This is a genomic window from Streptomyces aurantiacus JA 4570, assembly GCF_000414115.1.
In the GTDB taxonomy this organism is placed as follows: Bacteria; Actinomycetota; Actinomycetes; order Streptomycetales; family Streptomycetaceae; genus Streptomyces; species Streptomyces aurantiacus_A.
The window spans coordinates 1-42,527 of sequence record NZ_AOPZ01000371.1; the positions used below are offsets into that span (position 1 = coordinate 1).

Genomic DNA, 42,527 nt, shown 5'->3' on the forward strand with positions numbered 1-42,527 from the left:
ATGCCGCGCAGGGCCCGCACCTGGCCGGCGCCGCGCGCCTGCCGGACGCCGCCGGGTCCGGGCAGCCGTTCGCGGACGCCCAAGTTCCCGTGCCCCTCGGCCAGTTCGTGCCGGTCGAGGGCTCGGTGCCCACCACCCCGCACCTCGCGCCGACTCCGCCGCGCCCCCTCTCCGTACCCCCGGAGTACTTCGCGCAGGAGCAGCCGGAGCAGCCCGGGCAGCCGGAGCAGGCCACCGCCCCCGAAGCCCCGGCCCACCGGACCGCCGAGCCCACCCCGGACCCCGCCGCCGCACCCGGCGTACCCGCCGTACCGGCACAGGAACTTCCGGCGCAGGCCGACGCCACGCCCGGAGCAGAGCCGGAGGCGGACCCCGAGCCCGGTACGCTCCAAGACGCCGGGCAGCAGCCCGCAGCCACCGTGCCCGCACCCCGCGACGGAGAGCGGCCCACAGCCGCGCCCGCCGGGACGGCACCCGCACCCGTCGACGCGGCGGAGGACGGCAGCCCGTTCCCGTCCGCCCCGGAGACGACCGACCCCGACGAGCCGATGCACGCACCTCACCCGGCCGGACCGACCGCCCCCGCAAGCCAGACCGAGCAGCCCGCCGCGGCCGCCCTCATCGAGGCCGACGGCCCCGAGGACCTGTCCACGCCCGCCGAGCCGGCGGACGCGGACGGCCTGCCCCAGGCCCTGCTGCTCGACGACGACCCGGAAGCCGGGCCGGATTCGGCCGAGCCGCTCGCCCCGGCGGCCGACGCCTCCGTGGAACCGCCCGCCCCGGGCTACGCCGACGCCGAGCGCGAGGCCGTGCTGCGCGTCATGCGCGAGCGCCGCGACATCCGCAACGGCTTCCGCAGCGACCCCATCCCGCACGAGGTACTGCTCCGCGTCCTGGAGGCGGCCCACACGGCGCCGTCCGTCGGGCACTCCCAGCCCTGGGACTTCGTGGTCATCAAGTCCGCCGACACCCGGCGCACCATGCACGAACTGGCCCAGCGCCAGCGCGAGGCGTACGCGAAGTCGCTGCCCAAGGGACGCGCCAAGCAGTTCAAGGAACTGAAGATCGAGGCCATCCTCGACACCCCGGTGAACATCGTCGTCACCGCCGACCCCACCCGCGGCGGCCGCCACACCCTGGGCCGGCACACCCAGCCGCAGATGGCTCCGTACTCCTCGGCGCTCGCCGTGGAGAACCTGTGGCTCGCCGCGCGCGCGGAGGGCCTCGGCGTGGGCTGGGTCAGCTTCTTCGACGAGCGCGAGATGGTCCGCGCGCTCGGTCTGCCCGAGCACCTTGAGGTAGTGGCCTACCTCTGTGTCGGGTACGTGGATGAGTTCCCGGACGAGCCGGAGCTGATGCAGGCGGGCTGGTCCAAGCGCCGCCCGCTGTCCTGGGTCGTGCACGAGGAGACGTACGGCCGCCGCGCGCTGCCCGGCGAGGACCCGCACGACCTGCTGGCCGAGACCGTGGGCAACATCCGCCCGCTGGACGCGAAGGCGCTCGGCGAGGCGTGGGAACGCCAGAAACGCATGACGAAGCCCGCGGGCGCCCTGGGCATGCTGGAGATCATCTCCGCGCAGCTCAGCGGCCTCTCCCGGATGTGCCCGCCGCCGATCCCGGAGCCCGCCGCGGTCGCGATCTTCGCCGGTGACCACGGGGTGCACGCCCAGGGCGTCACGTCCTGGCCGCAGGAGGTGACCGGCCAGATGGTCGCCAACTTCCTCGGCGGCGGCGCCGTCTGCAACGCCTTCGCCAACCAGGTCGGCGCCGAGGTCTGCGTCATCGACGTGGGCGTCGCCAGCGAACTGCCCGCCACCCCGGGCCTGCTGCCCCGCAAGGTGCGCGCCGGTACGGCCGACATGACGACCGGCCCCGCGCTCACCCGCGAGGAGGTCAAGGCCGCCATCGAGGTGGGCATCGAGACCGCCCGCGACCTGGTGGCAGCGGGCAACAAGGCGTTGCTCACCGGCGAGATGGGCATCGCGAACACCACGGCGTCCGCGGCCCTCATCTCCGTCTACACCGACACGGACCCCGCCGAGGTCACCGGCCGCGGCACGGGCATCAACGACGAGATGCACGCCCGCAAGGTCGAGGTGGTCCGCCGCGCCCTGGAGCTGCACCAGCCCGACCCGGCCGACCCCGTCGGCGTCCTCGCGGCCATCGGCGGCCTCGAACACGCCGCGCTGGTGGGCCTCCTCCTCGGCGGCGCCTCCCTGCGCACCCCCGTCATCCTGGACGGCGTGAGCGCGGGCGCGGCGGCCCTGGTCGCCCGCGCCATCGCCCCCGAGGTCCTCGCCGCCTGCATCGCGGGCCACCGCAGCGCCGAGCCGGGCCACGTGGCAGCCCTCAACAAGCTGGGCCTGCGCCCCCTGGTCGACCTGGACCTGCGCCTGGGCGAGGGCACAGGCGCCCTCCTGGCCCTCCCCGTGGTCCAGAGCGCGGCGAGGGCGATGCACGAGGTGGCGACGTTCGACTCGGCGGGCGTGACGGAGAAGTAGCCGCAAGATCTCAGCCCGTCCGGCGTTTGAGGACGAGGGTTTGAGGACGAGGCCGTCCAGGCCGATACGGGGGTCTGGGCACCCCCACCCGTCCCCAGCCCACCCCGCCCCGCCCCCAGGAAAGGCGCACAAGGAGCCCTCATGGCCGCAGAACACCCCGCCTACCCCGTAGGTCTCCGCCTCACCGGCCGCCACACCGTCGTCCTGGGCGGCGGCCAGGTCGCCCAACGCCGCCTCCCGGCCCTCATCGCCGCAGGCGCGGACATCACCCTGATCTCCCCCTCGGCAACCCCCTCGGTAGAGGCGATGGCGGACGCGGGCGAACTCACCTGGCACCGCCGGACGTACGCCGACGGCGACCTCGCCGAAGCCTGGTACGCCCTGATCGCCACCAGCGACCCCACCGCCAACGCGGCCGCCTCCGCCGAGGCCGAGCGGCACCGCGTCTGGTGCGTCCGCTCCGACGACGCCGACGCGGCGACGGCCTGGACCCCGGCCACCGGCCACAGCGAGGGCGTCACCGTGGCCGTCCTCACCACCGAGGCCAAGGGCCGCGACCCGCGCCGCACCGCCGCCATCCGCGACGCGGTGGTGGAGGGCCTGCGCGACGGCACCCTGGTCGCCCCGCACCACCGCACCCGCACACCCGGCGTCGCCCTCGTCGGCGGCGGCCCCGGCGACCCGGACCTGATCACGGTCCGCGGCCGCCGCCTGCTCGCCGAGGCCGACGTGGTCATCGCCGACCGGCTCGGCCCGCGCGACCTGCTGAGCGAACTCCCGCCGCACGTCGAGGTGATCGACGCCGCGAAGATCCCGTACGGCCGCTTCATGGCGCAGGAAGCCATCAACAACGCCCTGATCGAGCACGCGAAGCAGGGCAAGTCGGTCGTGCGGCTCAAGGGCGGCGACCCCTTCGTCTACGGCCGGGGCATGGAGGAGGTCCAGGCGCTGGCCGAGGCGGGCATCCCGTGCACGGTGGTGCCCGGCATCTCCAGCTCGATCTCGGTGCCGGGGGCGGCGGGCATCCCGGTGACGCACCGGGGCGTGGCCCATGAGTTCACGGTGGTCAGCGGCCATGTGGCGCCGGACGACGAGCGGTCCCTGGTCGACTGGCCGGCGCTCGCCCGGCTGCGCGGCACGCTGGTGATCCTCATGGGCGTGGACAAGATCGGCCGCATCGCCGAGACGCTGACCGCGCACGGCAAGCCGGCGGACACCCCGGTGGCCCTGATCCAGGAGGGCACGACGGCCGCCCAGCGCCGCGTCGACGCGACCCTCGCGACGGTCGCGGAGGCCGTACACACCCACGAGGTGAAGCCCCCGGCGGTCATCGTGATCGGCGCGGTGGCCGCGATGAACCCGGTGCACACCGACTGACCGACCCCACGCGGGCCGACCGGCCCCGCACGGCCCGTCCGACGCCCCGGGCGGCCCGACCCCATCCACGTAACCACCGGTAACGGAACTGGTTCCCAGCCGTTGGCACCACACCCCGGACAAGGCAGTATCACCCTGTGGCCGATCTCCTCACCATCGAAGATCCCGACGACCCGCGCCTGCGTGACTACACCGGCCTGACCGACGTCGAGCTGCGCCGCAAGCGCGAGCCCGCCGAGGGCCTGTTCATCGCCGAGGGCGAGAAGGTGATCCGGCGCGCCAAGCTCGCGGGCTACGAGATGCGCTCGATGCTGCTCTCCGCGAAGTGGGTCGACGTCATGCGCGACGTCATCGACGAGGTCCCGGCGCCCGTCTACGCCGTCAGCCCCGACCTCGCCGAGCGGGTCACCGGCTACCACGTGCACCGCGGCGCCCTCGCCTCGATGCAGCGCAAGCCGCTGCCCACCGCCGAGGAAATCCTCCGGTCGCACCGCCGCGTGGTGGTGATGGAGGCGGTCAACGACCACACGAACATCGGCGCGATCTTCCGCTCCGCCGCCGCCCTCGGCATGGACGCCGTGCTGCTCTCACCGGACTGCGCGGACCCGCTCTACCGCCGCTCGGTGAAGGTCTCCATGGGGGCGGTCTTCTCCGTTCCGTACGCACGCCTCGACTCCTGGCCCAAGGGACTCGAAGGCGTCCGGGAGGCGGGCTTCAACCTGCTGGCCCTCACCCCCGACGAGAAGGCGAAGACCCTCGACGAGGCGGCGCCGCACCGCATGGACCGCGTCGCGCTGATGCTCGGCGCGGAGGGCGAAGGACTGTCCACGCAGGCTCTGGTCGCGGCCGACGAATGGGTCCGCATCCCGATGGCGCACGGCGTCGACTCGCTCAACGTGGGCGCGGCGGCCGCGGTCGCGTTCTACGCGGTGGCGACGGGCCGCCCGCGGTCCTGAGAGCCTGTTCATATCCCCGGCCGGGCGTGCGAACGCGTCAGCCCTGAGGCCCGGCCTCCGGGCCATCGGGCTGTCCCGGCACGGTACGTAGGGGCTGGTCCGTGACCCGCACCGCGTGGCCCCCTTCGCGTACGTCGCCGAGTCCCCGCGCGGGCCCCTGGCACCCCTGTGCCGCCGCGATGCCCAGCGCGACCAGCAGCGTCACGACGACGAACACGAACAGCCGCTGCCGCAGCAGCCGTGGATTGGCGGGCCGTCGTCCCGTGCCCGTGGTGCGCGGGCCCTGCCGCCCGGCCCCGCTGCGGGGCGCGGGCCTGCTGCCCGAACGTGAGGTGTCGCGCGGCGCCGAGGGCCGCGAGCCGGACTGCGAACCGCCCGTGCGGGACCCGCCGGTCCGTGAGCCACCGGTCCGTGGGTCGCCGGTCCGTGGGTCGCCCGTGCGCCGGCCGCCGGTGCGCGGGGCACCGGGGCGGGAGGAGCCGCCGGTCCGGGGCGGGGGAGTGCCCGGCGCCGTGCGGCGCTGGGTGCGCTCGTCGGCGTACGTGTCGGGCCCCTCGTACCCCTCGACGAGCCGGCCCGTCGGCCGGTCCTGGTCCTGGCGCTGCGCCGGCGGACGCACCTCGCTGAGGCCCTGCGCCTCGCGAGCGGCGATCTCCTTGAGCCGCAGCGACAGTTGGAGCGTGCTGGGACGTTCCTCCGGGGCCTTGGCGAGACAGGCCCGCAGCAGCGGGGCGAGCGCGTCGGGCACGCCCTGGAGCTGGGCCTCCTCGTGCACGACGCGGTACAGCATCACTTCCGAACTGCCGTGCCCGAAGGGCGAGTCGGCCATGGACGCGTAGGCGAGCGTGGCGCCGAGCGCGAACACGTCGGTCGCGGGCGTGACGGCGGCGCCGCGCACCTGCTCGGGGGCGAGGAAGCCCGGCGAGCCGACGGCCGTGCCGACATGCGTCAGGGTCGAGGCCCCCGTCGCCCAGGCGATACCGAAGTCGATGATCCGGGGGCCCTTGGGGGACAGCAGGATGTTCGACGGTTTGAGGTCCCGGTGCACCACACCGGCCTCGTGCACCGCGACGAGCCCTTCGGACAGCGCGGCGCCGACCACGGCCACCTCGGCCGCCGTCAGCGGGCCTTCGGCGGCGACCTTGTCGTGCAGCGAGGGGCCGGGCACGTACTGCGTGGCGAACCAGGGGCGGTCGGCCTCCAGGTCGGCGGCGACGAGCCGGGCCGTGCAGCCGCCGCGGATGCGCCGGGCCGCCGACACCTCGCGGGCGAAGCGCGAACGGAACTCCTGGTCCTCCGCCAGATCCGGCCGGATCACCTTCAGGGCGACGCGCTGGCCGCGGCGGTCGGAGCCCAGATAGACCACGCCCATCCCGCCGGCGCCCAGCCGCCTGTGCAGCCTGAACGAGCCGACGACACGCGGGTCCTCGCGCCTCAGGCGCATCATCGCCATGTTCATCCCCGCTGCCCGGTCCGTCTGACGAGCCACAGCTTACGTTTCCGCGGCCGGGCACGTGCAGAGGCCGCGCCCTCGCGGGCCGATCGATTGTCAGTGCCGGGTGGGAAACTTGAAAAGTGGTCAGGCGCCGCGGGACACGGGGCATTTCCCGCCGCCCTGCCCCTCAACCACCCGTCGCTGAAGGGGGATTGATCGCGTGAAGGGTGACCGCGTGGAGATAGTCGTGGACGCCGGCGACACGACGCGTACGTACGAAGTGGTGGCGAGCCGGGCAGGCCGCCGCGTGGAGACGGCCGTCCGCAGGGGAGTGGTGGAAGTGAGCGAAGTCACCCGCAGCGGCTCCGTGGTCCGCACGGCGCGCTTCATGGCGACCCGTGTGCTGGCCCTCGTGGAGCAGCCCGTCCCGAGGGAGGACAGCTCCGAACGGTCCGATCGGCCCGGTCGCCCCCTCGGGGAAGACCCTGAGTCCTAGGACCCCGTCTCCACCCACGGGAGTACTTGTGTGACGACCGGTCATCCTCCGGGAGGCCCGCCAATCGGTACGAGGGCATGACGCCCAAAGCTCACGGCGGACCTAGATTTGAGGTCAAGCGGCGGGTGCAGCACTCGTCCCCCGAGGTCAGACACCCGCCGCTGCCAGCTTCACCACCAAAGCCAACAGAAGAAGCAACACAGTCAGGAAGGGAGAGAACCATGGCGGACACCGCGCCGCGGACGATGATCCGCACCCAGGGACGGAAGCTCTCCACCCTGGGCGTCCGGCCGTCCGGAACGCGCCACCCCCTGGTGGCCACGCTCATGGTCCTCCCTCTGGCAGCCCTGCTCACCGTCGCCTTCGGCGGCTGGGAGGCAGTGGTCACACAAGCGTCGTCCGTGGGCGTGATGCTGGGGCGCTGAGCGGCGCCCCAGGCCCGGAAGAGCGGTCCGGGCGGGGACATCCGGCCATGAAACCCCGTGGGGACGGGGGTGCGGCGGACGGCACAACAGCCCGCGCAGCTGGGGAGCTGCGCGGGCTGTTTCTTTTTTGGGCCGACGGCGGGGCGAATGGGGGCCGACGGCAGGTCGACGGCGCCGGACTGTCCCGTACGCTCACGCGAGAACCACAGCCACACCCCGGGGGACCCGTGACCGCCCTGCTGCCCGCCCTGACCGCCCATGCCGAGCTCAGGGCCCACCGCACCCCCGACTGTGCCTGCAGCCCGCCGGGCGCCGTCCTCGCCGACCGCCCCGACGCCACGGTGGCGCGCCACGGCCAGGTCGTGGCGAAGGCCCACGCCCCCGGCACCCCCGAGCCCGCCCTGACCGCCCGCCTCGCGGCAGCCGCCCACCCCGCTCTGGCCGACACCCTCCTCGCCCCGCTGTCCGCCCGGCCGACCCGCCTGCACGACCGCCTGGTCACCCTCTGGCCGTACGGCGCCCCCGTGGACCGCGACGACCCGGACGCGGCCCCCTGGGAGGCGGTGGCCACCCTCCTGGCCCGCCTGCACCGCACCCCGCCGGCCGGGCTTCCGTACCCGCTCCGGCCGGCTTCCGTCCCCGCCCCCGCCGATGCGCGGCCCGGAGAAGGCCGCCCGTGCCGTGGCCCGGCTGCGGGCGGCGGCCCCGCACCCCGCCGCCTCCCCGGTCGAGCGGGCCTGGGCGGTCCTGCCGGCCTGGGCCCGTGACGAGGCCCCGCACCCGGGCCCGCCGCACCTGTGCCACGGGGACCTGCACCTGGGCCAGCTCGTCCGCACGCCCGCCGGCCAGTGGCTGCTCATCGACATCGACGACCTGGGCACCGGGGACCCGGCCTGGGACCTGGCCCGCCCCGCGGCCTGGTACGCCTGCGGGCTGCTCCTGCCCGAGGAGTGGACGCGGTTCCTGAACGCCTACCGCGCCGCGGGCGGCCCCGCCGTCCCCGCCGACGGGTCGGACCCCTGGCCGATTCTCGACGTACCCGCCCGCGCCCTGACCGTGCAGACGGCGGCCCTCGCGATCACCAAGGCGATGGCGGCGGAACGCGCCCTTGACGAGGTCGAGGAGACGTTCGTGGACGCCTGCCGCCGGATGGCCGCCGTCCCGCCGGACTTGGCGCCGACCGGCACGAAGTAGGGTGCACTGCACCGAAGCCGGGCAGATATCCGGCCAAGCAGTCACGACCGGCGAGGAGTTGAGCCGTCCATGCAGTGCCCCAAGTGTCACGCACCGATGCACACGTACAACCGCAATGGCGTCCAGATCGAGCAGTGCAGCGGCTGCCGCGGCATATTCCTCGACTACGGCGAGCTCGAGGCACTGACCCGCCTGGAGAACCAGTGGAGCGGCCACCAGACCCCACCGGCCCCGCCGGCGGCCCCCGCCTACCCCGCGGCGCCCGCGCCCGCCTGGGGCGCCCCGCACGGCGGCCACGGCGGTCACCATGGTCACCACGGCCACAAGAGGCACAAGAGCTTCGGGCACATGCTCTTCTCCTCCTGAGTGTCCTGAGCGGACACGACGAAGCCCCCGGCCGTGGAGACGGCCGGGGGCTTCGTGGAGCTGGTGCGCGATACTGGGATTGAACCAGTGACCTCTTCCGTGTCTTCCGTGTCAGGGAAGCGCTCTCCCGCTGAGCTAATCGCGCGGGGAAACCTCTGATCGATCAGAGATTCCAGTGGACGATACTGGGATTGAACCAGTGACCTCTTCCGTGTCAGGGAAGCGCTCTCCCGCTGAGCTAATCGTCCTTGGAGGTGGAGACGGGATTTGAACCCGTGTAGACGGCTTTGCAGGCCGTTGCCTCGCCTCTCGGCCACTCCACCAGGAGTTACGGGGGTTCGGGAAGATCCCCCGCGGTTCCTGCGAGCGGACGACCAGGTTCGAACTGGCGACCTCAACCTTGGCAAGGTTGCGCTCTACCAACTGAGCTACGTCCGCTTGTCTTTCCCGGCCCGCTTCCGCGTCCCGGCGACGTGTTGAACTCTAGCGGATTCCTGGGCCAGTACAAAAACGCGTTTGCGCAGCGTGCTGCGCTGTCGCCTCCTCGCCAGAGGCCCGGGGCACGCTCGGGACGCCGGTCATAGACTCGCAGACGTGCACGACCTGTCTCCCATGGCGCGCTTCGGCGGCCTCGTCGCGACCGATCTCCGGGACGTGACCAGCGACCCTTCCGCCCTGGACTCCTCCGGCTTCTGGGCGGTGTCCGCGGACTTCGAGGGCCGGCTGGTGTGCGCCCGCTTCGGCGACGTGCGCGAAGAGCCGGTGCCCGCGTCGGTGCCGGGGGCCTGGAGCGGTCCGGCGGCCGGTGACTGGACGTCGTCGCTCGACCGCGCCGCGTACACGGACGGTGTGCGCCGCATACGCGAACACATCGCGGCGGGTGACGTGTATCAGGCGAACCTCTGCCGGGTGCTGTCCGCGCCGGTCGCCGCCGACGCCGACGTGGACGCCCTGACGGCGCTCCTCGCCCGCGGCAACCCCGCACCGTACGCCGGAACGATCCGCCTGCCCGGGCACGGCGTCGAGATAGCCACGGCGTCGCCCGAGCTGTTTCTGCGCCGCGCGGGCGGCGTCGTCGAGTCGGGGCCGATCAAGGGCACCGGGCGCACCGAGGCGGACCTCCTGGAGAAGGACTACGCCGAGAACGTCATGATCGTGGACCTCGTCCGCAACGACCTGGGACGGGTCTGCGCGACCGGCACGGTGAGCGTGCCGGACCTGTGCGTCGTCGAGAAGCACCCGGGCCTCGTCCACCTCGTCTCCACCGTCCGCGGCGAGCTGCGCGCCGACGCCGGCTGGCCCGGCCTGCTGGCCGCCACCTTCCCGCCCGGCTCGGTCACCGGCGCCCCGAAGTCCAGCGCGCTGCGCATCATCGACGCCCTGGAGACGGCACCCCGCGGCCCGTACTGCGGCGGCGTCGGCTGGGTCGACGCGGACCGGCGCACCGGCGAGCTGGCCGTCGGCATCCGCACGTTCTGGATCGATCGCGGTGCGGGCGTGCTGCGGTTCGGTACGGGAGCGGGCATCACCTGGGGCTCGGACCCCGAGGGGGAGTGGCGCGAGACGGAGCTGAAGGCCGAGCGGCTGCTGGCGGTAGCCTCGGGAACGTACGCACCAAGTGCAGGATCTCCATCGCAAGGTGAGACTCAGTGAAGATATGGCTCAACGGCGGTCTGCATGACCTCGACTCCGCGCGCGTCTCCGTGTTCGACCACGGACTGACCGTCGGCGACGGCGTCTTCGAGACCGTGAAGGCGGTCGCCGGACGGCCGTTCGCGCTGACCCGCCACCTGGACCGCCTTGCCCGCTCGGCCCGTGGTCTCGGCCTGCCCGAGCCGGATCTCGACGAGGTGCGCCGCGCCTGCGCCGCCGTCCTCGACGCCAACCCGATGGAGCTCGGGCGGATGCGCGTGACGTACACCGGGGGCCTTTCTCCGCTCGGCTCCGACCGCGGCGACCAGGGCCCCACGCTCGTCGTCGCCCTGGGGGAGGCCAAGCGGCGTCCCGACTCCACCGCTGTGATCACCGTCCCCTGGACCCGCAACGAGCGCGGCGCGCTGACCGGCCTGAAGACCACCTCGTACGCCGAGAACGTGGTCGCCCTCGCCCGCGCCACCGAACAGGGCGCCACGGAGGCGCTGTTCCCCAACACGGTGGGGCAGCTGTGCGAGGGCACCGGATCGAACGTCTTCGTGGTCCTCGACGGCGAGATCCACACGCCGCCGGTCTCCTCCGGGTGCCTGGCGGGCATCACGCGCGCGTTGGCCGTCGAATGGACCGGCGCGCGCGAGACCGACCTGCCCCTGGACGTGCTCGACCGCGCCGAGGAGGTCTTCCTCACCTCGACGCTGCGTGACGTGCAGGCCGTGCACCGCGTCGACGACCGCGAACTGCCCGGCGCCCCGGGCCCCGTGACGGCCAAGGCGATGCGGGTCTTCGAAGAGCGCGCGGCGGACGACCTCGATCCTTAGGGATCTTAGGGATCGGCCGAAAGGCCCGGCGGGCTCCCGGACGGCTCGGCGGGCGCGGGGAGCGTAAATCCGGATGACGCGGGGCCCGCCCAGTGGGTACAACTCCGGTGATGACCACGACCCTGCGGCCTTCCGGGCCGCTCCAGGAGAGCACCACGGGCGCGAAGTCGCGCGACTACGACGTCTGCGTGAACAGCCGCCCCGTCGGCCGGATACGGCTGGCCACCCATGCCGTCTTCGGCCCCCGCGTCGCCGAGGTCCTGGACCTGCGCATCGACGCCCAGGACCGCCGTCGGGGCCGCGCGACCGTGGCGGCGCTGGCTGCCGAGGAGGTGGCGCGCGGCTGGGGCTGCACCCGGATCGAGGCGGCCGTGCCCGCGGGCTCCCCCGGGGTGGCGGCCCTGGCCACGGCGCTCGGCTACGTGGAGCGCAATCGCCGGATGTCCAAGCCGCTTCCGCTGCGCCCGCCCGAGCTGCCGGGGGACGTGCGGGCACGGCCGATGACGGAGGAAGAATTCGAGGAGTGGACCGCCCACTCCAGGGACGTCTACGCCCAGGACTGGATCGACCGCGGCGTGCCGGCGGCGGAGGCATACGCCAAGGTCGACGCGGACCAGCGCAATTCGCTGGCCGACGGCCTGGCGACGCCCGGCGCCCGGTTCAGCGTGCTGACACAGGACGCCGAGGTCGTCGGCATCCTGTGGGTCGCGGAACGTCACGGCGAGTGCTTCGTGTACGACATCGAGGTCCGCGAGGAGCACCGCGGCAGGGGACACGGCCGCAGCTTGATGCTCCACGCCGAGGGCCAGTGCCTCGAGGCCGGCAAGGACCACATCGGCCTGAACGTCTTCGCGGGGAACACACCGGCGTTGCGCTTGTACGAGTCGCTGGGCTACGAGGCGCGCACGTACTACGTGTACAAGCAGTTGCTCTAGCTGCGCGCGGGCGTGGCCGAGGATGTGGTGGGCGCCGCGCGCGGGCGTGGCCGGCGGCTACGCGAGGGCGCGGTCGGCGATCTCCTCGACGCGCTCGCGCAGGCCGTCCTGGCTCTTGCCGCCGTCCAGCCGCTCCCCGTCCACGACGTACGTGGGCGTGCCGGTGACGCCGATCGCCTTGCCTTCGGCCTGGTCGGCGTCGACGATCAGGATGTGCCGGCCGTCCACGAGGGCGGTGTCGAACTCCTCCGCGTCCAGACCGAGTTCGCCCGCGACCTCGACCAGGAAGGGTTCGCCCTTACGGTCCAGCTCCTCGACCCGGCCCAGGACCGCCTCGACGTACTCCCAGCCCTTGCCCTGCGCGAGGGCCTCCTCGGCGGCCTGCGCGGCGGCGAAGGCGTGCTTGTGCTTCTCGAGGGGGAAGTGGCGAAGGCGCAGCTCGGCACGGTCGCCGTAGCGGGCGCGCAGGGCGCGCACGTCGTCCAGGGCGGTGCGGCAGTCCGGGCACTGCAATTCGCACCAGACGTCGATGACGAGCGCGGCGGCGGGGTCGACGGGAGAGGAGTCGGTCATGCGCACAGTCTCCCAGCCCCCGGGCGCGCGCCCCAACCGGGACCGGCGGGCACGGCCGACCGGCACCTGGGGAGGAGCCGTGACCCGGATATCTCCCTGATGTGCTCTGGGGCCGTGGCTTCCGGGACCCCACCCGGTGCAGGATGGAAGGGACACATGCGACACCGCACCGCGCCCGCACGCCTGGAGGACCGGGATGATTGCCGAGACCATTTGCTCCGCCGTAGCCGCGGCCGGCCTCGGTATCGCGGCCGTCACGGCGTATCGCAAGCGTTTCCTCGCCGCGGCGCGCCTGGCCGCGTATGCGCTGGTCCCGATCGGCCTTGTCATGACCGGGGCGGTGGAGTGGGCCGCCGAGACGGCCTTCAGCCCGGTGGCCTGGGCGGGCTTCGGCGTGCTCGGCTCGGCCTGGCTGCTGTTCCTGGCGACCCGCGCGGTGGAGCGCCGCTCCGGCGGCACCCGCAAGGAGCGCCGCGCCGCGGCGAAGGCCGCCCAGCGGGACGCCGTCGCCCCCGCCGCGTCCGCCCCCTCCCTGGGCCCGGCGGCGCGCCCAGGGGCCGCCCCGGCCGCCAAGCAGAAGAAGGCCGCCCCGGCGGAGGACTTCAGCGACATCGAGGCCATCCTGAAGAAGCACGGCATCTGACGCCCGCGGGGGCGCCGCCCCGGCGCTCCGGGGCACGCCGTCCCGCATTCCGAGATCACGTTCGAGCGTATCGGCGGACACCGTTCGCAGGTGCGCCGCGCGGGGCCCACCAAGGTCACGGAATGCGGCGAACTCCCGCGCTGACCGTGCGTGTTGGTACGTGGGGGTGTCCGCCCTGCGTCATCATCACCGCGAGATGCTTGACACCACCCCACAGAGCGACCCCGCCCCGCCGGACGAGCGAGGCACCGCCGCCCACGAGTGCGGAACCGCTGCCCACGAGCGCGGAACCGCCGACGAACCGCGAGGCTGCCTCTTCGCGCTCTCGCAGCCACCGCTGATGATCTTCCTGGCGGTGATCGGCAGCCTGCTCCTCATGGCGTCGCTGCACGACCTGCTGCTGCTCTAGCTCCGACTCCAGCTCTGGCCGTCGGCCGCCACGCCTCCGCGGCCGCTCCCGTCGGACACGCCCTAGACGACCTTCTGCCCCTCCAGGTCCTGCTCAAGGCCCGCGGCCTCCCTGCGGCGGGCCCGGTAGGCGGCGACGTGCAGCCGGTTCCCGCAGGTGCGGCTGTCGCAGTAGCGGCGCGAGCGGTTCCGGGACAGGTCGATGAAGGCCCGCCGGCAGTCCGGCGCCTCGCACCGGCGCAGCCGCTCCTGCTCGCCCGCGACGACGAAGAAGGCCAGCGCCATCCCGCAGTCGGCCGCGAGATGGTCGGCGACCGAGGCGCCCGGTGCGAAATAGTGCACGTGCCAGTCGTAGCCGTCGTGGTCCGTCAGCCGCGGAGTGGTGCCCGCCGCCGCGATCAGCTCGTTGATCAGGGCCGCCGCCACATGCGGCTCCGTGGCCGCGAAGACCTCGGCGAACCGGCCGCGGATGCGGTGCACGCCCGCCAGATCCCGCTCCGTGAGCACGCCGACGTCGCTGATCGCATGGCCCTTCACGAACTCGTTCAGAGCCGCCACGTCCGCGAGCCCTTCGACGGCGTCGCCGCTCTCTTCGTCTGGCGCGGAGTTCACCAGATCGACCACGGCTTCGAGCGCACACCGGGTGTCGTGGGTGATCAGCACGATTCGCTCCCTGGCCTGGGGGTCGGGCCGGTGCCCGCCCGATGCTGGCCGATGCTAGCGGCTCGTGCCGCGCGCGCCACGGCGCCGGTGCCGCGGAAATCCGCGACACCGGCGCCGGTGCCTGCTGCGTGCCGTTGTGTCGTTGTCCGTCGTCGGCTGTCCTCGACGGCGGTGGGTCCCTGTCGTCGCTCGTCGTGGGCGTACCCGCGCCGTCTCCCCGAGTCGGACGGCGCCCCGCGGCTCCCGGAACCCTGGCCGGACTAGCTTTCGGCCAAAATGTGCGAGAGCTCCGTGTCGAGATCGAAATGACGATGTTCGGTGCCGGGCGGCACGGCCGCGTCGGTACGCTTCAGAAACGATTCCAGGGCCCGCGCCGGGGCCTCGAGCAGAGCCTCACCCTCCGGGGAGCTCAGGGCGATGCAGACGACGCCCTGACCGTGGCTGCGGGACGGCCAGACGCGGACGTCGCCGGTGCCGGTGGGCCGGTGCAGGCCCTCGGCGAGGAGGTCGCGGGCGAACACCCACTCGACGGTCTCCTCGGCTCCGGTGTGGAAGGTGGCGTGCACGGCATAGGGATCGGCCGTGTCATACCGCAGTCCTGCGGGTACAGGCAGTGAGGACTCGCTCGACACAACGAGGCGCAGGTGCAGCTCGCAGCTGACCGTGGTGTTCATAAGCGCCAGGGCCTTTCGCTCAGTGTGCGCTCGGGGATTCGCACGTCGGCGAAATCGACATGCCACCTACGGTGCCGTTGTAAACCCCTCTGGGAGTTTTGGGTGTCTTTAGGTGGCCCGTATGGCGGCTTGTCCGTTTGGTTCGTACGGCCATTCCGGTGACGGGTTTCCGTCCGGTAAGGTTTGGCTGCATGAATACGGGGAGTGACGAGTCGAAGATGGCCGCCGCCGTCGACGACGTGGCCGAGCAGGTCAAAGCCGAAAAGCCCTTCGGGTCCCGGGCGCCGGAGTTCATCAAGGCGCGCCGGACGCTGCACCTGAGCTGGCAGGTCGGCGTGTTCATCGTGGGCCTGGCCGTGGTCGTCGCGGGCATCATCATGCTGCCCCTGCCGGGCCCGGGCTGGGTCGTGATCTTCGGCGGCATGGCGATCTGGGCGACCGAGTTCGTCTGGGCGCAGCTGGTGCTCCGCTGGACGAAGCGGAAGGTCACCGAGGCGGCACAGCGTGCCCTCGACCCGCGGGTGCGCCGCCGCAACATCATCCTCACGAGCATCGCCCTGGTGATCGTCGCCGCCCTCGGCGGGATCTATCTGTGGAAGTTCGGCATCCAGATGCCCTGGAAGATCAACGATCAGTGACGCCGCGGCCGTCGGGGGCGGCCGCCACCTGCGCCGCAGTGGTCCCAGGGTGGTCGGGAGCACCCTCTGACATGGGGTAATGTTCTCTGTGCGCCCGGGCGATTAGCTCAGTGGGAGAGCGCTTCGTTCACACCGAAGAGGTCACTGGTTCGAACCCAGTATCGCCCACCCGGGCCCAGTATCGCCCACCCGGGATTGTGGCCCGGAGGCTGGAAACAGCCTCCGGGCCACTGTCGTATCCGGATCGCGCGCATCCGCGGCGGGCGTATGCGTCGACCGTATGTGACGGTCTTTCACAGAAATTCGCGGCCCCGTGCGGGCCCTTCCGGAATAACTCGTTCCTATTTCCGTGAGTTGACGATCCGTCCGTTCTGTCGCGCGGAAATCGGCCCGGCCGCAGACTGGGACCATGGACTGGTGCCATTACCGCTTCCGGAGCGTGTGGAATCTGCCCGCCGCCCCCGAGGCGGTGTACGCCGTCCTCGAGCAGGCCCAGGACTACCCGCGGTGGTGGCCGCAGGTCCGCGCCGTGACCCCGCTCGGCGAGCACGGCGGCACCGCGCGGCTGCGGTCGCTGCTCCCGTACGACCTCCTCATCACCGCCGAGGAGCGCCGCCACGACCCGGACCGCGGCATCCTGGAGATCACCATGACCGGGGACCTCGAAGGCTGGGCGCGCTGGACCCTGACCGCCGCCGACGGCGGAACGCGGGCGCGCTACGACCAGGAGGTCGACGTCCGCAAGCCCCTGATGCGGCGCCTCGCGGTGCCCGGCCGGCCGCTGTTCCTCCTCAACCACGCCCTGATGATGCGGGCGGGGCGACGAGGGCTGGTCTCCCGCCTGGAAGCGGTTTGAACGAAGGGCGCCCGGACCTGTATTGTTCAGTGCGTTCCCGGGCGATTAGCTCAGTGGGAGAGCGCTTCGTTCACACCGAAGAGGTCACTGGTTCGAACCCAGTATCGCCCACCTGGAGAATGCCGGTCCGTCAGTGACGGACCGGTTTTTTCATGCCCGCCCCGGCGGGCGGCGTGGCAACGCTCAGGCGGCCGCGGGCAGTTCGGGACGCAGCGGCCATGCCGGATCGACCGCCTCCGGCGCACCGCTGCGCGCGAACCACGCCTGGAGCCCGCGCGCCTGGGCCGCGTGCCACACCGCCTGCAACGTATGCAGTTCGGCGGGGGACAAGCGCTCCAGGCGGGCGGAGAAACGGCGCCCCACCGCGCGTACGACATCGAGCGCGGCCTGTGCGTCGGCCGCCGCGTCGTGCGCGCCCGCCAGCTCCACGCCGTAGTGCTCGCACAGGTCGGACAGCGTGCGGCGGCCCTTGCGGTAGCGATCGAGCTGGCGGTCGAGGACCCTCGGGTCCAGGACGCACAGCGGATAGCTCTCCAGATAGCGCGCGAGCGACGAGGCGCGGTGCCTGCGCAACTCCCGGTCGAAGAGCGTCAGATCGAACGGCGCGTTCATCACCACCAGGGGCCGCCCCGCCGCCCCCTGCTCCGCCAGCTCGCGCCCTATCTCCTCCATCACCGGAGCCGGCCAGCGGCCGTTGCGCTCCAGATGCTCCTGGGTGAGTCCGTGCACCGCGGTGGCGCCCGCGGGGACGGGAACGCCCGGATTCACCAGCCAGCGGGTGACACGGGGCCGGGCCCCCGCGCCGTTCTGGACGACGACGGCGGCCGACACGATCCGGTCGGTCTCGACGTCGACACCCGTGGTCTCCGTGTCGAATGCGGCCAATGGCCCCTCGTACCAGCACGTCATACTGACGCAACTCCTCGTTCAGCTCCGGCAGTTGACCTGCGTAACTGCCCACGCTGGTGATACCCGGGCCGTTTGCGCCGAACCCGGCACGGAGACAACACAGGTACAGGGCGCGGACATCGACCGGCCCGAGCGGGGAAACGTCTGGTTCGGAAGGCTTGTTGGACATGGCGCTCGCGCAGCCCGAACAGGGCGGGCTGCTGCCCGAGCGGATCGCACCGCCGCGCGGCACACTCGCCACCACCGCCTGCATGGAGACCCTTCAGGTGGGCTATCTGCACGCCGTGGCCGCCGCCGCGGGGTGCTCCCTCTCCCAGCCCTTTCCGGACAACGGCATCGACTGGCACGTCAGCCACAGCGCCCCCGGGCACACGGTCGACGACGAAGTCACCATCAAGGTGCAGCTCAAGTGCACGTACCAGATCCCGCCCCGGCCCGCGGGGCCCGCCTTCTCCTTCACGCTGGACAACGCGCACCTGGAGAAGCTCGCCCGCACACCGGTGTCGGTGCACAAGATCCTGGTGGTGATGATCGTGCCGCGCTTGCAGGGCGACTGGCTGCGGGCCGGCCACGACCGGCTCGACCTGCGGCACTGCTGCTATTGGACCAACCTCGCCGGACACCCCGTGACCGGCAGGCGAAGGACCACCGTCCGCGTACCCACCTCGCGGATCTTCGACGACCGGGCGCTCTGCGAGATCATGACGCGCGTCGGGACGGGAGGAAAACCGTGACGCACCGCCCGATCGACGAACGCGTGCCACCACGAGGCCCGCGCCCCCACCCCGTGGACGCCCCAGGCCCGTGGTCCGACCCGCCCGAGCCCGGCCAGGTCGACCCCGCCGTGCTCGGCGCGCTGCTCGACCGGCACGGCTGGCGCCCACGGCTGGCGCCGCCGCGGCGGCGCCGCCGGACGCTACTCCCGCTGGACCCCGCCGGACCCCGGCCACGCCGGCACCAGCCTGCTGGTGCCGGAGAGCCGCGCCTTCCCCGACTGCGAGGACCTCATCGGCGAGGCCCTGACCGCGCTGGCCCGCAGTTCCACGCCGTCCGCCCGCGAAGTCCTGGTGTCGCTGGCCGTGCCCAGCGACGAGATCCGCTGGTGGCGCGATGTGCCGAGCGGCCCCGCGGGCGCCGCCGCCTGGACCGTCGAGGAACAACTGCGCGGCGCCGCACGCCAGATGCTGCTCGCGGGCCAGATGCTGCTCGCGGGCGCGCTCGCCGCCCGCGCCCGAGCCGGGTACTACGGCGCGCGGCACCGCCGCCCCGCGGCCGCCTCCCTGGAGAACATCCTGGTGGGGCCCGCCCCCGGCGGGCGGCGGCTGACCGCCTTCGTGCCCGTGCCCGCCGGGCGGCCGCTCGCCGTGCGGCTGCACCAGGCGCTGTACGCCGCCCGCGAGGCCGTCGACTACCAGCGGGCCACCGGCGGCATGGACGCCTTCGACGGCGCCGTCGGCGCGGGCGTCAGCCACGAGCTGGTCGAGGCCGTCGTCGCCCTCGTCCGCGGTACCGAGGGGGCCAGGGTCGGCGTGCAGTGGTCACCCGCCGCCGGGGTGCCCGAGGGCTGCGCGGCGTCCGCCGAGCCTGTCGAGTTCTCGCCCGGTGACCTGCCCGTGCTGCGCGAGGCCGGCGCCCGCTATCTGCGCGAGGAGCCTTCGGTGCCGGTGCGGATCACCGGGACCGTGGTGCGCATGCGGCGCTCGGGGCCGCGGGGTGCGGGCACGGTGCGGGTGCGGGTGCTCGCGGGCGCCGAGATCCCGCAGGTGCGGATGTCCCTGGACGAGGAGGACTACCGCATCGCCGGGCACGCGCATCTGGTCGGCCTGCCGATCCGGGTGCACGGCAGGCTTGAGAGCCGGGGCGGCTTCCGCAGGCTCACGGAGGCGGCGAAGGTGGTGCCGGTGCAGGTCGACGACGCCGAGCGGGACCGCCTGATGAAGTCGCTCCACGGGAACCTGGACTTCTTCGGGGAGGCGTGCGGCGAGGACTGAGGGGAGTCCGGCGGGCGGCGTGCGGATGCCGTGGGCCGGAGCCGGGCCGGGGGATCGGGCGGCGGGGGCCGCCCGGGCCCGGGGCCGGGCATAACCGTTTCGCGATGCGCCCCCATGGCTCGGTACGATTCGTTGCGCGTGCAGGAGCAGATCTGCCGCAGCCCCCTCAGTCAGGGCGGCCCCCCTTCAGGCAGGAGAAAACCGGTGTCGGACGTCCGTGTGATCATCCAACGCGATTCCGAGCGGGAAGAGCGCGTGGTGACCACGGGCACCACGGCCGCCGAACTCTTCGACGGCGAGCGCACCGTCGTCGCGGCCCGGGTGGGCGGCGAGCTCAAGGACCTGGCGTACGCGGTCGCCGACGGCGAGGTCGTCGAGCCCGTCGAGATCTCCTCCGAGGACGGCCTGAACATCCTGCGGCACTCGACCGCGCACGTCATGGCGCAGGCCGTGCAGGAGCTGCACCCGGAGGCCAAGCTCGGCATCGGCCCGCCGGTCCGTGACGGGTTCTACTACGACTTCGACGTCGAGAAGCCGTTCACGCCCGAGGACCTCAAGGCCATCGAAAAGAAGATGCAGGAGATCCAGAAGCGCGGACAGCGCTTCTCGCGCCGCGTCGTGACCGACGAGGCCGCCCGCGACGAGCTGGCCGACGAGCCGTACAAGCTGGAGCTCATCGGGATCAAGGGCTCCGCGTCCAGCGACGACGGTGCCGACGTCGAGGTCGGCGGCGGCGAGCTGACCATCTACGACAACCTGGACGCCAAGACCGGCGAGCTGTGCTGGAAGGACCTCTGCCGGGGTCCGCACCTGCCCACCACCCGGAAGATTCCGGCGTTCAAGCTGATGCGCACCGGCGGCGCGTACTGGCGCGGCAGCGAGAAGAACCCGATGCTGCAGCGAATCTACGGCACCGCGTGGCCGTCCAAGGACGAGCTCAAGGCGCACCTGGAGTTCCTCGCCGAGGCCGAGAAGCGCGACCACCGCAAGCTCGGCAGTGAACTGGACCTCTTCTCCATCCCCGAGGAGATCGGCTCCGGCCTCGCGGTCTTCCACCCCAAGGGCGGCGTCATCCGCCGGGTCATGGAGGACTACTCCCGCAAGCGGCACGAGGAGGAGGGCTACGAGTTCGTCTACTCGCCGCACGCCACCAAGGGCAAGCTGTTCGAGAAGTCGGGCCACCTGGACTGGTACGCCGACGGCATGTACCCGCCCATGCAGCTCGACGAGGGCGTGGACTACTACCTCAAGCCCATGAACTGCCCGATGCACAACCTGATCTTCGACGCGCGCGGGCGTTCGTACCGTGAACTGCCGCTGCGGCTCTTCGAGTTCGGGACCGTGTACCGGTACGAGAAGTCGGGTGTGGTGCACGGCCTGACCCGTGCCCGCGGTTTCACCCAGGACGACGCGCACATCTACTGCACCAAGGAGCAGATGGCGGACGAGCTCGACAAGACGCTCACCTTCGTCCTGAACCTGCTGCGCGACTACGGCCTGACCGACTTCTACCTGGAGCTGTCCACCAAGGACCCGGAGAAGTTCGTCGGCTCGGACGAGATCTGGGAGGAAGCCACCGCGACCCTCAAGCAGGTGGCCGAGAAGCAGGGCCTCCCGCTCGTTCCGGACCCGGGCGGCGCCGCCTTCTACGGGCCGAAGATCTCCGTGCAGTGCAAGGACGCCATCGGCCGCACCTGGCAGATGTCGACCGTGCAGCTCGACTTCAACCTGCCCGAGCGCTTCGAGCTGGAGTACACCGGCCCCGACGGCACCAAGCAGCGTCCGGTCATGATCCACCGTGCGCTCTTCGGGTCGATCGAGCGCTTTTTCGCGGTGCTCCTGGAGCACTACGCGGGCGCCTTCCCGGCGTGGCTGGCGCCGGTGCAGGCGGTCGGCATCCCGATCGGCGACGCGCACGTCGAGTATCTGCAGGAGTTCGCCGCGAAGGCGAGGAAGCAGGGGCTGCGGGTGGACGTGGACTCGTCCTCGGACCGCATGCAGAAGAAGATCCGCAACGCCCAGAAGCAGAAGGTGCCGTTCATGGTCATCGCGGGCGACGAGGACATGGAGCACGGCGCCGTGTCCTTCCGCTACCGCGACGGCTCGCAGGAGAACGGCATCCCGGTCGACGAGGCCATCGCGAAGATCGCGAAGGTGGTCGAGGAGCGCGTCCAGGTCTGACGCACGCCGGATGGGATGCGTACGCGCCGGACGGCGATGCGTACGCGTTGACGTGTACGACGGCTCAGGAGGCCCGCGGGGACGCCCCTCGTGGGCCTCCCGCACGTCGAGCCGGTGGCCCGCGGACGAAAACCAGTCGCTGTCCGCGCAGGCGTCGGCGCGCCGCGTAGTCGGCCAGGGGCCCGCCCCGGCGGCACGCTCCGAACGGGCGAAGTCATATGCTGCACAGCATGACGATTGAGCCGGAGCAGCAGATCGGAGTGGGGACGCAGGACGCGTTCCAGCGCCTGTGGACGCCCCACCGGATGGCGTACATCCAGGGTGAGAACAAGCCCACCGGTCCGGGGGCGGACGACGGCTGCCCCTTCTGCACCATCCCGGCCAAATCCGACGAGGACGGGCTCGTCGTCGCGCGCGGCGAGCAGGTCTACGTGGTGCTCAACCTCTACCCGTACAACGGCGGGCACCTCATGGTCGTGCCCTACCGCCACGTCGCCGACTACACCCAGCTGACCGCCGCGGAGACCCTGGAGCTGGGCGAGCTGACCAAGCAGGCGATGACGGCGCTGCGCGCCGCGTCGGGAGCCCACGGCTTCAACATCGGCATGAACCAGGGCACCGTGGCCGGCGCGGGCATCGCCGCGCATCTGCACCAGCACATCGTGCCGCGCTGGGGCGGCGACACGAACTTCATGCCGGTCGTCGGCCACACGAAGGTGCTGCCCCAACTGCTGGCCGACACCCGCAAGATGCTCGCGGAGGCATGGCCGGCGGCCTAGGTCGTCCCGGCCCGGCCTCCGCTGCTCGCTGCCCGCCGGGCGCTACCCGTTGTACACGTCCGCCTGGCGCGGCATCGGGTCCTGGACCGCGCCGCTGAGGAACGTGGCGCGGGCGCCGAAACGGTCGGTGTTCACGCCGTTCTCCTCCAGCACCTTCAGAGCCGCCGAGTGCACCACCCGCAGCACCGGTGTGGCCGCGCGCAGCGCGTCGTCGGCCATGAAGCGGTGCCGCCACGGCTTGTCCGCCCAGGCGTGCCGCAGGCCGAACGGCTCGGGCAGGACCAGCTTGCCGCCCAGGTAGTCCAGCATCGGCGGATACCAGGTGAAGGGGGCGCGGACCGCGAGGCGCACCACCTCTTGCGCGTCGACGAGCGGCAGCTGCTGCGTCTTGGTCTCCCAGAACTTGACGGTCTTGCTGACCGTCTTCGTCTTGGGCGAGGGCTTGCTGGTGAACAGCGAGTGCACCGGGCCGAGCGCGTGGCCGGTGATCTCGATGCGCAGCGTCTCGTGCAGCACCGTCACCGTGATCAGCATCGTGATCACCAACTGGCCGTCCCAGAGCGTGAACTGGACGCCCAGGTAGTGCCGGTCGCCGCTGCCGAACTGCTGTTCGTTGCAGATGCGCTGTATCTCGTGGCCCTTGATCTGGAAGGCGTCGACGTCCGTGCCGGAGGGGCGGGACACCGATCCCGCGTTCTCGCCGATGGGCGTGACGATCCAGTGCCTTATCGACGGCGTCGGGAAGCCGCCGGTGTGCAGGGGGCCGCGCTCCAGCATGCGGAGCTGGTCGTGCACCGCGCGCACGACGTCCCAGCTGCGGAACGGATTGATCTCCTTGCCGTCCTCGCGGGGGGTGAGCTCCTCGGCGAGCTGCCAGCTGCCCCAGCGGGTGCCCATGCCCAGTATCCCCTTGGGGCCCGCGTAGAAGACGCTGTTGGACTGCTGCTCCGCGGAGAGCCGCGCGAGGCCCTGGCGCAGCCGCTCCGCCGCCGTCTCGCCGGGGCTGCCGGGGACCGCCTCGGGGATCTTCGCGCCGACGCCGCCGCCGGCCAGCAGGCCGCTCCAGCGGTCCCGCAGGTCCCTCGCGGTGCCCTCCGCTATGTGCTTGGCCCAGAACCAGCCGAGCACGGGCACGACGAGGCAGAGCCGCAGATACCAGGCCCAGAAGCCGCCGAACGGCAGCTTGATCAGCAGCAGCACCACGACCACGCCGACGGCCACGAGGCCCGCGGTGGCGAGGGCCTGGGTGCGCTTGTCCTTCTGCTTGGAGATCCACCTGCGGGCCGTGAAGACCAGCAGCCAGACCAGCAGGCCGGGCAGGAAGAGCAGCCCGCACACGGCCATCACGGCCGTGAGCCAGCTGTCGCGCTGCCTGCGGATGCGGTTCGCCGCGAGGCAGTGCTCGACGACCACCTGCGGCTCCGTGCCGAAGGACTGGATGAGCGGCGGGCGGGCGCCGCCGAGCATCCGCACCTGCACGGTCCGGGAGAATGCCTCGCCCAGGCTGGGCTTGCACAGCGACCACAGGCCGGGCTTCACCACGGACTTGTGCCAGTCGCTGTTGGCCTTGAGGATGTCGTCGACCTCGCCGTCGCGATACGCCGCCGACGCCAGGGCATGCGTCGCCGCCGTCTGTCCCGCGGCGCCCGACAAGGGGACCTGGGCCCCTGGCCTGAAGTCGAATACGTCGTCCGCCACCTGCCGCCCCCCACGCCGCGCCGCCCCTGGCGCCGCGGCTCTTTCCGACTGCGTTGTTCCCGGATTCCGACTGCGCTGTTTCCCGAAATGCCCGACCGCGTGGCCCGGCACACCTGTTGACCTCGCCGATACAGCTGTTGATCAGGTCATCAGCGTATCGGTGCGCACTGACATCCGGCAGGGGGCGGCCGAACGCCGCCCGCACGAGCGCTCACTGAGCGGGCGGCACCCGGCCGGATCCGGCAACTAGGCAGTGTCCTGCGCCTGTTCGCGGATCTTCTGGGAGAGCTGCGCGGGCATCGGCTCGTGCCGGGCGTAGCTCCGGCTGAACCGCGCCGTCCCCTGCGACAGGGACCGCAGGTCCACCGCGTACCGGCCGATCTCGATCTCGGGCACCTCGGCCCGCACCAAGGTGCGCCCGCCCGGGGCCTGTTCGGTGCCGACGACGCGGCCGCGCCGACCGGACAGGTCGCTCATGACCGAGCCCACGTGCTCGTCGCCGACCAGGACCCGCACCTCGGCGACCGGTTCGAGCAGATGGATGGTGGTGTCCGCCGACGCCTCCCGCAGCGCGAGCGCCCCGGCCGTCTGGAACGCGGCGTCGGAGGAGTCCACGGAGTGCGCCTTGCCGTCGAGGAGCGTGACGCGTACGTCGATGAGCGGATAGCCGGCCGCGACGCCCTTGGCCGCCTGCGCGCGGACGCCCTTCTCCACGGACGGGATGAACTGCCGCGGCACCGCGCCGCCCACGACCTTGTCGACGAACTCGATGCCGCTGCCGCCCGGCAGCGGCTCCACCTCGATCTCGCAGATCGCGAACTGGCCGTGGCCGCCGGACTGCTTCACATGGCGGCCGCGCCCGCCCGACTTGTTCGCGAACGTCTCCCGTAGGGAGACCTTGTGCGGCACCAGGTCGACCTGCACGCCGTAGCGGTGGCGCAGCCGCTCCAGGGCGACGTCCGCGTGCGCCTCGCCCAGGCACCACAGGACCACCTGGTGGGTGTCCTGGTTGTGTTCGAGCCGCATCGTCGGATCCTCGGCGACCAGCCGGGACAGGCCCTGCGAGAGCTTGTCCTCGTCCGCCTTGCTGTGCGCCTGGATGGCGAGCGGAAGCAGCGGGTCGGGCATGTCCCAGGGCGCCATCAGGAGCGGGTCGTCCTTGGCCGACAGGGTGTCGCCGGTCTCGGCGCGGCTGAGCTTGGCGACGCAGGCCAGGTCGCCGGCGACGCACTGGGAGAGGGTGCGCTGCTGCTTGCCGAACGGCGAGGACAGGGCGCCCACGCGTTCGTCGACGTCGTGGTCCTCGTGCCCGCGGTCGGCCAGGCCGTGCCCGGACACATGCACTGTCTCGTCGGGGCGCAGCGTCCCGGAGAAGACCCGGACCAGCGAGATCCGGCCGACGTACGGGTCCGACGCCGTCTTCACCACCTCGGCCGCGAGGGGGCCTTCGGGGTCGCAGGTCAGGGCCGGGCGGGGCTTGCCCGCCGGGGTGGTGACGGCCGGGGCGGGGTGCTCCAGAGGGGTGGGGAAGCCGCCCGTGATCAGTTCGAGCAGCTCCACGGTGCCGATGCCCTGGCGGGCGCCCTCGGCGGCGGGGGCGGCGGCCAGCACGGGGTGGAAGATGCCGCGTGCCACGGCCCGTTCCAGATCCTCGACGAGCGTCTTGTGGTCGATGTCCTCGCCGCCGAGGTAGCGGTCCATCAGGGACTCGTCCTCGCTCTCGGCGATGATCCCCTCGATGAGTTTGTTGCGGGCCTCCTGGATGACGGGCAGCTGGTCCTCGCCCGGCTCGGACTCCTTGCGTTCGCCCGACGCGTAGTCGAAGACCCGCTGCGAGAGCAGTCCGATCAGGCCGGTCACCGGCGCGTGCCCGTCGGTTCCCTGCTCGCCGTGCAGCGGCAGGTACAGCGGCAGTACGGCGTCGGGGTCGTCGGCGCCGAACGCCTCGGCGCAGCACCGGGTCATCTCCGTGAAGTCGGCGCGCGCCGACTCCAGGTGCGTGACCACGATGGCCCGCGGCATGCCGACCGCCGCGCACTCCTCCCACACCATGCGGGTCGCGCCCGTGATGCCCTCGGCTCCCTCGGCCGCCGAGACGACGAAGAGGGCCGCGTCCGCGGCGCGCAGACCGGCCCTCAGCTCACCGACGAAGTCGGCGTATCCCGGGGTGTCCAGGATATTGATCTTGTATCCGCCCCATTCGACGGGGACCAGGGACAGTTGTACGGAGCGTTGCTGACGGTGCTCGATGTCGTCGTAGTCCGACACCGAGGTGCCGTCCTCGACCCGGCCCGCCCGGTTCACGGCCCCCGCGGTCAGCGCGAGGGCTTCGACCAGAGTCGTCTTGCCCGATCCGCTGTGGCCGACCAGCACCACATTCCGTACGGACGCGGGATGGTCGGCCGTCGCTGCCCTGCCGGCGGCTCCGGGGTGTGCATTCGCCTTGTCGCCCATGCCTTGCCTCCCGGTTACGCGCATGGCTGAGGAGGCGCAGCCCCCTCAGGGATGCTGGCTGTGCGCGGACACACGGGACCCGCGTGCGGGGGCGGCTCCGGCGACGCCCGCGGTGCTTCCGAGCTTTCCACTCGTGTCACGGTGCGTCCATACGTCGTACGCGATCGTGAGGGGGCGAGCCGGGGTCTCGCGGGCGTGACTACGATGGGCCAGCCGGTGGCCAACGGGGCCGCCATGCGCACCGACCCTCGGGAAGGCCATGCTGAACAAGTACGCGCGTGCATTCTTCACGCGTGTCCTCACACCGTTCGCCGCGTTTCTCATCCGCCGCGGGGTCAGCCCCGACACGGTCACGTTCATCGGCACGGCCGGTGTCGTCGCGGGAGCGCTGGTCTTCTACCCCCGCGGGGAGTTCTTCTGGGGCACGGTCGTCATCACGCTGTTCGTCTTCTCGGACCTGGTCGACGGCAACATGGCCCGCCAGCTCGGCCGCTCCAGCCGGTGGGGCGCGTTCCTCGACTCCACCCTCGACCGGGTCGCGGACGGCGCGATCTTCGGTGGCTTCGCCCTCTGGTACGCCGGTTCCGGCGACAACAACATCCTGTGCGCGGTGTCGATCTTCTGCCTGGCCAGCGGCCAGGTGGTGTCGTACACGAAGGCGCGCGGGGAGGCGATCGGCCTGCCCGTGGCCGTCAACGGCCTGGTGGAGCGGGCCGAGCGGCTTGTGATCTCGCTGGTCGCCGCGGGCTTCGCCGGGCTGCACAAGTTCGGTGTTCCCGGCATCGACGTGCTGCTGCCCGTCGCCCTGTGGATCGTCGCGGTCGGCAGCCTCGTCACGCTCGTGCAGCGCGTGGTGACGGTACGCCGCGAGTCCGAGGAAGCGGACCAGGAAGCCGCGCGGGAGGCCCCCCAGGAGAGCGAGACGGCCTCATGAGCCCGGCCACGGAGAAGCTGACGGACGCGCTGTACGGCCTTGGCTGGACCACGGTCAAGAAGCTTCCCGAGCGCACCGCCGTGCGCCTCGGCCGCACCATCGCCGACCTCGCGTGGAAGCGGCGCGGCAAGGGCGTCCTGCGCCTGGAGGCGAACTACGCGCGCGTGGTGCCCGACGCGAGCCCGGCGCGCCTCGCCGAGCTGTCCAAGGCGGGCATGCGGTCGTACATGCGGTACTGGATGGAGTCCTTCCGGCTTCCGGCCTGGAGCAAGGACCGCATCAAGAACGGCTTCACCCCCGATGGCCTGCATCATCTGACCGACGGCCTGGCGTCGGGCGAGGGCGTCATCATCGCCCTGCCGCACCTGGGCAACTGGGACCTGGCAGGCGCGTGGGTCACCACGAAGCTCGACACGCCCTTCACGACCGTGCAGGAGCGGCAGAAGCCCGAGTCCCTGTACGACCGCTTCGTCGCCTACCGCAGCGGCCTCGGTATGGAGGTCCTGCCGCACACCGGCGGCTCCGCCTTCGGCACGCTGGCGCGCAGGCTGCGCGCGGGCGGCCTGGTCTGCCTGGTCGCCGACCGGGACCTGTCGGCGTCCGGCGTCGAGGTGAAGTTCTTCGGCGAGACCGCGCGAATGCCCGCCGGGCCCGCCGCTCTCGCCCAGCAGACCGGCGCGCAGCTGCTCCCGGTGACGCTCTGGTACGACGACTCGCCCATCATGCGGGGCCGGGTCCACCCGCCGGTCGAGGTGCCCGAGACGGGGACACGGGCGGAGAAGACGGCCGCCATGACGCAGGCCCTGGCCGACGCCTTCGCCACCGGGATCGCCGAGCATCCGCAGGACTGGCACATGCTGCAGCGGCTGTGGCTGGCGGACCTGGATCCGGCGAAGGCGCCGGGCGGCCGGGCCGATGAGCCGGGCGGCCGGGCCGACGAGGGGACACCGTGAAGGTAGGCATCGTCTGCCCCTACTCGTGGGACGTCCCGGGCGGCGTCCAGTTCCACATCCGCGATCTGGCGGAGCACCTCATCCGCCTGGGGCATGAGGTCTCCGTCCTCGCCCCCGCCGATGACGAGACCCCACTGCCGCCGTACGTGGTGTCGGCGGGCCGGGCCGTTCCCGTTCCGTACAACGGCTCGGTCGCGCGGCTCAACTTCGGCTTCCTGTCGGCCGCGCGGGTGCGGCGCTGGCTGCACGACGGCACGTTCGACGTGATCCACATCCATGAACCGACGTCGCCGTCGCTCGGCCTGCTCACGTGCTGGGCCGCGCAGGGGCCGATCGTCGCCACGTTCCACACCTCCAACCCGCGCTCGCGGGCCATGATCGCGGCGTATCCGATCCTGCAGCCCGCCCTGGAGAAGATCAGCGCGCGCATCGCGGTCAGCGAGTACGCGCGCCGCACGCTGGTGGAGCACCTCGGCGGCGACGCGGTGGTCATCCCCAACGGCGTCGACGTCGACTTCTTCGCCCGGGCCGAGCCCGAGCCGGAGTGGCAGGGACAGACGATCGGCTTCATCGGGCGCATCGACGAGCCCCGCAAGGGCCTGCCGGTGCTGATGAAGGCGCTCCCGCAGATCTTCGCCGCGCGGCCCGAGGCCCGCCTCCTCGTGGCGGGGCGGGGCGACGAGGAGGAGGCCGTCGCCTCCCTGCCCGCCGAGCTGCGCTCCCGGGTGGAGTTCCTCGGCATGATCAGCGACGAGGACAAGGCGCGCCTGCTGCGCAGCGTCGACGTGTACGTCGCCCCGAACACCGGCGGCGAGAGCTTCGGCATCATCCTGGTCGAGGCCATGTCGGCCGGCGCCCCCGTCCTCGCCAGCGACCTCGACGCCTTCGCCCAGGTCCTCGACCAGGGCTCCGCGGGCGACCTGTTCACCAACGAGGACGCGTCCTCGCTGGCCGACGCGGCGATCCGGCTGCTCCGCGACCCCGTACGCCGCGAGGAACTGCGCGACCGCGGCAGCAAGCACGTCCGCCGCTTCGACTGGTCGACGGTCGGCGCGGACATCCTCTCCGTGTACGAGACGGTGGCGGTGGGCGCGGCCGCGGTGGCGACGGACGAACGCACGGGCCTGCGGGCGAGGTTCGGCCTGGCGAAGGACAAGCTGTAGTGACCTCCACGTTGATCTGGATCGCCGTAGCCCTCTTCGCGATCGGCCTCTATCTGAGCTGGACCGCGGGCCGCCTCGACCGGCTGCACGCGCGGATCGACGCGGCCCGCGCCGCGCTCGACGCGCAACTGCTGCGCCGCGCGTCGGTCGCCCAGGAACTGGCCACCTCGGGAGTGCTCGACCCGGCGGCCTCCATCGTCCTGTACGAGGCGGCACACGCGGCCCGGCAGGCGGAGGAGGAGCACCGCGAGGTCGCCGAGAGCGAGCTGAGCCAGGCGCTGCGTGCCGTGTTCGAGGTGGTGGGACAGGTCGAGGCCGTCCGGGAGGCCCCCGGCGGCGAGGGCGCCGCGGACGAACTGGCCCAGGCGGTCCGCCGGGTCCCCATGGCTCGCCGCTTCCACAACGACGCCGTGCGGGCCGCCCGCGCCCTGCGCCGCCACCGCAAGGTGCGCTGGTTCCGGCTGGCCGGGCACGCCCCGTTCCCCATGGCCTTCGAGATGGACGACGTGGCACCGGCGGCCCTCGCGGACCGGCCCGGAACCTAGGGCGTGTCCGATGGGTCGGCGCGGCGAAAACGATCCACAGCCTCACCATTGGCCCTTGCTGTGGCCTGGTCCCGGGACGTTTCCTCTGTACCAGCGGAAACGCGACGGAAGCCGAAGGACGCCGAACCGAGCGGCCTTCCGGCCGCCGTCCCGCTCGGCGGCGTCCACGCGGCGTACCCGCGCACCCGCCTCCTGTCACAGCCTTCGTGCAGCCTTCGTACCGAGTGAGGTCAACCCGTGTCCAGCACGCTCTCCCACAGCCCCCAGCCCGCCGACAGCACCGCGACCGGCACCGCCCGCGTGAAGCGCGGCATGGCCGAGCAGCTCAAGGGCGGCGTGATCATGGACGTGGTCAACGCCGAGCAGGCGAAGATCGCCGAGGACGCGGGTGCCGTGGCCGTCATGGCCCTGGAGCGGGTTCCCGCCGACATCCGCAAGGACGGCGGCGTGGCCCGGATGTCGGACCCGAACATGATCGAAGAGATCATCGAGGCCGTCTCCATCCCGGTCATGGCCAAGTCGCGCATCGGCCACTTCGTGGAGGCCCAGGTCCTGCAGTCGCTGGGCGTCGACTACATCGACGAGTCCGAGGTCCTCACCCCGGCCGACGAGGTCAACCACTCCGACAAGTTCGCCTTCACCACCCCCTTCGTCTGCGGTGCCACCAACCTGGGCGAGGCCCTGCGCCGCATCGCCGAGGGCGCGGCCATGATCCGCTCCAAGGGCGAGGCCGGCACCGGCAACGTCGTCGAGGCCGTCCGCCACCTGCGCCAGATCAAGAACGAGATCGCCAAGCTGCGCGGCTTCGACAACAACGAGCTGTACGCCGCGGCCAAGGAGCTGCGCGCCCCGTACGAGCTCGTCAAGGAGGTCTCCGAGCTCGGCAAGCTGCCGGTGGTCCTCTTCTCGGCCGGTGGCGTCGCCACCCCCGCCGACGCCGCCCTGATGCGCCAGCTCGGCGCCGAGGGCGTCTTCGTCGGCTCCGGCATCTTCAAGTCCGGCGACCCGGCCAAGCGCGCCGCCGCCATCGTGAAGGCCACCACCTTCTACGACGACCCCAAGATCATCGCGGACGCGTCCCGCAACCTCGGCGAGGCCATGGTCGGCATCAACTGCGACACTCTGCCCGAGGCCGAGCGCTACGCGAACCGCGGCTGGTAACCCATGAACGACACCCCCGTAGTCGGCGTCCTGGCTCTCCAGGGCGACGTGCGGGAGCACCTCATCGCCCTGGCCGCGGCCGACGCCGTGGCCAGGCCGGTGCGGCGCCCCGAAGAGCTCGCCGAGGTCGACGGCCTGGTCATCCCCGGCGGCGAGTCGACCACCATCTCCAAACTGGCAGCGCTTTTCGGCCTGTTGGAGCCGCTACGCGCGCGCGTGCGCGAAGGCATGCCGGTCTACGGCACCTGCGCGGGCATGATCATGCTCGCCGACAAGATCCTGGACCCGCGTTCGGGGCAGGAGACGGTCGGCGGCATCGACATGATCGTGCGCCGCAACGCCTTCGGGCGGCAGAACGAGTCCTTCGAAGCGGCGGTGGACGTCAAGGGTGTCGAGGGCGACCCTGTAGAGGGCGTCTTCATCCGCGCCCCCTGGGTGGAGTCCGTCGGCGCCGAGGTCGACGTGCTCGCCGAGCACGAGGGACACATCGTCGCCGTCCGCCAGGGCGACGCACTCGCCACGTCCTTCCATCCCGAGCTGACGGGCGACCACAGGGTGCACGCCCTGTTCGTCGAGATGGTGCGGGCGAAGCGGGTACCGAGGTCCTTGTAGGATCTCTGGCGTTCGTACTGAGGTTGGTTACGCGAAGGAGACAGGCAGATGTCCGGCCACTCTAAATGGGCTACGACGAAGCACAAGAAGGCCGTGATCGATGCCAAGCGCGGCAAGCTCTTCGCGAAGCTGATCAAGAACATCGAGGTCGCGGCGCGGACCGGCGGCGCGGACGTCGACGGCAACCCGACTCTCTTCGACGCCATCCAGAAGGCCAAGAAGAGCTCGGTCCCGAACAAGAACATCGACTCCGCGGTCAAGCGCGGCGCGGGCCTCGAGGCCGGCGGCGCCGACTACGAGACGATCATGTACGAGGGCTACGGCCCCAACGGTGTCGCGGTGCTCATCGAGTGTCTGACCGACAACCGCAACCGCGCCGCCTCCGACGTGCGCGTCGCGATGACCCGCAACGGCGGCTCCATGGCCGACCCGGGCTCGGTGTCGTACCTCTTCAACCGCAAGGGCGTCGTGATCGTCCCCAAGGGCGAGCTGACCGAGGACGACGTCCTGACCGCCGTTCTGGACGCCGGTGCCGAAGAGGTCAACGACCTGGGCGAGTCCTTCGAGGTGCTCAGCGAGGCCACCGACCTGGTCGCGGTCCGCACCGCGCTCCAGGAAGCCGGCATCGACTACGACTCGGCCGACGCCAACTTCGTCCCGACCATGCAGGTCGAGCTGGACGAGGAGGGTGCCCGCAAGATCTTCAAGCTCATCGACGCCCTCGAGGACAGCGACGACGTGCAGAACGTCTTCGCCAACTTCGACGTGTCGGACGACGTCATGGCGAAGGTCGACGCGTAGGCGCTCCGCTGGGCTTCATGATGCCGCTGCGGGCCGCCTGTGGTCGCTCGCGCAGTTCCCCGCGCCCCTATGGGGCGCACGTGGGCCGACGGGACACACCCCGTCGGCCCATCGCGTTGTCAGAGGGACCCGATAACCTGCACGGACAGGCGATTGGAGGGGTCACGTGCGCGTGCTGGGGGTCGACCCGGGGCTGACCCGGTGTGGTGTCGGCGTCGTCGAAGGCGTCGCGGGACGCCCCCTGACCATGCGCGGCGTCGGCGTCGTGCGCACCCCCGCCGACGCCGACCTCGGCCACCGCCTGGTCGCCATCGAGCAGGGCATCGAGCAGTGGCTCGACGAGCACAGCCCCGAAGTCCTCGCCGTGGAGCGCGTGTTCAGCCAGCACAACGTCCGCACGGTCATGGGCACCGCCCAGGCCAGCGCCGTCGCCATGCTGTGCGCGTCCCGCCGCGGCATCCCCGTCGCGCTGCACACCCCCAGCGAGGTCAAGGCCGCCGTCACCGGCAGCGGCCGCGCGGACAAGGCCCAGGTCGGCGCGATGGTGACCCGCCTGCTTCGGCTCGACGCACCGCCCAAGCCCGCCGACGCCGCCGACGCCCTCGCCCTCGCCATCTGCCACATCTGGCGCGCGCCCGCGCAGAACCGCCTCCAGCAGGCCGTGGCCCAGAACCGCCTCCAGCAGGCTGCGGCCCAGCGCGCCTCGCAGACCCCCACAGCACAGAAAGGCCGTATCGCATGATCGCCTTCGTCAGCGGCCCCGTCGCCGCCCTGGCCCCCGATGCCGCGGTGGTCGAGGTCGGCGGCATCGGCATGGCCGTCCAGTGCACGCCGAACACGCTCTCCACGCTCCGCGTCGGCCAGCAGACGAAGCTCGCCACGTCCCTGGTCGTCCGGGAGGACTCCCTGACCCTGTACGGCTTCGCGGACGACGACGAGCGCCAGACCTTCGAGCTCCTGCAGACCGCGAGCGGCGTCGGCCCGCGCCTGGCGCAGGCCATGCTCGCCGTGCACAGCCCGGACGCCCTGCGCCGCGCGGTCTCCACCGGCGACGAGAAGGCGCTCACCGCCGTCCCCGGGATCGGCAAGAAGGGCGCCCAGAAGCTCCTCCTGGAGTACAAGGACCGCCTCGGCGAGCCCCTCGGCACCGGCGGCCCCGCCATCGGCACCGCCGTCACATCCGGCTGGCGCGACCAGCTGCACGCCGCACTGATCGGCCTGGGGTACGCGACGCGCGAGGCGGACGAGGCGGTCGCCGCCGTCACCCCGCAGGCCGAGGCCGCCGGGGGCGCCCCCCAGGTGGGGCAGCTCCTCAAGGCCGCACTCCAGACCCTGAACCGCACCCGCTAGCCAACACCCGCCACACTGCCGTACGCACCCGCCGCCCCCCTTGAACCGCATCGCGAGGCACACCGCATGAACTGGGACGACACGACCGACGAAGCTGCCGCCGCGGCCGAGGGCCACGTCGGTCCCGCCGCGGAGCGGCTGGTGGGCGCTGTCGCCGACGGCGAGGACCAGGCGGTCGAGGCCGCCCTGCGCCCCAAGGACCTGGGCGAGTTCATCGGCCAGGAGAAGGTCAGAGAGCAGCTCGACCTCGTCCTGCGCGCCGCCCGCGCGCGCGGCGCCACCGCCGACCACGTGCTGCTCTCCGGCGCCCCGGGGCTCGGCAAGACCACCCTCTCGATGATCATCGCCGCCGAGATGGGCGCCCCGATCCGCATCACCAGCGGCCCGGCCATCCAGCACGCCGGCGACCTCGCCGCGATCCTCTCCTCCCTCCAGGAGGGCGAGGTCCTCTTCCTCGACGAGATCCACCGCATGTCGCGGCCCGCCGAGGAAATGCTGTACATGGCCATGGAGGACTTCCGCGTCGACGTGATCGTCGGCAAGGGCCCCGGCGCCACCGCCATCCCGCTGGAGCTGCCGCCCTTCACGCTCGTCGGCGCCACCACGCGCGCGGGCCTGCTGCCGCCGCCGCTGCGGGACCGCTTCGGCTTCACCGCGCACATGGAGTTCTACGAGCCCGCCGAGCTGGAACGGGTGATCCACCGTTCCGCGAGCCTGCTCGACGTGACCATCGACACCGACGGCGCCGCCGAGATCGCGGGCCGCTCCCGCGGCACCCCCCGCATCGCCAACCGCCTGCTGCGCCGCGTGCGCGACTATGCGCAGGTCAAGGCGGACGGCGTGATCAACCGCGAGATCGCGGGCGCGGCCCTGGGCGTGTACGAGGTCGACGCCCGCGGCCTGGACCGCCTCGACCGCGCCGTCCTCGAAGCCCTCCTGAAGCTGTTCGGCGGCGGCCCCGTCGGCCTGTCCACCCTCGCCGTCGCGGTGGGGGAGGAGCGTGAGACGGTGGAAGAGGTGGCCGAGCCCTTCCTCGTCCGGGAGGGGCTGCTCGCCCGCACGCCCCGCGGCCGTGTCGGGACGCCCGCGGCATGGGCCCATCTGGGTCTCGTACCGCCCCGGCAGGGAGCGGGAACTGGACAACAGGACTTGTTCGGGTCGTGACGCGGCGCGTACCGGCGCGGAGAGTCGCACGGTCAGGAACTGCGGTGCCATGCTGAGCGTTGTTCGTTAGGTGCGGACTCGCTTAGACTCCGCCGATGCCGCCCTTGTGGGCGGCGCCGCCCACCCCCATCCATCAGGCCGCTCAAGTACGCGGTCGTGCGAAGGAAACTCCGTCCCGTGAATATCGTGACCCTCCTCCCGTTCATCGTGCTCATCGGGGCCATGTTCCTGATGACCCGGTCCGCCAAGAAGAAGCAGCAGGCGGCCGCCCAGATGCGCAACGACATGACGCCTGGCACCGGCATCCGCACGATCGGAGGCATGTACGCCACCGTCAAGGAGGTCCACGACGACGCGGTCCTCCTCGAGGTCGCCCCCGGCGTCCACGCGGTGTACGCGAAGAACTCCATCGGCGCCGTCCTCGACGACGACGAGTACAACCGCATCGTGCACGGCGCCGAGGACGACCTGAAGTCCGACGACACCCCCGTGGTGCCCGACGACGCCTCCTCCCTCACCGAGACCGGCGAGCCCGCCGCCGCCGCGGACGCTTCGGACGACGAGTCGCGCATCGACCTCGGCAAGAAGGACACGGCCGACGAGGCCCCCGAGGCAGCGAACGCAGAGCCGAAGAAGACCGACGGCGAGTCCGACGCGAAGTAGTCACGGACGGGGGTCCGTGCGCCCGCTCGCGCATCCCGGCCCCCGCCGCAGGTGATTTCGCGCCGCGTCTCGACACAACTTCATGGCCGCCCGCCCGGGTCCCTCCACCGCAGGAACCTCCGCTCAGCGCAGGTGACGGGGAGGCACCCCGCAGGCCGGACGGTTGGACAGGGAGAACGAGAAGGTGGCAGCACCCACGAAGGGCCGCAGGCAGGCCGCCCAGGGGAAACCGGGCCGCACCCTGGTCCTGATCATGATCGCCCTGGTGGCGCTCACCGGAGGGATGTTCCTCTCCGGTCACACCACGCCCCGCCTGGGCATCGACCTCGCCGGTGGTACGAGCATCACGCTCGAGGCGAAGAACGAGCCGGGCCAGAAGAACGCGATCAACCAGACCAACCTGAACACGGCTGTTGACATCATCAACAACCGTGTCAACGGTCTGGGTGTCTCCGAAGCCGAGGTGCAGACCCAGGGCGACCGGAACATCATCGTCAACATCCCCAAGGGCACCAACGCCAAGCAGGCGCGGGAGCAGGTCGGCACGACCGCTCAGCTCTACTTCCGGCCCGTCCTCGCCCAGCAGCCCAGCACGGGTGCGGGGGAGCAGCCGAAGCCGACGCCCAAGCCGTCGGACTCGGGCAAGGGTGATGGCAAGGGCGACAAGCCCAAGGAGAGCGACAAGCCCAAGGGCGAGTCGGCCTCGCCCAGCGCGACGCCGACCACCCAGGGCCGCTCCGTCACCGACGGCCTGAAGGCCGACGCCACCCCGTCCGCGACGCCCACCGGCGACGCCAAGGACGACCCGGCCAAGGACGGCAAGAAGGACGACGGCAAGAAGGACCCGTCGCCCACGCCGTCCGGCGATGCCACCGCGAAGCTCCAGGAGCAGTTCACCAAGCTCGACTGCACCGACGAGAAGGCCCGCCTGAAGATCAAGGAAGGCGTCAAGCCGACCGATCCGGTCGTGGCCTGCGGCAAGAGCGGAAGCGGAAAGGGCTGGGACAAGTTCATCCTCGGACCCTCCGAGGTCAACGGCAAGGAGGTCGACGACGCGAAGGCCGTCTACGACACCCAGGGTGCCGCTGGCTGGAAGGTCACGATGAAGTTCTCCGGCAAGGGGACGAAGCAGTTCGCGGACATCACCGGCAAGCTCGCCAGCCAGCAGCCGCCGCAGAACGAGTTCGGCATCGTCATGGACGGCGAGGTCGTCTCCGCGCCGTACGTCCGCCAGGCGCTGACCACCGGCGACGCCGAGATCTCCGGCAGCTTCACCCAGGACGAGGCCAAGGACCTGGCCAACATCCTGTCGTACGGCGCGCTCCCGCTGACCTTCAAGGAGCAGAGCGTCACCACGGTCAGCGCGGCGCTCGGCGGTGAGCAGCTGCGCGCCGGTCTCATCGCCGGCGCCATCGGCCTCGCCCTCGTCATCGTCTACCTGGTGGCGTACTACCGCGGCCTGGCCCTCATCGCCATCGCGTCCCTCGGCGTCTCCGCGGCGCTGACGTACACGATCATGACGCTGCTCGGCCCGACGATTAAGTTCGCGCTGAACCTGCCCGCGGTCTGTGGTGCCATCGTCGCCATCGGTATCACCGCCGACTCGTTCATCGTCTACTTCGAACGCATAAGGGACGAGGTCCGCGAGGGCCGTACGCTGCGGCCCGCCGTCGAGCGTGCCTGGCCGCGGGCCCGGCGCACCATCCTGGTGTCCGACTTCGTGTCGTTCCTCGCCGCCGCGGTGCTCTTCATCGTCACGGTCGGCAAGGTGCAGGGCTTCGCGTTCACGCTGGGCCTGACGACGCTCCTCGACGTCGTGGTGGTGTTCTTCTTCACCAAGCCGCTGATGACGATCATGGCCCGCAAGAAGTTCTTCGCGAGCGGCGGCAAGTGGTCCGGCCTCGACCCGAAGCGGCTCGGTGCCAAACCGCCGCTGCGGCGCACGCGTCGCACCGGCGCGTCCGCCCCCGTCGACTCGACCCCGAAGGAGGCGTGAGATGTCGAAACTGGGAGATCTCGGCGCCCGGCTCTACCGCGGCGAGGTCGGCTACGACTTCGTCGGCAAGCGCAAGATCTGGTACGGCATCTCGATCCTGATCACCATCACGGCCATCGTCGGCCTGGCGGTGCGCGGCCTGAACATGGGCATCGAGTTCGAGGGCGGCGCCGTCTTCAACACGCCGAAGACCAGCGTGTCGGTCGCCAAGGCGGAAGAGGCCGCGGAAGAGGCGTCCGGCCACGACGCGCTCGTACAGAAGCTCGGCAACGACACCCTGCGCATCCAGATCGCGGGCGTGGACACCGACAAGTCCGACCGGATCAAGGCCGAGCTCGCGAGCGAGTTCGACATGAAGGCGGACGACATCAACGCCGATCTGGTGGGTCCGAGCTGGGGTGAACAGATCGCCAACAAGGCCTGGCAGGGCCTGGCGATCTTCATGATCCTGGTCGTGATCTATCTGGCGATCGCCTTCGAGTGGCGGATGGCGCTGGCCGCGCTCATCGCGCTCATCCACGACATCACCATCACCGTGGGTGTGTACGCCCTCGTCGGCTTCGAGGTCACACCGGGCACGGTGATCGGTCTGCTGACCATTCTCGGTTATTCGCTGTACGACACGGTCGTGGTCTTCGACAGCCTCAAGGAACAGTCGAAGGACCTCGCCAAGCAGACCCGCTTCACCTACAGCGAGGTCGCCAACCGCTCCATCAACAGCACCCTGGTGCGGTCGATCAACACCACGGTCGTGGCGCTCCTGCCGGTCGCCGGCCTGCTGTTCATCGGCGGCGGGTTCCTCGGTGCGGGCATGCTGAACGACATCTCGCTGTCGCTGTTCGTCGGCCTCGCCGCGGGCGCGTACTCCTCGATCTTCATCGCGACCCCGCTGGTCGCCGATCTCAAGGAGGCCGACCCGCAGATGAAGGCCCTCAAGAAGCGGGTGCTCGCCAAGCGCAGGGCGGCGGCCGCCAAGGGCGAGTCCGCCGAGGCCCCGGAGTCGGCGGGCGACGACCCGCAGGACGGCGCCGAGCAGGCCGACCAGGACGCGGCCCCGGCCGTGGTCGGCCCGCGCTCCGGACCGCGGTCCCAGCCCACCCGCAACCGCGGCCGCGGCCGCCCGTCGGGGAAGCGCCGATGACCGAGACGGCCGAGATCAACACGCTGCTGCTCAGCCGCATCCGCGACGTGCCGGACTATCCCGAGCCGGGCGTGATGTTCAAGGACATCACGCCGCTGCTCGCGGACCCGGTGGCGTTCGCGGCCCTGACCGGCGCGCTCGCCGATCTGAGCGTGCGCTGCGGGGCCACGAAGGTCGTCGGCCTGGAGGCGCGCGGTTTCATCCTGGGCGCCCCGGTCGCGCTGCGCGCCGGGCTCGGCTTCATTCCCGTACGCAAGGCGGGCAAGCTCCCCGGAGCGACCCTCAGCCAGGTCTACGACCTGGAGTACGGCAGCGCCGAGATCGAGGTGCACGCCGAGGATCTGGCAGTCGGCGACCGCGTCATGGTCATCGACGACGTCCTCGCCACCGGCGGCACCGCCGAAGCCTCGCTCCGGCTCATCCGCCGGGCCGGGGCCGAGGTGGCGGGCGTCGCGGTGCTGATGGAGCTCGGCTTCCTGGGCGGCCGCGAGCGGCTGGTTCCCGCCCTGGACGGCGCCCCCCTGGAGGCGCTGCTCACGGTCTGAGCGTCCACGGGAACCGGCGCGGCGGCGGGACGGCCGCGGCAGCCGGTTCCGGACAGCCCAGCAGGCGACGGAGGCGGGCCCGGAGGAATCCGGCGCCCGCCTCTGGTGTTTCTCCAGTACAGAGCCGTCTCACCGGCCGAGGGCGAGCCGCGGGCCCAGGATCGATACCATGGGCACTTCGGGACCTGACCGGGGGACCCGATCGCGCACAGGGAGCGCTCTTGCCAGACGAGTCCCAGCCACTTGCCGCCGCCAAGTCCGCCCAGCAGGCCGAGCGGGCCGCGGGGCCCGCCGTCGCGCCCGCGAAGCCCGGGGACTCCAAGGACTCCGGGACGAGTGCGCCCGGTGGCAGGGACGCGCAGCGCGCGCCCGGTGGCGACACCGCGCGTGACGGCAAGCCCGCCGAGCAAGCCCGCCGAGCAGCCCCGCCCCGAGCCGTCGCCGGAGTCCCGCCCCACCACGCCGGCCCGCCCCGCGGCAGCCACCCACGCCGCCCCGCCGGTCCGCCCCGCCCCCGCGAAGGCCCCCGTACCGCCCAAGCCGCCCGTCACCGGCAAGACGGAGCGCTCCGGGTCCTCCAACCGCGTGCGGGCCCGCCTCGCCCGCCTCGGCGTCCAGCGCTCGAACCCGTACAACCCGGTCCTGGAGCCGCTGCTGCGCATAGTGCGCAGCAACGACCCGAAGATCGAGACCGCGACGCTGCGCCAGATCGAGCGCGCCTACCAGGTCGCCGAGCGCTGGCACCGCGGCCAGAAGCGCAAGAGCGGCGATCCGTACATCACGCACCCGCTCGCCGTGACCACGATCCTCGCCGAGCTCGGCATGGACCCGGCGACCCTCATGGCCGGCCTCCTGCACGACACCGTCGAGGACACCGAGTACGGCCTGGAGCAGCTCCGCCGCGACTTCGGCGACCAGGTCGCCCTCCTCGTCGACGGCGTCACCAAGCTCGACAAGGTCAAGTTCGGCGAGGCCGCGCAGGCCGAGACCGTGCGCAAGATGGTCGTCGCCATGGCCAAGGACCCGCGCGTCCTGGTCATCAAGCTCGCCGACCGCCTGCACAACATGCGCACGATGCGCTATCTCAAGCGCGAGAAGCAGGAGAAGAAGGCCCGCGAGACCCTGGAGATCTACGCTCCGCTGGCGCACCGCCTGGGCATGAACACCATCAAGTGGGAGCTGGAGGACCTCGCCTTCGCGATCCTCTACCCCAAGATGTACGACGAGATCGTGCGGCTCGTCGCCGAGCGCGCCCCCAAGCGCGACGAGTACCTGGCCATAGTGACCGACGAGGTCCAGGCCGACCTGCGCGCCGCCCGCATCAAGGCCACCGTCACCGGCCGCCCGAAGCACTACTACAGCGTCTACCAGAAGATGATCGTCCGCGGCCGTGACTTCGCGGAGATCTACGACCTGGTGGGCATCCGCGTCCTCGTGGACACCGTCCGCGACTGCTACGCGGCCCTCGGCACCGTGCACGCGCGCTGGAACCCGGTCCCCGGCCGGTTCAAGGACTACATCGCGATGCCGAAGTTCGGCATGTACCAGTCGCTGCACACGACGGTCATCGGCCCCAACGGCAAGCCCGTCGAGCTGCAGATCCGCACGTTCGACATGCACCGCCGCGCCGAGTACGGCATCGCCGCGCACTGGAAGTACAAGCAGGAAGCCGTCGCCGGCGCCTCCAAGGTGCGTACGGACGTGCCGAAGAAGTCCGGCAAGGACGACCACCTCAACGACATGGCGTGGCTGCGCCAGCTCCTCGACTGGCAGAAGGAGACCGAGGACCCCAGCGAGTTCCTGGAGTCCCTGCGCTTCGACCTGTCGCGCAACGAGGTCTTCGTCTTCACGCCGAAGGGCGACGTCATCGCGCTCCCGGCGGGCGCGACCCCGGTCGACTTCTCGTACGCGGTGCACACCGAGGTCGGCCACCGCACCATAGGCGCCCGCGTCAACGGACGGCTCGTACCGCTCGAATCGACCCTGGACAACGGCGACTTGGTGGAGGTCTTCACCTCCAAGGCCGCGGGGGCGGGCCCGTCCCGCGACTGGCTCGGCTTCGTCAAGTCGCCGCGCGCCCGCAACAAGATCCGCGCCTGGTTCTCCAAGGAGCGCCGCGAGGAGGCCATCGAGCAGGGCAAGGACGCCATCGCGCGCGCCATGCGCAAGCAGAACCTGCCGATCCAGCGGATCCTGACGGGTGACTCGCTTGTCACGCTCGCGCACGAGATGCGCTACCCCGACATCTCTTCCCTGTACGCGGCGATCGGCGAAGGCCACGTCACCGCGCAGTCCGTCGTGCAGAAGCTCGTCCAGGCGCTCGGCGGCGAGGAGGCCGCCAACGAGGACATCGCCGAGAGCGCGCCGCCCTCGCGCAGCCGCTCCAAGCGCCGCTCCAGCGCCGACCCGGGCGTGGTCGTCAAGGGCGTCGACGACGTGTGGGTCAAGCTCGCACGCTGCTGTACGCCGGTGCCGGGCGACCCCATCATCGGCTTCGTCACGCGCGGCAGCGGCGTATCGGTTCACCGCAGCGACTGCGTGAACGTGGAGTCGCTGTCCCGCGAGCCCGAGCGCATTCTCGAGGTCGAGTGGGCGCCCACGCAGTCCTCGGTGTTCCTCGTCGCCATCCAGGTGGAGGCGCTCGACCGCTCGCGGCTGCTCTCGGACGTCACGCGCATCCTCTCGGACCAGCACGTGAACATCCTGTCCGCGGCCGTGCAGACCTCCCGCGACCGCGTCGCCACCTCCCGCTTCACCTTCGTGGGCGACCCCAAGCACCTGGGGCACGTGCTCAAGGCGGTCAGGGGAGTCGAGGGCGTGTACGACGTGTACCGCGTGACGTCGGCGCGACGGCCTTAAGAGCCTGTCTTTGAACC

The 42,527-nt window shown here is 71.7% G+C and carries 37 protein-coding genes, 6 tRNA genes and 3 pseudogenes; 35 read left to right on the forward strand and 11 right to left on the reverse strand.

Features of this window, described 5'->3' with window-relative positions; genetic code table 11:
* Positions 1-89: 89 nt before the first annotated feature.
* The 3 genes from cobT to STRAU_RS30835 all read left to right on the forward strand — a co-directional run bounded on the left by cobT (position 90) and on the right by STRAU_RS30835 (position 4,834).
* Complete coding sequence (gene cobT, locus STRAU_RS30825; RefSeq protein ID WP_016644338.1) at positions 90-2,501, forward strand: nicotinate-nucleotide--dimethylbenzimidazole phosphoribosyltransferase; 2,412 nt, start codon at positions 90-92, stop codon at positions 2,499-2,501.
* Between the two features lie 141 nt (positions 2,502-2,642).
* Positions 2,643-3,878 (forward strand): uroporphyrinogen-III C-methyltransferase, encoded by a 1,236-nt coding sequence (gene cobA, locus STRAU_RS30830; protein WP_016644339.1) that lies wholly within the window; start codon positions 2,643-2,645, stop codon positions 3,876-3,878.
* A 137-nt stretch (positions 3,879-4,015) separates the two neighbouring features.
* A complete protein-coding gene (locus STRAU_RS30835; RefSeq protein WP_016644340.1) occupies positions 4,016-4,834 on the forward strand; it encodes a TrmH family RNA methyltransferase in 819 nt (272 codons plus the stop codon).
* Between the two features lie 37 nt (positions 4,835-4,871).
* On the opposite strand, the gene STRAU_RS30840 is transcribed toward STRAU_RS30835, so the two are convergent.
* Positions 4,872-6,293, reverse strand: a complete 1,422-nt coding sequence (locus STRAU_RS30840; RefSeq protein ID WP_016644341.1) for a serine/threonine protein kinase — start codon at positions 6,291-6,293, stop codon at positions 4,872-4,874.
* Between the two features lie 196 nt (positions 6,294-6,489).
* Between STRAU_RS30840 and STRAU_RS30845 the strand changes: the two genes are divergently transcribed.
* From STRAU_RS30845 to STRAU_RS30860, 4 genes and pseudogenes are all read left to right on the forward strand, one after another.
* The gene (locus tag STRAU_RS30845) at positions 6,490-6,765 is read left to right on the forward strand and encodes a hypothetical protein (protein WP_016644342.1); all 276 of its coding nucleotides are present in this window, start codon (positions 6,490-6,492) and stop codon (positions 6,763-6,765) included.
* A 221-nt stretch (positions 6,766-6,986) separates the two neighbouring features.
* Positions 6,987-7,190: a hypothetical protein gene (locus STRAU_RS30850; RefSeq protein WP_016644343.1), complete on the forward strand. Its 204-nt coding sequence runs from the start codon at positions 6,987-6,989 to the stop codon at positions 7,188-7,190.
* Between the two features lie 227 nt (positions 7,191-7,417).
* Positions 7,418-8,384, forward strand: a pseudogene (locus STRAU_RS30855) (phosphotransferase).
* Between the two features lie 69 nt (positions 8,385-8,453).
* Complete coding sequence (locus tag STRAU_RS30860; RefSeq protein ID WP_078621623.1) at positions 8,454-8,750, forward strand: TFIIB-type zinc ribbon-containing protein; 297 nt, start codon at positions 8,454-8,456, stop codon at positions 8,748-8,750.
* A gap of 61 nt (positions 8,751-8,811) precedes the next feature.
* On the opposite strand, the gene STRAU_RS30865 is transcribed toward STRAU_RS30860, so the two are convergent.
* From STRAU_RS30865 to STRAU_RS30880, 4 genes are all read right to left on the reverse strand, one after another.
* Positions 8,812-8,895 (reverse strand) — tRNA-OTHER (locus tag STRAU_RS30865).
* A 31-nt stretch (positions 8,896-8,926) separates the two neighbouring features.
* Positions 8,927-8,998, reverse strand: a tRNA-Val gene (locus STRAU_RS30870).
* A gap of 1 nt (position 8,999) precedes the next feature.
* A tRNA-Cys gene (locus STRAU_RS30875) sits at positions 9,000-9,073 on the reverse strand.
* 42 nt (positions 9,074-9,115) lie between these two features.
* Positions 9,116-9,188, reverse strand: a tRNA-Gly gene (locus tag STRAU_RS30880).
* A gap of 156 nt (positions 9,189-9,344) precedes the next feature.
* Between STRAU_RS30880 and STRAU_RS30885 the strand changes: the two genes are divergently transcribed.
* From STRAU_RS30885 to STRAU_RS30895, 3 genes are all read left to right on the forward strand, one after another.
* On the forward strand, positions 9,345-10,403 hold the full coding sequence (locus STRAU_RS30885; protein ID WP_016644346.1) for a chorismate-binding protein: 1,059 nt from the start codon (positions 9,345-9,347) through the stop codon (positions 10,401-10,403).
* Positions 10,400-11,221, forward strand: coding sequence for an aminotransferase class IV (locus STRAU_RS30890; protein ID WP_016644347.1), 822 nt, complete (start codon positions 10,400-10,402; stop codon positions 11,219-11,221). The genes STRAU_RS30885 and STRAU_RS30890 overlap by 4 nt, the downstream gene beginning before the upstream one ends.
* 110 nt (positions 11,222-11,331) lie before the next feature.
* A complete protein-coding gene (locus STRAU_RS30895) occupies positions 11,332-12,156 on the forward strand; it encodes a GNAT family N-acetyltransferase (RefSeq protein ID WP_037663041.1) in 825 nt (274 codons plus the stop codon).
* A gap of 57 nt (positions 12,157-12,213) precedes the next feature.
* Here the strand turns inward: STRAU_RS30895 and STRAU_RS30900 are convergent, their stop codons facing one another.
* On the reverse strand, positions 12,214-12,729 hold the full coding sequence (locus tag STRAU_RS30900) for a DsbA family protein (protein WP_203227486.1): 516 nt from the start codon (positions 12,727-12,729) through the stop codon (positions 12,214-12,216).
* Between the two features lie 196 nt (positions 12,730-12,925).
* On the opposite strand from STRAU_RS30900, the gene STRAU_RS30905 reads away from it, so the two are divergent.
* Both STRAU_RS30905 and STRAU_RS30910 read left to right on the forward strand, forming a co-directional pair.
* Positions 12,926-13,372, forward strand: a complete 447-nt coding sequence (locus STRAU_RS30905; RefSeq protein WP_016644349.1) for a hypothetical protein — start codon at positions 12,926-12,928, stop codon at positions 13,370-13,372.
* A gap of 196 nt (positions 13,373-13,568) precedes the next feature.
* A complete protein-coding gene (locus tag STRAU_RS30910) occupies positions 13,569-13,781 on the forward strand; it encodes a hypothetical protein (protein ID WP_078621628.1) in 213 nt (70 codons plus the stop codon).
* Positions 13,782-13,843: 62 nt separating this feature from the next.
* Here STRAU_RS30910 and STRAU_RS30915 read toward each other — a convergent pair whose 3' ends face one another.
* Together STRAU_RS30915 and STRAU_RS30920 are read right to left on the reverse strand one after the other, a co-directional pair.
* Positions 13,844-14,443, reverse strand: a complete 600-nt coding sequence (locus tag STRAU_RS30915) for a CGNR zinc finger domain-containing protein (RefSeq protein WP_016644352.1) — start codon at positions 14,441-14,443, stop codon at positions 13,844-13,846.
* Between the two features lie 260 nt (positions 14,444-14,703).
* The gene (locus STRAU_RS30920) at positions 14,704-15,117 is read right to left on the reverse strand and encodes an SsgA family sporulation/cell division regulator (protein WP_003959770.1); all 414 of its coding nucleotides are present in this window, start codon (positions 15,115-15,117) and stop codon (positions 14,704-14,706) included.
* A 191-nt stretch (positions 15,118-15,308) separates the two neighbouring features.
* Between STRAU_RS30920 and STRAU_RS30925 the strand changes: the two genes are divergently transcribed.
* The 4 genes from STRAU_RS30925 to STRAU_RS30940 all read left to right on the forward strand — a co-directional run bounded on the left by STRAU_RS30925 (position 15,309) and on the right by STRAU_RS30940 (position 16,722).
* On the forward strand, positions 15,309-15,755 hold the full coding sequence (locus STRAU_RS30925) for a TIGR02611 family protein (RefSeq protein WP_016644353.1): 447 nt from the start codon (positions 15,309-15,311) through the stop codon (positions 15,753-15,755).
* A gap of 96 nt (positions 15,756-15,851) precedes the next feature.
* A tRNA-Val gene (locus STRAU_RS30930) sits at positions 15,852-15,923 on the forward strand.
* 241 nt (positions 15,924-16,164) lie between these two features.
* Entirely contained in the window at positions 16,165-16,611 is a 447-nt protein-coding gene (locus STRAU_RS30935) for an SRPBCC family protein (protein ID WP_016644354.1), read from the forward strand.
* Positions 16,612-16,650: 39 nt separating this feature from the next.
* Positions 16,651-16,722 (forward strand) — tRNA-Val (locus STRAU_RS30940).
* Between the two features lie 72 nt (positions 16,723-16,794).
* Here STRAU_RS30940 and STRAU_RS30945 read toward each other — a convergent pair.
* A complete protein-coding gene (locus tag STRAU_RS30945) occupies positions 16,795-17,520 on the reverse strand; it encodes a 3'-5' exonuclease (protein WP_037663046.1) in 726 nt (241 codons plus the stop codon).
* Positions 17,521-17,687: 167 nt separating this feature from the next.
* Here STRAU_RS30945 and STRAU_RS30950 point away from each other — a divergent pair, with 167 nt between their 5' ends.
* The 4 genes and pseudogenes from STRAU_RS30950 (at position 17,688) to STRAU_RS30965 (ending at position 22,471) form a co-directional block, all read left to right on the forward strand.
* Positions 17,688-18,254, forward strand: a complete 567-nt coding sequence (locus STRAU_RS30950; protein ID WP_016644356.1) for a DUF4365 domain-containing protein — start codon at positions 17,688-17,690, stop codon at positions 18,252-18,254.
* A pseudogene (locus STRAU_RS30955) lies at positions 18,251-19,511 on the forward strand (hypothetical protein). The gene STRAU_RS30950 and the pseudogene STRAU_RS30955 overlap by 4 nt, the downstream one beginning before the upstream one ends.
* A 204-nt stretch (positions 19,512-19,715) precedes the next feature.
* The gene (gene thrS, locus STRAU_RS30960) at positions 19,716-21,692 is read left to right on the forward strand and encodes a threonine--tRNA ligase (RefSeq protein ID WP_016644358.1); all 1,977 of its coding nucleotides are present in this window, start codon (positions 19,716-19,718) and stop codon (positions 21,690-21,692) included.
* Between the two features lie 218 nt (positions 21,693-21,910).
* Positions 21,911-22,471 (forward strand): HIT family protein, encoded by a 561-nt coding sequence (locus STRAU_RS30965; RefSeq protein WP_016644359.1) that lies wholly within the window; start codon positions 21,911-21,913, stop codon positions 22,469-22,471.
* 42 nt (positions 22,472-22,513) lie between these two features.
* On the opposite strand, the gene STRAU_RS30970 is transcribed toward STRAU_RS30965, so the two are convergent.
* A complete protein-coding gene (locus STRAU_RS30970) occupies positions 22,514-24,169 on the reverse strand; it encodes a hypothetical protein (RefSeq protein WP_037663048.1) in 1,656 nt (551 codons plus the stop codon).
* 246 nt (positions 24,170-24,415) lie between these two features.
* On the reverse strand, positions 24,416-26,623 hold the full coding sequence (locus tag STRAU_RS30975) for an elongation factor G-like protein EF-G2 (RefSeq protein WP_016644361.1): 2,208 nt from the start codon (positions 26,621-26,623) through the stop codon (positions 24,416-24,418).
* Between the two features lie 204 nt (positions 26,624-26,827).
* Here STRAU_RS30975 and pgsA point away from each other — a divergent pair.
* The 15 genes and pseudogenes from pgsA (at position 26,828) to STRAU_RS31050 (ending at position 42,510) form a co-directional block, all read left to right on the forward strand.
* Positions 26,828-27,557, forward strand: a pseudogene (gene pgsA / locus STRAU_RS30980) (phosphatidylinositol phosphate synthase).
* Positions 27,554-28,510 carry a phosphatidylinositol mannoside acyltransferase gene (locus tag STRAU_RS30985; protein ID WP_016644363.1) on the forward strand — a complete coding sequence of 319 codons (957 nt, stop codon included), beginning with the start codon at positions 27,554-27,556 and terminating at the stop codon, positions 28,508-28,510. The pseudogene pgsA and the gene STRAU_RS30985 overlap by 4 nt, the downstream one beginning before the upstream one ends.
* Positions 28,507-29,673 carry a glycosyltransferase family 4 protein gene (locus tag STRAU_RS30990; protein WP_016644364.1) on the forward strand — a complete coding sequence of 389 codons (1,167 nt, stop codon included), beginning with the start codon at positions 28,507-28,509 and terminating at the stop codon, positions 29,671-29,673. Before STRAU_RS30985 ends, STRAU_RS30990 begins: the two co-directional genes overlap by 4 nt.
* The gene (locus STRAU_RS30995; protein ID WP_016644365.1) at positions 29,673-30,218 is read left to right on the forward strand and encodes a LemA family protein; all 546 of its coding nucleotides are present in this window, start codon (positions 29,673-29,675) and stop codon (positions 30,216-30,218) included. The genes STRAU_RS30990 and STRAU_RS30995 overlap by 1 nt, the downstream gene beginning before the upstream one ends.
* 237 nt (positions 30,219-30,455) lie before the next feature.
* Entirely contained in the window at positions 30,456-31,379 is a 924-nt protein-coding gene (gene pdxS, locus STRAU_RS31000; RefSeq protein WP_016644366.1) for a pyridoxal 5'-phosphate synthase lyase subunit PdxS, read from the forward strand.
* A 3-nt stretch (positions 31,380-31,382) separates the two neighbouring features.
* On the forward strand, positions 31,383-31,991 hold the full coding sequence (gene pdxT / locus STRAU_RS31005) for a pyridoxal 5'-phosphate synthase glutaminase subunit PdxT (protein WP_016644367.1): 609 nt from the start codon (positions 31,383-31,385) through the stop codon (positions 31,989-31,991).
* 48 nt (positions 31,992-32,039) lie between these two features.
* Entirely contained in the window at positions 32,040-32,792 is a 753-nt protein-coding gene (locus STRAU_RS31010; protein ID WP_016644368.1) for a YebC/PmpR family DNA-binding transcriptional regulator, read from the forward strand.
* A gap of 166 nt (positions 32,793-32,958) precedes the next feature.
* Positions 32,959-33,534: a crossover junction endodeoxyribonuclease RuvC gene (gene ruvC, locus STRAU_RS31015; RefSeq protein ID WP_037663052.1), complete on the forward strand. Its 576-nt coding sequence runs from the start codon at positions 32,959-32,961 to the stop codon at positions 33,532-33,534.
* Positions 33,531-34,142: a Holliday junction branch migration protein RuvA gene (gene ruvA / locus STRAU_RS31020; RefSeq protein WP_016644370.1), complete on the forward strand. Its 612-nt coding sequence runs from the start codon at positions 33,531-33,533 to the stop codon at positions 34,140-34,142. The genes ruvC and ruvA overlap by 4 nt, the downstream gene beginning before the upstream one ends.
* A 66-nt stretch (positions 34,143-34,208) precedes the next feature.
* The gene (gene ruvB / locus STRAU_RS31025; protein ID WP_016644371.1) at positions 34,209-35,306 is read left to right on the forward strand and encodes a Holliday junction branch migration DNA helicase RuvB; all 1,098 of its coding nucleotides are present in this window, start codon (positions 34,209-34,211) and stop codon (positions 35,304-35,306) included.
* A gap of 177 nt (positions 35,307-35,483) precedes the next feature.
* A complete protein-coding gene (gene yajC / locus STRAU_RS31030) occupies positions 35,484-35,969 on the forward strand; it encodes a preprotein translocase subunit YajC (RefSeq protein WP_016644372.1) in 486 nt (161 codons plus the stop codon).
* Positions 35,970-36,153: 184 nt separating this feature from the next.
* Complete coding sequence (secD, locus tag STRAU_RS31035; protein WP_037663055.1) at positions 36,154-37,965, forward strand: protein translocase subunit SecD; 1,812 nt, start codon at positions 36,154-36,156, stop codon at positions 37,963-37,965.
* Between the two features lies 1 nt (position 37,966).
* Positions 37,967-39,106: a protein translocase subunit SecF gene (gene secF, locus STRAU_RS31040; protein ID WP_016644374.1), complete on the forward strand. Its 1,140-nt coding sequence runs from the start codon at positions 37,967-37,969 to the stop codon at positions 39,104-39,106.
* Positions 39,103-39,651, forward strand: coding sequence for an adenine phosphoribosyltransferase (locus STRAU_RS31045; RefSeq protein WP_016644375.1), 549 nt, complete (start codon positions 39,103-39,105; stop codon positions 39,649-39,651). Before secF ends, STRAU_RS31045 begins: the two co-directional genes overlap by 4 nt.
* A 345-nt stretch (positions 39,652-39,996) precedes the next feature.
* A complete protein-coding gene (locus STRAU_RS31050; protein ID WP_397893068.1) occupies positions 39,997-42,510 on the forward strand; it encodes a RelA/SpoT family protein in 2,514 nt (837 codons plus the stop codon).
* Positions 42,511-42,527: the final 17 nt, after the last annotated feature.

Coding starts and splice junctions, on each gene's coding strand:
- cobA (WP_016644339.1), top strand. CDS start 2,643: ATGGCCGCAGAACACCCCGCCTACCCCGTAGGTCTCCGCCTCACCGGC.
- STRAU_RS30840 (WP_016644341.1), bottom strand. CDS start 6,293: ATGAACATGGCGATGATGCGCCTGAGGCGCGAGGACCCGCGTGTCGTC.
- STRAU_RS30850 (WP_016644343.1), top strand. CDS start 6,987: ATGGCGGACACCGCGCCGCGGACGATGATCCGCACCCAGGGACGGAAG.
- STRAU_RS30860 (WP_078621623.1), top strand. CDS start 8,454: ATGCAGTGCCCCAAGTGTCACGCACCGATGCACACGTACAACCGCAAT.
- STRAU_RS30895 (WP_037663041.1), top strand. CDS start 11,332: ATGACCACGACCCTGCGGCCTTCCGGGCCGCTCCAGGAGAGCACCACG.
- STRAU_RS30900 (WP_203227486.1), bottom strand. CDS start 12,729: ATGACCGACTCCTCTCCCGTCGACCCCGCCGCCGCGCTCGTCATCGAC.
- STRAU_RS30905 (WP_016644349.1), top strand. CDS start 12,926: ATGATTGCCGAGACCATTTGCTCCGCCGTAGCCGCGGCCGGCCTCGGT.
- STRAU_RS30910 (WP_078621628.1), top strand. CDS start 13,569: ATGCTTGACACCACCCCACAGAGCGACCCCGCCCCGCCGGACGAGCGA.
- STRAU_RS30920 (WP_003959770.1), bottom strand. CDS start 15,117: ATGAACACCACGGTCAGCTGCGAGCTGCACCTGCGCCTCGTTGTGTCG.
- STRAU_RS30925 (WP_016644353.1), top strand. CDS start 15,309: ATGAATACGGGGAGTGACGAGTCGAAGATGGCCGCCGCCGTCGACGAC.
- STRAU_RS30935 (WP_016644354.1), top strand. CDS start 16,165: ATGGACTGGTGCCATTACCGCTTCCGGAGCGTGTGGAATCTGCCCGCC.
- STRAU_RS30945 (WP_037663046.1), bottom strand. CDS start 17,520: ATGACGTGCTGGTACGAGGGGCCATTGGCCGCATTCGACACGGAGACC.
- STRAU_RS30950 (WP_016644356.1), top strand. CDS start 17,688: ATGGCGCTCGCGCAGCCCGAACAGGGCGGGCTGCTGCCCGAGCGGATC.
- STRAU_RS30965 (WP_016644359.1), top strand. CDS start 21,911: ATGCTGCACAGCATGACGATTGAGCCGGAGCAGCAGATCGGAGTGGGG.
- STRAU_RS30975 (WP_016644361.1), bottom strand. CDS start 26,623: ATGGGCGACAAGGCGAATGCACACCCCGGAGCCGCCGGCAGGGCAGCG.
- STRAU_RS30985 (WP_016644363.1), top strand. CDS start 27,554: ATGAGCCCGGCCACGGAGAAGCTGACGGACGCGCTGTACGGCCTTGGC.
- pdxT (WP_016644367.1), top strand. CDS start 31,383: ATGAACGACACCCCCGTAGTCGGCGTCCTGGCTCTCCAGGGCGACGTG.
- STRAU_RS31010 (WP_016644368.1), top strand. CDS start 32,040: ATGTCCGGCCACTCTAAATGGGCTACGACGAAGCACAAGAAGGCCGTG.
- ruvA (WP_016644370.1), top strand. CDS start 33,531: ATGATCGCCTTCGTCAGCGGCCCCGTCGCCGCCCTGGCCCCCGATGCC.
- ruvB (WP_016644371.1), top strand. CDS start 34,209: ATGAACTGGGACGACACGACCGACGAAGCTGCCGCCGCGGCCGAGGGC.
- secF (WP_016644374.1), top strand. CDS start 37,967: ATGTCGAAACTGGGAGATCTCGGCGCCCGGCTCTACCGCGGCGAGGTC.
- STRAU_RS31045 (WP_016644375.1), top strand. CDS start 39,103: ATGACCGAGACGGCCGAGATCAACACGCTGCTGCTCAGCCGCATCCGC.